A 48939-nucleotide genomic window follows, 5' to 3' on the forward strand; every position below is an offset into this window, starting at 1 on the left:
CCTCGGCGAGGCCGTCACGCCGGAGGTCGCGGCCGCCTGGGACGAGGTGTACTGGCTGATGGCGAACGCGCTCATCGCCGTGGAGAAGCGGCTGTACGAGGAGAGCGGCAGCCGCGGATGGCGGGAGTGGGAGGTCGTCGAGCGGGTCACGGAGACCGCCGACGTGGCGAGCTTCCGGCTGCGTCCGGTCGACGGCGGGCCGGTGCGGGACTTCCGCGCCGGACAGTACGTCTCCGTCCGCGTCGAGCTGCCGGACGGCGCACGGCAGATACGGCAGTACAGCCTCTCCGGGGCACCGGGGTCGTCGCTGCGGCAGATCAGCGTGAAGCGGGTGTGCGGCGAGGCCGGCGGCGCGACCCCGGACGGCGAGGTCTCCGGCCACCTCCACGCGCGCGTGCGCGAGGGCGACGTACTCGAGCTGTCGGAGCCGTACGGCGACCTCGTCCTGGACGAGGTCACGGACACGCCCCTGCTGCTCGCCTCCGCCGGCATCGGCGTGACCCCGATGGTCGCGATGCTGGCGCAGCTGGCGGAGACCGGCCACCGCGCCCCGGTCACCGTCGTCCACGGCGACCGCTCCCCCGCCGACCACGCCCTGCGCGCCGACCACGAGGCGTACGCGGCGAAGCTGCCGGACGCGGCCGTGCACTTCTGGTACGAGGAGCAGGCCCCGGCGGGGGCCCGGTCCGGGCTGGTGGACCTGGGCGGCGTCGTCGTACCGAGCGGCACGCGCGCGTACCTGTGCGGCCCGCTGCCCTTCATGCGGGCGGTTCGCACCCGGCTGATCGAGAAGGGTGTGGCGCCCGCCGACATCCACTACGAGGTGTTCGGCCCGGACCTGTGGCTGGCCTCGCAGGGCTGAGCGCCCCGGGCTCTCCGGGCCTCAGGACGCCCGGCCGATCTCCAGCAGGAGCGGGCCGGTCGGGGCGGTGACCATGTCCGCCACCGTGAGCGGGTCCAGCGTGGCGAAGAACGCCTCCTGGGCCCGCCGCAGCGCGCCGCGCAGCCGGCAGGCGGAGTTCAGGGGGCAGGGCGTGGCGCCGCCCTCGCAGTCGACCACGTCGCCGTCGCCCTCGAAGGCGCGGACCACGGTGCCCACCGACGCCGTGCGCCCCCGCTCGGTGAGCGAGAGTCCGCCGCCCCGGCCGCGCCGGGCGTCGACCAGGCCCATGTGCTGCAGCTCCGCGACGACCTTGGCCGCGTGCGTGTACGGCACGTCCATGTCCCCCGCGACCTCGCGGGTCGTGGGGCTGGTCTCGCCGGCGACGGCGAGCCGCATGAGCATCCGCAGGGCCAGGTCGGTGGAGCGCAGCAGCCGCATGCCGCCAGCCTAGATAATGCGCATCCGGCATTCAAATTATCGTTTCCGTACAGTTTCCGGCCCTCCCTACGGCGGGTAACTCCTCTCCTACTACGATCAGCGGGCCCACCCGTCCCTTGCCTTTCCCCCAGAAGGACACCACCCATGGGTTCCGCCAAGAACACCGGCAACGCCGCGCGCAAGGCGCGAATAGAGGAGATGCGGCGTGCCGAGCAGGCTCGCGAGCGGCGCAACCGGATCCTGACCATCGCCGCGAGCGTGGTGGTGGTCGCCGGTCTCGTCGTCGGCGGTGTCGTGCTGGTGCGCTCGCAGAACGACTCGAACGGCAAGGACACGGCGGGCGGCTCCAAGAGCTCCGGGGACTCGGGCCACTTCGTCAACGGCAAGGACGGTGTGCGCACCTGGTCGGGCAAGCTGTCCCGGACGCACGTCACCACGCCCGTGAAGTACCCGATGCATCCGCCCGTGGGCGGCAACCACAACCCGGTGTGGCTGAACTGCAACGGCGACGTCTACACCTCGCCGGTGAAGGACGAGAACGCCGTGCACGCGCTGGAGCACGGCGCGGTCTGGGTGACGTACACCGCCAAGGCGAAGAAGGCGGACGTGGACGCGCTCGCCGCCAAGGTGAAGCAGACGCCGTACTCGCTGATGAGTCCGTACGAGAACCAGGCCGCGCCGTTGGTGCTCTCGGCGTGGGGCCACCAGCTGACCGTGAAGAGCGCCGACGACCCGGCGGTGAACAAGTTCTTCGCCACCTACGTCCAGGGCGCGCAGACCCCTGAGCCGGGTGCCTCGTGCACCGGCGGGACGATGAAGTGATGCGGCTCGTCGGCTGGGTCGCGGGCGCCGCGGCGGCGGCTCTCGTCGCGGCCGGGGCGATCACCTACGCGGTGGCCGAGGACGGGGACTCCGGCACGAGCACGCCGGGCGCGGAGTCCGCGGACGCGGGCTTCGCACGGGACATGGCGGTCCATCACCAGCAGGCCGTGGAGATGTCGTACATCGTGCGCGACCGCACGAAGAACGAGGAGGTCCGGCGCCTCGCCTACGACATCGCGCAGACCCAGGCCAACCAGCGCGGCATGCTGCTGGGTTGGCTCGACCTGTGGGGACTGCCCAAGGTGTCGGCCGAGCCGCCGATGACCTGGATGGGGATGGGTGACATGCCCGCCGGCAAGGACGGTGCGCTGATGCCGGGCATGGCCACCAACACCGACCTCAAGAAGCTGCAGACCCTCAGCGGCAAGCAGGCCGAGGTCCTCTACCTGCGGCTGATGACGGACCATCACAAGGGTGGCATCCACATGGCCGAGGGGTGCGTGGCCAAGTGCACCGTCGGTGTGGAGAAGAGGCTCGCGCAGGGCATGGTGGACGCGCAGCAGTCGGAGATCCAGCTGATGGCGGACATGCTCAAGGAGCGCGGGGCGCAAGCGCGTTCTTGAACACACCCGCAAGGATGAAAGCCCCAAATCGCCCCGCATGACCGTTCCTTGGGTTTCTCTTGACTTTCGCGTTCCCCTGGCATGAACGGTTCATCGAAAGAGTGGCCCCGATCGTGTGATCCATCGGGCCGAACCGCCGCGGGCCCGGCGCGGATCGCCGATGACCGACCACACATGCCTACATGCGTCTCTCATCAGGGGCGCATCGCAGGGGGTTACATGAGATCCAACCGCGCCAACCTGCGCACCGTGAGCCTGGCAGCGACACTGCCCATGGTCGCCGGTGCGCTGGCGCTCGGAATACCCGCGGCGCACGCCGCAGGCAACCCGGGCCGGGACGCGCTCGCGGGCACCAAGCCCGCCTGGGCCACGGCCAAGGCGGACAAGGGCGCCGCGTCCGACAGCGCCCAGGTCCACGCCCGGGTCTACCTGGCCGGACGTGACGCGTCCGGACTCGCGGCCTACGCCAAGGCGGTGTCCGACCCGAGCTCGCCGAGTTACGGCAAGTACCTCAGCGCCAAGCAGGCCCAGGTCCGCTACGGCGCCACCAAGGCCCAGGTGGCCGCCGTCAAGTCCTGGCTGCAGAACGCCGGGCTGAAGGTCACCGGGGTCACGCAGCACTACGTCTCCGTCACCGGTGACGTGGCCGCCGCCGAGAAGGCGTTCGGCACCCAGCTGCACAACTACGCCAAGGGCTCCAGGACCTACCGCGCGCCGTCGAAGACGGCCTCCGCGCCGGAGAGCCTGAAGGGCGCCGTCCTGACCGTCACCGGCCTGGACAACGCGCCGCACAAGGCGAACCACGACGACCAGCTGCCCGGACCGGGCAAGGTGTTCAAGAACTCCGGGCCGTTCTCCTCGTACTACGGCTCGAACATCGCGAGCACGCTGCCCGACGCCTACGGCACGAAGATCCCGTACGCCGTCAAGGGCTACACCGGCAAGCAGCTGCGCGCCGCCTACGGCGCCGGCACGTACACCGGCAAGGGTGTGCGGGTCGCCATCACGGACGCGTACGCCTCGCCGACCATCGCCTTCGACTCGCAGACCTACGCGAAGAAGCACGGTGACGCGGCCTGGAAGACCGGCCAGTTGAAGCAGGTGCTGCCCAAGAAGTACACGCACACCGGCGCCGACGAGTGCGACGCCTCCGGCTGGTACGGCGAGGAGACCCTCGACGTCCAGGCCGTGCACGCGGTCGCGCCGAACGCGAACGTCACCTACGTGGGCGCCGCGTCCTGCATGGACGACGACCTGCTCGACTCGCTCAGCAAGGTCGTCGACAACCACCTGGCCGACATCGTCTCCAACTCGTGGGGCGACATCGAGGCCAACCAGACGCCGGACCTGGCCGCCGCCTACGACCAGGTCTTCCAGTTCGGCGCGGTCGAGGGCATCGGCTTCTACTTCTCCTCCGGTGACAACGGGGACGAGGTCGCCAACACCAAGACCAAGCAGGTCGACACCCCGGCCAACTCGGCGTGGGTGACGGCGGTCGGCGGTACCTCGCTGGCGGTCGGCAAGGGCGACACGTACATGTGGGAGACCGGCTGGGGCACCGAGAAGGCCACCCTGTCGGCCGACGGCAAGAGCTGGACGAACTTCCCCGGCGCCTTCACCTCGGGTGCGGGCGGCGGCACCAGCAAGACCGTGGCCGAGCCCTTCTACCAGAAGGGTGTCGTCCCGGACTCGCTCGCCGAGGCCAACAACGCCGCCGGCAACCGCGTCGTCCCGGACATCGCGGCGATCGCCGACCCGAACACCGGCTTCCTGGTCGGCCAGACGCAGACCTTCCCGGACGGGTCGGAGCAGTACAGCGAGTACCGCATCGGCGGCACCTCGCTGGCCGCGCCGGTGATCGCGGCCGTGCAGGCCCTGGCCCAGGAGGCGCACGGCGGCAAGGCCCTCGGCTTCGCCAACCCGGCCATCTACGCCAAGGCCGGCTCGAAGGCCTACCACGACGTGGTGGACAAGCCCACCGGCAAGGACCTCGCGGTCGCCCGCGTGGACTTCGCCAACGGCCTCGACGCCACCGGCGGCCTGCTGTACTCGGTCCGCAGCCTCGGCAAGGACAGCTCGCTGTCCGCGGTGAAGGGCTACGACGACGTCACCGGCGTGGGCTCGCCCGCGAACGGCTACGTCGAGTCGTACAAGAAGCACTGACGCCCTCCGGGCACCGCGCGCCCGCTCCTCTTCTTCTCGGAGGGGCGGGCGCGCTCGTGTGCCGGAGTCAGCCGGCTCCCGCGTGCCGACGGCCGAGGATCAGGAAGACCAGGAATCCGGCAGCGAACAGCAGCGCGCCGGCGATCAGGAACGGCACCGGGGCGTACTCGTCGGCGCAGGTCCGACCGCCGGCCACCGCCCGGCACACGGTCCCGGGGCCGCCCCGGTTGAGGTAGGCGAGATAGAAGAGCGGCAGGGAGAGACCGCTGACGCCCCCCGCCACGGCGTTCCGGTGCCCCTTACGGAGCAGGGCCACGGCGGCAAGGGCTCCCAGGACGATCAGGACCAGGCCCACGGACAGCAGTGCGACCAGCCCGAGCGCGACACACCCGCCGACCGCGAGCCAGGCCAGGAACCAGCCCCACCGCGACGTACGACGATCCGGAGTTGCGACGACATCGCGTTGCACGGCGCCTCCGCTCGGACGGGGACCGCGGCGGTCGGACGCCGCGTCCCGACGAGGACAGCCAAGCTTACGACCATGCCATGACCGCGCCCATCACCGTGCGCCGGTCCGCGGGCACCGGGCCCCACCCCTATCGCGTCGCTCTGACGATTACACTGGCCCTCGTGCCTCAGTCGAACTTCTGGTCCATCTATCAGCACGGGTTCGCACGCGTCGCGGCGTGTACGGGTCACACCGTCATCGCGGACCCGCCCGCCAACGCCGAAGCGGTCCTGCGGCAGGCGCGCCGGTGCGCCGAGGAGGGGGTCGCCGTCGCCGTCTTCCCGGAGATGGTGCTGTGCGGCTACTCGATCGAGGACCTGCTGCTGCAGGACGCGCTGCTCGACCGGATCGAGGAAGCGCTGCGGCAGGTGGTGGCCGGGTCGGCCGAGCTGCTGCCGGTCCTGGTCGTCGGTGCCCCGCTGCGCCACCGCAACCGGGTCTACAACTGCGCGGTGATCGTGCACCGCGGCCGTGTCCTCGGCGTCGTGCCCAAGTCGTACCCGCCGTACTACCGGGAGTTCTACGAGCGCCGGCAGATCGGCGACGGCTCCGACGAGCGCGGCGGATCGATCCGCCTCGGCGGCGAGACCGTTCCGTTCGGCGTGGACCTGCTGTTCGCGGCGGACGACGTACCCGGTCTCGTGCTGCACGCGGAGATCTGCGAGGACATGTGGGTGCCGGTGCCGCCGAGCGCGGAGGCGGCCCTCGCCGGGGCGACCGTCCTCGTCAACCTCTCGGGCAGCCCGATCACGGTCGGGCGGGCCGAGGACCGCAAGCTGCTGTGCCGTTCGGCGTCCTCCCGCTGCCTCGCCGCGTACGTCTACGCGGCGGCCGGACTGGGCGAGTCGACCACCGACCTGTCCTGGGACGGCCAGACCATGATCTACGAGAACGGTGTGCTGCTGGCGGAGTCCGAGCGGTTCCCGCTCGGCGACAGTCACGCGGTGGCCGACGTAGACCTCGACCTGCTGCGGCAGGAACGGCTGCGGATGGGCACGTTCGACGACAACCGCCGCACCCACCGGACACGGACCGGCGACTTCCGGACGATTGCCTTCGAGCTCGATCCGCCGCTCGCCGACCTGGGACTGCGCCGCCGCCTGGAGCGCTTCCCGTTCGTGCCGGCCGACGCCGACCGCCTCGCCCAGGACTGCTACGAGGCGTACAACATCCAGGTGGCGGGCCTGCAGCAGCGACTCGCGGCGATCGGCGGCCCGAAGGTGGTCATCGGCGTGTCCGGGGGTCTGGACTCGACGCACGCGCTGATCGTCGCCGCCCGCGCCATGGACCGCGCCGGCCGCCCGCGCAGCGACATCCTGGCCTTCACCCTGCCCGGCTTCGCCACCAGCGACCACACCAAGGACAACGCCCACAAGCTGATGAACTCGCTCGGCGTCACCGCGGCCGAGCTGGACATCACGCCGACCGCGCGGCTGATGCTGCGGGAGATGGGCCACCCGTTCGCGTCCGGCGAGCCGGTGTACGACGTCACCTTCGAGAACGTGCAGGCCGGCCTGCGCACCGACTACCTCTTCCGGCTGGCCAACCAGCGCGGCGGCATCGTGCTCGGCACCGGCGACCTGTCGGAGCTGGCGCTCGGCTGGTCCACGTACGGCGTGGGCGACCAGATGAGCCACTACAACGTCAACGGCGGAGTGCCGAAGACCCTGATCCAGCACCTCATCCGCTGGGTCATCAGCAGCGGCCAGTTCGACGAGGAGACCGGCGAGACGCTTGCCGCGATCCTCGACACCGAGATCAGCCCGGAGCTGGTCCCGGGCGAGGAGATGCAGTCGACGGAGTCGAAGATCGGCCCGTACGCGCTGCACGACTTCACGCTCTTCCACGTGCTGCGCTACGGCTTCCGCCCCTCCAGGATCGCCTTCCTGGCCTGGCACGCCTGGCACGACCCGGAGTCCGGCGCCTGGCCGCCGAACTTCCCCGAGGCCAAGCGGGTGGCGTACGACCTGCCGGAGATCCGGCACTGGCTGGAGGTCTTCTGCCGCCGCTTCTTCGCGTTCGCCCAGTTCAAGCGCTCGGCCATGCCGAACGGCCCGAAGGTCGCGGCGGGCGGTTCGCTGTCGCCGCGCGGCGACTGGCGGGCACCGTCGGACGGCAACGCGCGGGCGTGGCTGGCGGATCTGGCGCGGTTCGATTGGCCCGAGGCGTGAGGGGCATGGGTCCGCGACGAACTGGCGGCTTCGGCCGCAACGCAGCTTTCAGAGGAGGATCCGAGACCCGTACGGGGCATTCGCACCGTGGGACCGGCGCAGCCCCACCGCGACATTGACGCGCTTGAGCCAACGATCAGTTCCGTCGTATCTCGCCTGGAACGCCTGACGTCCATGGACGGCACGGCGGTTGTCGATGACGAGTACGTCGCCGGAAGCGAGGACGACATTCATAAGCGCTTCGTCGACGGTGCGCATGAGCCTTCGCAGGCAGTCGTCGGCCTCCGGATCGTCCCCTGTCTCCATGAAGGCCGGGTCGATACGTATGAAGGGCCGCTCCGGTGATCCGCTCAGTACGGCGACGGGCTCCGGAACGGCGTGACCTCGCTCCATACGGGCAAAGGCTTCGGCGAGGTCGGCGGGCGGGATGCCGTGGCGCGGTACAGCCGCGCTGCTGAATCGGGTACTGTGCGAGTCATCGGGCCGGATCCGGAACCGTGGCGAGGACAGGATCTTCCAGTCGTCCTCCGAGACGGAGAGCGCCCCGGCCGACGCGAAGTTCGTACCCACTGACTGATCGTTGCGCAGGCAGAACAGGATGACGTACTCAGCGCGAAACGGATGGAAGGCGTCTTCGTTGTGCCATGCCAGTTCGGCTTCGGACGACGAGCCGAGCTGCTCTGTCTCGTGCCCCTTGATGGGAAAGACGTCTACCACCGGATTGCTGCCGTGCTGGGTGCCGAAGGCGAACACGTCCCCTAGGAGGGAACCGAGCAGCATCAGCAACAAGCCCGCGTTGCGTGCGGCACCATCTTTCGCCCGTAAGGCCGCGGCAGGCCAGTCGGCCGGGGTCGGTTCCAGTCGCCCGGCCCGAAACGGGACGTCCGACAGAAGCAGGCCAGCCGAAGCATGGTGTCCGGTGCGGAAGCGGTGGAGCACTCGCCGGAGCACGCGCGGAAATTCCTGTGCCCGGACGGTCATCTCTTCCAGGTCGTGTTCGTCGACCGACGGTTCGATTCCTGACATCGACGCCAGGACCGCGGAAACCGATTGCTGTTCCGCGGGAGAGAGGATGTGCCGGTCAAGGTACTGCGACGAGCTGATCACTCCGGGCACTGAAGCCTCCTTGTCATCATCCAGCAGATGATTCGCCGACCATGCCTGATGCTCCGCTCAGATGCGGTATGCCTCGACGTAGCGTGCCGGGTCTTGGCCGAAGTCGTGCTTCCAGCGCCTGAGTTGCCGGTGCGCGAACGTCTCGCCGCTGTCGACCACTTCGTGCAGGGGATCGAGGTAACTCAGCGCGGCCGGTTTCTCCAGGCCGGCGGCGACACGCGCGGTCAGCCCCTCCGTCGCGAAGCGAAGGAGCTCGGCGGCCAGCTCGGCGACCGGCTGCTCACGGTATGTGGCCTCCATGCCGCGGGCCGCTACGTCCTCGATGGTTCGCAGATGATCGGAGATGTGGCCGCCCTGCAGCAGCCGCCAGGCCGCGTCGCGGGACGGCCCGTAGTAGAGCAGGCCTGTCCAGAAGGCTGGCGCGGAGGGGACGCTCTCGTACGGCGGGCCGTCCGGAAGGCGCAACTCGATGGTGTTGCGCAGCCGCACGAAGGGCCATGCCTGGGAGACCAGGGTGTACCAGTCGTCGAGCGTGGGCTGGGTGCCGTCGCCGAACCCGTCGGCCATCAACTCGGCGAAGCACCGGTCCGGGGCCGGTTCGCCGTGAGCGTCTCCTGACCGGTGGATCATGGGTAGGCCCAGGAGCCAGTCGATGTAGTCGTCCGGCGTGATATCGGCTCGCATGGCGAAGGGCGGGTATCCGAAGCGGCTCGGGTCCTCACGCCGCAGTTCCAGCATGCGCCAGGAGAGCAGTCCGCTGGGGGAGCCGCCGAACAGCGGGGAGTTGACGAAGAGCGCGGCGGCGACGGCGGAGGAGGCGAATCCGACGCGGACCTTTTCGGTCAGGTCCTTCCCGGGTTCTGTGTCGATCGTCGTCTGAGTGGTCACGGCGAGCGCGGAGATCTCAAGGCTGGCCTGGCCCGGTTCACCGAGCCGCTCGCAGAAATCGCGCATCGTGAGCACATGCTCGTCTGGGACCCATTCGATGTTGTCCCGGGTGTCGAACGGCACATTCCCGCCCGGCACCAGAGCAAGCCCCAGTGAGGCGGCCTGTTCCGCGTAGCGCTGCATGCGCCGGCGCATGGCTTCGGTGAGAGTGACGAGGTCGGGGGCAGGCGGAGACGAGTACTCGAAGGCACCGCAGGCCTCAAGAGTGATCTTGGTTCCGTCGTCCAGCCGAAGGCCGACAGGTCCGAGAGATCCGCTGATGGCCTCGCCGCCCTGGTCCTCAAGGATCAGTTCAAGGAGTCTTCTCGTGCCATGCGGTCCGCTGTACGGAGCGGAACGGCCGGTCGCGGTGTCGAGAGTCGCGCACTCGATCTCGATTCCGGTCTTCTCCTGGCGGCCTGGGAGGGGCTGGAAAGGAGCGCGCAAATCTCCGCGGGTAAGGCCCTCGATGGGCATGGTCATGTCCTCTGCACTAGTTGTCGGTGGTGTGGTTCGGAGGCGTTGCGCTGTCCCGGCGGGCCAGCCTGTCCTGAATCCTGAGAGCGCGGTTCTTCAGAGCAGCGGCCTTAAGACTGTTTCCGGACTGCTCTTCGGTGGCGGACAGTTCGAGCAGGCTCTGAACGGTTTCCGGGTGATCGCCGTGATGAAGACGCTCTCGCATGCTGAGTGCTCGCTCGTGCAGTGAACGTGCATTGTTGAGCTGGTTGAGGAGGCGCGATGTGACGGCCAGGTCGTGAAGGCTGCGAGCGGTGTGCCGATGATCGCCGGGGTGCAGCCGCTCGCGCATTTCGAGCCCTTTTCTCGCGAACTCGAAGGCTTGTCGATAATCGCCGAGCAGGCGCATGGTGACCCCGAGTTCGTAATAACTCTGCGCCGCTTCGGGATGGTCGTCGGCATAAAGTCTGCGAGCCATCGCCAGCGCCTCCTCATGAAGGACGAGAGCGTCTGATTCCCGCCCGAGGGAGCGCAACGCGACACCCAGATCGTTGAGGCTGACGATGATGTCGACGTGGTCGCCTCGGTACAGCCTTCGGCGCATCGCGAGCGCGTCTTCACCGTATCGACGGGCGGACTCTCCGTCTTCCAGCCGGGAACACGTGAAGGAGAGGTCTGTCAACGTCGTCGATGTGTCGGGATGATCGCCCGGGTGCACACGGTAGTGCATGGCCAGGGCCTGTTCGTGCAGTTCGCGGGACCGGTCGAGATTCCCCATGTGCCGCATGGCGGTGGCCAGGCCGTTCAGGCATGTCGCGGTGGCCGGGGAATCCAGTGGGGGGATTCTCCGACGGATTCCGAGCGACTGCTCCTGGAGTTCGCTGGCTCTTTCCGTTTCCGTGGTCCACACCAGGAGGTAGTAGGCGACACGGTCCAGTAGATCCGCGAAGGAAAGAGTGGTGACGCCCAGTCTGCTCCCGTGGACGATCAAGGAGTAGGCGTGAGGGAGGAGCTGGACGCACGTCGAGCGAGTCTCCAAAGCGCCTGGAGTGTTCGGAAACAGTGCGGCCATGACCTCGATAGCAGCTGACACCAGCTCTGGGCGGTCGGTTTCGGGGATGTGGTCGAAAGCGATGTCACGGACCAGACGGTGGATTCTCGCAGACTCGCCCCGATCCGTGTCCGGCGTCAGGAGACTATTCCGGTAGAGGGCTCCGATCACCTCGGGTCCGTCCACGGGGTCGGCCGCGGCGTCCCGCAAGGGTGCGGGCAGCTGCGCCGGATGGTCAAGAATTTTGTATACCGGAATCTGGTCGGGCGCGAACAGGGCGCAGAACGAGAGCAGTTGCACTGCTGCCGGCTGAGTATCGTGCAGTTGCCCGACGAGGAGGCTGAAGGCGGTGTCCACCGTACCTTCGTAGGCCAGTGGACGACCGCGGGTGAGTAAGTCTGCGCGTCGTGTGCGGAAGATCCGCAAATAGTGTGCGAGCGACACACGACACTCGGCGCAGTATGCGGCGGCCTGCTCCAGTGCCAGCGACAGCTGTCCGAGTTCCTCGGCCAGCGCGCGCGCCGAATCCTGGTCCGGGTCGCCACTGCGGAGCAGCAGCAACTCGACCGCCGCGTCCAGTGGAAGCAGCTCGACCGACATGGGCTCGGCCACACCTCCCCACGCTGTGTTACGAGAAGTTATCAGGACATGTCCGCGGCCCAGGGCGGGAAGAAAAGGGCCGAGATCGGACGGGGATGTCGAATTATCGAAGATCAACAACCATTCGGATCGCTCAGCGAGCAAGCTGTGCGCATGCGCGGCAAGCTGACCGGTCTGGAGATCCGCGGGCGCACCGAGCCGTAGGGCGAGATCCGCCAAGCCGGCTTCGGCGGCCGGTACCGTTTCTGCGGATATCCACCACCCCAGGCGGTAATTCTTGAAGTACCGGTGCGCGTAGGCCCTGGCGAGCTGGGTCTTTCCGATGCCTCCCAAGCCGTACAGCGTAAGGATCTGTACCGCGGATTCCGTGGTTGTTCCAAGTAGCTTTGCGTACAGGCGCTTCATTTCCGTTTTGCGATCGACGAAGCTTCGGACCGGCGACGGAATGTTCCACAACCGACCGTCACCGGGGCCACCGAGCGGTCCACTCGCTCGGCGGACCGCTGGTGGCATGGCTGACTGGGGCGCCGACGCGATCCAGACGTTGTCGATGCGTTGTGCGGCGATGCTTCCGTCGTCCGCGCGGACGGACGCGACCCTCTGCAGTTGGGCGGTGTCACCCCCGGACCCGTCTAGCCCTGGGGCGGATCCGGCCGGTGAGGGCGCTCCACCCGAGCACCTCCATGGATGACCGCGGCCGCGATGGAGCCGGAGTCGGCCTGGATCTCCAGAGCCCCGGTCACCGCCACCCCGCCATCCGAAGCGTTCGTCCTCACGCCGCCCAACGCCTGGAGTTGCGTGATCAGAGCATCGACCTCGCGGGCAAGCTGCTCGTCCTCTTCCGCGGCTTCCTCCAGCGCAAGGGCCACACGCTGAGCGGTCCTCGGCGAGGGGTGTTCCTGCCCCTGGGCGGCTTCCTGGGTGAGCCTGTCGAATCCGGGGTCTCGAGCCAGCTTGTCCGAAACCAGGCCGTGCAGCCTCTCGCAGAGGCTGTCGACACTCGCGTCCAATGCCGCATCCACTTGACCATCCGCCCGATTGGCCGCATGTTTCGCCTTGCGTAACAGCCAGCCGAAGACATACCCGACAACAAGTTCCGCACCTACCATCAGGCCCCCTAAGTCGACACTTGCGCCAGCAGGGAGCATAGTGCAATCCGTGAGGGTTTCACACCGCAATTGAGGCACGCCGAAATCGAGACACATCGTGGCTACATTCTGCGCCATGACGAATATGCGGGCGCCATATGTGATAATTTCATGGTCATAACTGCGGCGGTATGAACGAGTTCTGCCGCCGGAGTACGGCGAGCGGATCACGGCGACGACGAAAGGGGGCCGTAGCCCCCATCGCTGATCGCAATGGCTCCACTCTCGGCCCCAGGCTCACCCCTTGAGCGAGGCGATGAAGGGGGCCCGGGCGGTGGCGGTGAGGATGAGGGCGGGGCCGTCCGGGGTCTTGGAGTCTCGGACGGGGACAGGGCCGGGGATGTTCTCGGCGACTTCGAGGCAGTTGCCGCCGTCGCCGTTGCTGTAACTGGACTTGCGCCAGAGGGCGGCGCCAGGGAAATCGCCGGCATCGGGGTTGACATGAGGCCGACCGCCCACGAAGACGGTCGGCACGGTCTCGTTGCCCTCGTCGACCGCCCTCACCGCCGCCGCGCCGACCGCGTCACGCCAGATGTTGCCCCAGTGCAACTGGCGCCCACAACGGCCCAGTCGCATGCGCAGGCGCAGACAGTGCGCACAGCCCGGCCGTCAGAGGACGACGGTCCGGCTGTCAGCGGCACAACGGCGCTGCGCCTCCACCACTCCGATCGATCTCGGGAAGACGAGAGGCGAGTTCATGCCCGCGATCAGCACGAAGGCCGGAGAGGGCGCTACGGCAGCGCCAGGATCACCTGTCAGAACCAGCAAGATCGCGATGACCGAGCCGCACAGCGCGAAGAGTATCGACGAGGTCCAAGCGCGCGCATCACGGTGGTCACACATCCAGGAGCGTCACCGAACCGGTCAGGCAGGCGAAGGGCCAGGCGGCCCATCGCCGGCGACGGGCTTTGCGGCTTCGGCCCGCGCGCGGGCCGAAGCGGCCTCGACCTCGTCGCGGGTGAACTCCTTGTAGAGACGTTCCCCGTGGGCGTCGGTGATGTCGATGACGATGCCGGTCCAGTCCTCCGCGGGTTCCTCGGGTACGTGCCCGAGTTGGTATTCGGAATCCCGGAGCAGTTCCTCCGTCACCCGAACCCCGGTCAGCCGCTCGGCGAGGGCGAAGACCGCCGCCTTGGTGTGGAAGAGCCCGTTCGTCTCGCCCTCGTCGTCCGACAGCGCGAGGCCGACCTCCCGCATCACCGGGTTGAGAGCATCGGGAGTGCCGCCGTCCCTGGATGTGGACCGCTCGAAGGTGGTCCGGAGTTCGCCGTCCTCATACCAATTGAAGAAGTGCATGGGCTTGCCTCCATTGCTGGAGTGCACCACCGCGCGCCCACCGGCCGACAGGGCCTCCAGGAAACGCGGCTGCATTCCCATACCCCCTTCTCCGACGTGCAGGACGAGTGTCCAGTCACCACCTTCGCCCGGGACGGAGAACGCTCCCGCAACGAAGGCTTCGTCCCAGTAGTCCGCTGGGTCGCGAAGCTCGTCCTGCCGCTCGATCAACGCGTCCGCCCCTGTGCACGAACCCAGAGGTTCCGCCCCCATCACCCGCAGCACCTCCCCCGGGGCGACACCCCGCACCAGGGTCAGGGTGTACCCGGCCTCCAGCGCGTAGCCGAACAACGGAGAGGACCCTGTCCAGGCATAGTCATGTGCGGTCACCGCAGTCATGCGGCACAGTCTGCCTGCCGCCACTGACAAGACTGTGCAACGAGATCAGCCACCAGACGTGGTCACCCACGGCGCGGGAAAATGGGGTGTCATGCGAACGCCGGCCCGCCAGGATGCGGATCATGACTGCGGGGATCGCCGCGTCCGTAGTACTGGGTCTGGCCGGGGCCGGGTGGGACGTGGCCTTCACGTACTGGACTCCGTATGACGCACGGATGCAGTGGGGCATGGAGCCGGGCACGCCCGAGGAGTTGCGAAAGAAGGCGGCGGCCCTCGGGGCGAGAACACTCGCGGCCGAGGCGGACCTGAGCGACCCGGCCGTGCCGACCCAGCTCTTCGACAGCGTCGAGCGTGAGCTGGGCAACGTCACCGCGCTGATGCTCTGCCATTGCGAGTCCGTCGACTCCGGTCTGTTGGACACCACGGTGAAGAGCTTCGACCTGCACTTCGCGGTCAATGCACGGGCGACCTGGCTGCTGATCCGGGAGTACGGGCTGCGGTTCGGTGGGCCGCACGGCAATGGGCGGATCATCAGCCTGACCAGCGACCACACCGCAGGCAACCTGCCTTATGGGGCGAGCAAGGGGGCGATGGACCGGATCACGTTGGCCGCCGCACGTGGACTCGCTCACCTGGGAGTAACCTGCAACGCGATCAATCCCGGACCGACCGACACCGGGTGGATGACCGAGGAGCAGAAGGCGGACACGATCCGCTTCACGCCTCTGGGACGCCTCGGTGTGCCGCAGGACTGCGCCAACCTCGTCACCTTCCTCTGCTCCGCAGAGGGCGGATGGATCAACGGCCAGCTTCTCCAGAGCGACGGCGGTCTCTGACAGCCGGGCGCATGGACACGGCTCAAGGGCGCCCGGCCGGTGAAGTCGGCTGCAGTCCGGGGAGGGGACGATGGCACACGAGCCTGACAGCGACACCGAGGGGGCTTCCTCGAGGACGTCTACACGACGGACATCGGGCTGACCTGGCTGGCCTCGCAATGGGAGGTGCTGGAGTACTTCTACAAGGAGTATGTCCCGCCTGACTCCGACGAGGACCCCGCCGTGGTGTGGCTCAGGATCGTGGAGTCGTCGGTCGAGGAGTTCGACCGCTCTAAGGCCGCCCAACTGGGTCAGGACGTCCAGCGGTTGCTGCGCTCTGGGCTGACGGACGAGACGATCCGCACGGTGTGGCTCGCCGCCACCCACGGGGTCTTCGACCCGGGTGCGAACGGTATGGGCACTGGTGCCTGGCTGCGGAAGGCCGAAGAGGCATGGCTGGCCCGGGTGCGCCGGGGCGATCCGGCGTTCGTCCCCCCGCCGCCACAGCCGGTGGTGGACGAGGAGCTGCGGCGGGCCGTCCTGGAGGTGATCCACCCGGTCGCGGAACGACTGAGCCTCGCGGTCGGGAATCCGCCGTTCGGTATCCCGGTGACCGGCCTTGTCCCCGCGCTGGAGCGGGTGGTCACCGAGTGCTGCGCGGACCTCGGCTACCGGCTGTTCCTGCGTGCCATGAAGGCGTACCACGTACCGGCCGACCGGCCACGCCTCGTCGCCCTCGGTGAGCGTTTCGGCTACCCGAAATGGGTCGTACCCGAGGGGCTCAACGACCGGGTCGACTGACGGCGTACAGAGGGCCCGGCGCTCACGTGGCGCACGGGTGGGTCGCAGCACCTCGGCAATTGGCAGACATGGGCCAGGGACGGACGACAGAACCGCAGGCCGGTGAGGTGGGGTATGGCCCATGTCCGCCAATCACGCCCACCACTCGTCCATGCATCCCGGTTGCGCCACTCTGATGGGTGCAGCCCGCGAACTAGGCTCCCGTGCATGCACACCAGCCTGACGGAGCACGCCCGGTGTCTCTACGGGGACGAGTACCGGCCCGTGCCGGAGTGTGGACTGGAGCACGAGGAGCGCTGCTTCGTCGAGGAGCTGACCTTCGCCGACGCGGACTCGATCCTGGCGATGCTGCGCGAGCTCTGCCCGCACCTGGTCGACGGCCGCCTGCCGGTCTGGGTCCGCAACCTGGCGTACCGGCCGAGCGCGGCCGCGTCCTGGGCGACGACCGTGACGCCCGGCTGGAGGAGGTCGGCGAGCTCGAAGTCGTCGAAGCCGACGAGGGCGACGCGGCGGCCGTGCCCGGCCTGGTGCTGTTGCAGCGGCCGGACGAACCGGCACTGCTGCGGGAGGCCGCCCAGAGCCTGTGGTTGCACGGCCCGGACTGGGACGGCATCGCGGCTGACCTGGTGGGGCGGGCGGACGCCCTGGGGAAGCGGGCTGACCCGCGGCGGACGGATGTGACGGGGGCTCACCACGAGCGCCCGCGAGCACGCCCGGCCCCCGTCGGCCCGCCGCACTCAGTGGTGCAGCGCCTCCGCCTCCTGCGGGACGTGGGAGGCGACCACGCGCTCCCGGCCGCCCGCGGCAGGGGCCCGGCGCCGGTCCACCGCGTAGGCCACACCGGCCACCGCCAGGCCGAGCGCCGCCAGTACCGCACCGGCGAGCGCCGGGGACGTCGCACCGAAGCCGGCCGCCAGGGCCAGGCCGCCGATCCAGGCGCCGCCCGCGTTGGCCAGGTTGAACGCGGCCTGGTTGGCGGAGGAGGCCAGGGAAGGGGCCGTGGAAGCCTTGTCCATGACCATGAGCTGCAGGGGGGAGCCCGTCGCGAAGGCGGCCGTGCCGAGGAGGACCACCGCGAGGGCGGCGCTCCACTCCGCCCGCATGAGGACGGGGAACAGCAGCAGTACCGCGACCAGGGAGCCGAGCCCGCTGAACAGCGTGCCGCGCAGGGAGTGGTCGGCGAGGCGGCCGCCGAGCAGGTTGCCGGCGGTGGCGCCGACGCCGAACAGCGCGAGCAGCAACGTCACGTCGGACTCGGCGAACCCGGCGGACCGGGTCAGCATCGGCGTGATGTAGCTGTACGCCGAGAACAGCGCGCCGAAGCCGGCCACCGTCGTGCCGAGGGCCAGCCACACCGGCAGCGAGCGCAGGGCGGCCAGTTCGCCGCGCAGGCCGGCCGCGGAGGCGTGCGTGTGGTCGTGCGGGATCAGGGCGGCCAGCGCGGCTATCGCCACCAGGCCGATCGCGCTGACGCCGAGGAACGTCGCCCTCCAGCCCAGGTGCTGACCCATGAGCGTGGCGACGGGCACGCCCGCGACGTTCGCGACGGTCAGGCCGAGGAACATCAGGGACACGGAGCGGGCCTTGCGCTCGGGCGCCACCATGGTCGTCGCGACCACCGCGCCCACGCCGAAGAACGCGCCGTGCGGCAGTCCGCTCAGGAAGCGGGCGGCGAGCAGCGACCCGTTGCCGGGGGCGAACGCCGAGAGGGCGTTGCCCGCGACGAACAGGACCATCAGGCCGATCAGGACGGTGCGGCGGGACATCCGCGCGGTGACCGCGGCCAGGAGCGGGGCGCCGATGACGACGCCCAGCGCGTACGCCGAGACCAGGTGGCCGGCGCTGGGGATCGAGATGTGCAGGTCTTCCGCGACGTCGGGCAGCAGGCCCATCATCACGAACTCGGTCGTACCGATGCCGAAGGCGCCCACGGCAAGGGCGAGCAGGGCCAGGGGCATGAGGGGACCTCTCAGAGCGTTGCGTGCAGTTCCGTACAGTTGCGCGACTTCTCAGTCGTACCACTATGTTCAAGTACGGAACAAACCCGCTCGGGGCCGCTATTCCAGCGGGTCAGGACCCCGTCGCCGATGTGGTGACCTTCACACGCGCCGCCACCGGCAGATGGTCGCTCCCCGTTCGCGGCAGCGTCCAGGAGCTCTCCGGCTCGATGCCCTTGACCATGATCTGGTCGATCCGGGCCATCGGGAACGACGCCGGCCAGCTGAAGCCGAAGCCGCTGCCCGCGGCGCCCTGCGTCGAACGCATCTGGGAGGTCACGCCGTTGAGGGCGCGGTCGTTCATCGTGCCGTTGAGGTCGCCGAGCAGTACCACCCGCTGGTCCGTCTCGTCGGCGATCGCCTCACCGAGCGCGTCGGCGCTCGTGTCGCGCTGCCGGGCGGTGAACCCTGCCTCCATCTTCACCCGCACCGACGGCAGGTGGGCGACGTACACCGCGACCGGACCCTCGGGGGTCGCCACCGTGGCACGCATGGCACGCGTCCAGCCCAGCTTGATGTCGACGGCCCGGGCGTCGCTCAGCGGGTACTTGCTCCACAGCCCGACGGTGCCCTGGACCGAGTGGTACCGGTACGTCGACGCCAGCGCCCTCTCGTACACCGGAACGGCGGAAGCCTTCAGTTCCTCCAGCGCCAGCACGTCCGCGCCGGACGCGGCCACGTCCCGGGCGGTTCCGGAGGGGTCCGGGTTGTCGGCGTTGACGTTGTGCGTGGCCACCACCAGGTCGCCGCCGCCGCCCGACTTGTCGGTGAGCAGCCCGCCGAAGAGGTTCAGCCACACGACCGCGGGCAGCAGTGTCGCGATCAGCGCCGTCGCGGACCTGCGCACCAGCCCCAGGACCAGCAGTACCGGGATGGCCAGCCCCAGCCAGGGCAGGAAGGTCTCCGTGAGGCTGCCGAGGTTGCCGATCCGGTTGGGGATGCGCGAGTGCAGCAGCATCACGAGGGCGAGCAGCAGGGCGAGTGCGGCGAGGACGACGCCGCGCCGCCAGATGCGCGGGTCCCCCCGCCAGCCGCCGAGGATCCGGTTGGTCAGGCGCCGAAGCCGAGATCCCTGGTGCTCGGGCCCCGAGCCGCCGTTGTCCGTCTCCGTCATGTACGCCTGCTGCGCCATACCGTCTGCCTCACTGCCTGCCGTGCACACCGTGTTTCCCCGTGTCCCTTCCGACCCTAGGGGATGATCGACCTCGTTCCGGCCGTCCCATGACGGCCGTACGGGCACGAGGACGAACAAGTCGGTTCAGGAAGTTCCGGTTACCGGAGTGACCAACGCGGTCTGTGACGAAACGCGCACATTCCGGCCTTCGGTCTTCGGGGAACTGACGGGCCGTAGGCCTGCCAGGACCGTGTCCACGATCTCCTCCGCGAGTCCTTCGTGGAGGTCGGCGTCCGGCCGCATGACGGTTCGGCTGAGCATGGGCCCGACCAGCAGGTCGTTCGCCAGTTCCAGGTCGACGTCCGCGCGGAGTTCGCCGTTCAGCCGGCCCCGGCGCAGGACCTGCAGTCCGGTCTCGCGCCGGGGAGCTATCACGCTGGCGTGGTAGGCGGCCCAGATCTTGGGGCTGCTCTTCATCTGGGCGTGCACGCTGTGCAGGATCGCCGACGAGCGGCTGACCAGCCCGCGTTGGCGCAGCGCCTCCAGCAGTACGACCAGGTCGTCCCGCATCGAGGTGCCCGGGAGTTCCGGGTCGTCGGGTTCGGCGGCCCGCACGACGTCGACGAACAGCTCCTCCTTGCCGCTCCAGCGGCGGTAGATGGTCGCCTTGCCGACGCCGGCGGTGCGGGCGATGCGCTCGATGGAGAGTTCCGCCAGCGAGACACCCTCCTCGAGGAGCTTCATCACACTCTCGAGGATGGCCTGTTCCACCGCCTCGCTGCGCGGCCGGCCCCGGCTGGGGGCGTCCGGCCGGGACCGGCTGTCGGCGGACCGGCTGTCGGCAAGGCTCACGTCTTTCCGTCCTTTCGCCTGCTGCGCCGATTGTGGCGCAGCCGCCTCCTCCCCCGTCGGTCTGCTCTCCCCCGCCGGCTATTCTCCCGCAGCCACCAACTGCGTCTCCTCCTCGTCCTTCTGACGCGCCGACGGCTTGCCCGGCAGGAAGAGCGCCGTGACGACGGCGCCGATGAGCGCGACGCCGGTGCCGCACAGCGCGGTCACGTGCATGGCGTGCAGGAAGGCGTCGTTGGCGGGGTCGACCAGGGCCTTGCCCCGGGGCCCGAGCTTCGCGGCGACGCCGAGCGTGGCCTCGATGGACTCGCCCGCCGTGTCCTTGAGACCGGCCGGCAGCAACCCGAGCTTCCCGTCGATGCCGGTCCGGTAGGCGGTGGACAGGACCGAGCCGAGTACGGCGATACCGAGGGCGCCGCCGACCTGGCGGAAGGTGTTGCTGAGGGCGGAGGCCGAGCCGGCCTTCTCGCGCGGCAGGGCCTGCATGATGACCACGGAGGTGGGAGTCATGATGTGCGCCATGCCGGTGCCCATCAGGAAGAAGACGACCTCCAGCAGCCAGATCGGCGTGTCCGCCTCGAAGGCGGCGAACGCGGTGAGCGTCGCGGCGATCAGCACCAGGCCCGCCGTGGTGGTGGCCTTGTTGCCGAACCGGTCGACCACCAGCCGGGCACGCGGCGCGAAGATCATCTGGGCGGCGGCCAGCGGCAGCATCAGCAGACCGGACTGCAGCGGCGAGTAGCCGCGCACGCTCTGGGTGTAGAAGACCGAGAAGAAGGTCACACCCATCAGCGCGAAGAAGACCAGCGCGATGGCGCTCATGGCGGCCGAGAACACCTTGTTCTTGAAGTAGGTGACGTCCAGGGACGGGTGGTCGCTGCGCTTCTCGAAGACCACGAAGGCGGCGAGGACGGCGAGACCGGACAGGATGGTCGCCAGCACCTTGGCGTCCGTGAAGTCGGCCAGCTGGCCGCCCTTGATGATGCCGTAGACGAGCAGGACCAGGCCGACGACCGACAGGACGACACCGACGGGGTCGAGGCGGCCCGGGTTCGGGTCGCGGGAGTCGGGCACCAGCCACACCATGAGCCCGAGGGCGAGGATCACGATGGGCACGTTGATGAGGAAGACCGAGCCCCACCAGAAGTGGTCGAGCAGCACGCCGCCCGTGATCGGCCCGATCGCGATGGCCAGGCCGACTCCGCCCGCCCAGATGCCGATGGCCTTGGGCTGCTCCTCGCGCTCGAAGACGTTCATCAGGACGGCGAGGGTGGCGGGCATGACGAAGGCGGCGCCCAGGGCCATCAGCGCGCGGTAGGCGATGAGCTGGCCGGGCGAACCGGACTCGGCGGCCAGGGCCGACCCGACGCCGAACACCACGAGGCCGCCCAGCAGGACCTTCTTGCGGCCGATCCGGTCGCCGACGAGGCCGGCGGTGAACAGGAGACCGGCGAAGACGAGGGTGTAGGCGTTGATCGCCCACTCGAGCTCGCTCTGGGTGGCGCCCAGACCGGTCGGCGCCGGGGTCGAGATCGTCTTGATGGCGACGTTCAGGATCGAGTTGTCCAGCACCACGATGAGCAGGCTCAGCATCAGCACGCCGAGGATCGCCCAGCGGCGCCGGTGGACCTCTTCCGGTATCCGGCGGGCAGGGACGGCAGGAGTAGTCATGGGGACGAACCTAGGGCAATTCCAATACGGAACCGTCTCGTATCTGTATTCCTTTGCCAAGGTCTTACGCGAGCGGGGACATGGCGTGGGCGTGAGGGGGACAAGGGGCGTGCGCGAGGCGGGGGGTGAGGTGTGCGCGAGGGATCACGTCGGGCCCCCTTGGCCGTCACTGGCACGAGGTGCCACCATGGAGAGGGTCCGGGGACGCCGTCAGGGCGCCTCGAGATGACGTTAGGAGCCGTTGCAATGACGCAGCTTTCGGCTGCCCAGACGAAGCCCTCCGACGGCAGCAAGGCGCTGTACGGGGGCAAGGGCACGCGCCGCATCACCGTTCGCGACATCGCCCTCGCCAAGGAACGCGGCGAGAAGTGGCCCATGCTCACCGCCTACGACGCGATGACGGCGTCCGTGTTCGACGAGGCCGGCATCCCGGTCATCCTGGTCGGCGACTCGGCCGGCAACTGCCACCTCGGGTACGAGTCGACCGTGCCCGTCACCCTCGACGAGATGAGCATGCTCTCGGCGGCCGTCGTACGGGGCACGAACCGCGCCCTGATCGTCGGCGACCTGCCCTTCGGCTCCTACCAGGAGGGCCCGGTGCAGGCGCTGCGCTCGGCGACCCGGCTGGTGAAGGAGGCGGGTGTCGGCGCCGTGAAGCTGGAGGGCGGCGAGCGCTCGCACGAGCAGATCCGGCTCCTGGTGGAGTCCGGCATCCCGGTCATGGCCCACATCGGGCTGACCCCGCAGTCGGTCAACGCCATGGGCTACCGCGTGCAGGGGCGCGGCGAGGAGGCCGCCCAGCAGTTGCTGCGGGACGCGAAGGCCGTGCAGGACGCGGGTGCGTTCGCGGTGGTGCTGGAGCTGGTGCCGGCCGAGCTGGCCGCCGAGGTCACGCGGGTGCTGCAGATCCCGACCGTCGGCATCGGCGCCGGGCCGGAGACGGACGCGCAGGTGCTGGTGTGGACGGACATGCTCGGGCTGACCTCGGGTCGCGTGCCGAAGTTCGTCAAGAAGTACGCGAACCTGCGTGAGGTCATGGGCGACGCGGCCAGGGCGTTCGCGGAGGACGTCGTCGGCGGGACGTTCCCGCTGGAGGAGCACTCCGTCCACTAGGACCATCGCCGCACCACGGGCAGCCCGCCGATCGTCCCCCGTCGGCGGGCTGCCGCGCGTTCCGCCCGAGATGCGGACCCCGGGACGGGAGCCGACGCTGAAGTCGTGCCGAACCCGAAAGCTCCGCCACCGCGCCCGGACGTCGGCGGCCGGGACCCGCGGGCGTGGGCCCTGGCCGCCGTGTTCGGGTTCGTGCTGTTCGTGGGCCTCTTCCTCCTGGTCTTCGTCCATGTCGTCGCCTGGTGGGTCGGCACCCGCACGTGGCAGTGGCCCGGCAGCGGCGGTTGACCGCGCCCGCAGGCCGTGACCGTGCGGGTCAACCGGGTGACCGGCCGGTCTCCCGCAGGTGCCGGCGACGTTCCGCGTAGGCCAGGTCGTCCCGCCAGAGGCGGCCGACGGCGGCGCGCACGAGGGGCCTCAGGAGGGGGGCGGCCCTGCGGGCGAGGGTGAAGCCGGGCCGTTCGGACGTGGCCAGTACGGCCTCGACGACCAGGGTGCGGGGCCTGCCGCGGTCGTCCGGGCCCAGTGGCGTGGCGTGGGTCTCGACGACGGACGTCTCCCCTTCGCCGTCCGTGATCCGCATGAGCACGGTGCGGGGTTCGGGCGCGGTGAACTCGGCGCGGACGGGTACGACGAGGCGACGAGTGAGCCGGAAGGAGACGTCCACGACGAAGCGATCGTCGTCCTCCGGGCCGGCCGGGGCCTCGACGACGGTGAGGTCGACGAAGGTGTGCGGGTGGTACCAGGCTCCGTGCCACGGGTCGAGACGGTTGGCGATCACGTCTTCCGGTTCGCAGACCCCCACACCGTGCCAGACGGTCTGGAGAGCGGTCGCCGGCTCGGGCCTGAGGGGGACCACGGGAGCACGCGTCGGTCGTTCCCCTCCGACGGCGTCCAGGCGCACCCACACCAGTACGCCGTCGTCGTGCACCGGGAGGGGCTCCCAGCCGGCGGACCGGGAACCGTCCAGGGCGAGGCCGTGCCAGTGGCAGACCAGGGTGCCGCAGTGCACCGGACTGTCGCCCAGCGGGGCGCCGAGGTGCGGGCAGACGCCGGGCCCGCCCACCAGGCGCCCGCCGCGGTCCCGCCACACCACCACCTCCTGGCCCGCGACGGTGCGCGCCAGCGGCCGGGTGGGCCGCAGGTCGCCGGCGGCGCCCACGACGAACCAGTTGCCGGACGGCCGGGCCGTGGCCCGTTCGACGGCGGAGGCGATGACGGCGGGCCGTGCTTCCCGCCAGGTCGGCCGCTGGCGCGCCCACGGGGGCGAGCCGCGCCGCAGTCGCAGCGGAAGACGTCCTGGGGACGGCGTGTGTCCGGGCCTCATCCGGTCTCCTTCGCGTCGTTCCACGACGGCGCGGACCTCGTGGCCGACAGGGAGGTGACCGGAGCGCGCCCGCCGGCGTGCCGGCCCCTGAGGCGGGCGGCCGCGACCCGGACGAGCCCGTCGCCGGCGATGACCGCCCGCCGGCGGCGGGGCACCACGGCGCGCCGGTGCAGCACGGCGTATCCGTCGCGGGCGATGGCGTCCAGGATTCCCTGGTACAGGATGTAGGCGGTGCGGATGCACGGACGGGCCAGCGGGTCCAGCATCGCGAGACCGGGCGCCGCCTGCCGGTAGACGCCCCGGGTGAGGTCCTCGGCGGCCCGGAGCGCGGCGGTGATGCGGGAGTCCCGCCGCCCGGTGGACCTGCTCCACTGCAGGAGGGGCCGGTCCACGCCGTGGGCGGTGAGCAGGTCGGCCGGCAGGTACACCCGGCCGCGGTCCAGGTCCTCGCCCACGTCGCGGAGGAAGTTGGTCAGCTGGAAGGCGATCCCGAGGGCGGCGGCGTGCGGGGCGGCTTCGCCGAGGGGGCCCACGGTGCCGAGTACCGGCAGCATCTGCAGGCCGATGACCGCGGCCGAGCCGTGCATGTAGCCGCACAGATCGTCGTAGGTGGCGTACTCGGTGACCGTCAGATCGCTGCGCATCGAGGCCATGAAGTCGGTGAAGTGTTCGGTGGGGATGGCGTAGCGGGCGGCGGTGTCGGCCACGGCCAGCACCACGGGCTCGTGGTCGGCGCCCATGCTCCGGTGACCGGTCAGCGCCCGGCGCAGTCGGGTGTCGAGCCGGGCGAGGGCCGCGGCGCGGTCGTGGTGTGCGGCGGCGCGGTGGCTGTCGACGATGTCGTCGGCCCAGCGGGCGAAGCCGTACAGGGCGTGCACGGCGGGTCGGCGGTCGGCGGACAGCAGACGGGTGGCGAGGAAGTAGGTCCGGCCGTGCCGGGCGTTGAGGCGCCGGCAACGGGCGTAGGCGGCGCGCAGCACCGGGTCGGTGATGCCGGCGGCGTTCAGTTCCCGCTCGGTCATGGGCGGACACCCCTCGCTGCCGTATCCGGTGCGGAGGTGTGCGGGCGGCGGCCGGCTGCGCCGGTGATGCGGGCGGCGGCCAGTCTGCCGGAGACCAGGACGGTCGGCACTCCGACGCCGGGGGTGGTGCCGCAGCCCGCCAGGACCGCGTTGTCCGTCCCGCGCACCAGGTTGCGGGGGCGGAACGGGCCGGTCTGGGAGAAGGTGTGGGCCACCGAGAACGGAGTGCCCGCGGCGTGGCCCTGGGCGGCCCAGTGGGCGGGAGTCACCAGGCACTCCTCGTCGATGTGCTCGGTGATGCCGTGCAGCCCGCGTGCCTCCAGGACGGCCAGGAGGCTGTCGCGGTAGCGGGGCGCGAGGTCGTGCCACGCCGCGGCGGACGGCCCCACGTCGGTGTTGGGGCAGGGGGCCAGAACGTAGTGCAGATGCCTGCCCTCGGGGGCGAGGGCGGGGTCACCGGCCGTGGGGCGGGTGATGAGCAGGGACGGGTCGGTCATCAGGCTCCCGGTCCGGGTCAGTTCGTCGAACGTCTCGTGCCACGCGGCCCCGAAGGACAGCGTGTGGTGGGCCAGATGCGGCCAGGTGACGTCCGTGCCGGCGTGCAGGACGACAGCCGACGGCGCGTGCCGCAGCGGTACCGGGCGGCGGGGCCGGCGGCCCAGCAGCCGGTGGACGGTCGGCAGGTCGGGGGTGAGGACGACCGCGTCGCAGGGGATCCGCTCCTCGGCGGTGACCACGGCCGTGACCCGGCTGCCGGATCGCTCCAGGCGCGTGACCGCCCGCCCGAGGAGCAGGTCCGCGCCGGCGCCGACCGCGGCGGTGGCCATGGCACGGGGCAGGGCGTGCATGCCGCCGCGCGGGAAGTACACGCCCGCCACGGTGTCCATGTACGCGATGACGGCGTAGGCGGCCAGGGCCCGGGCCGGTGCGACCCCGGCGTACAGGGACTGGAAGGTGAACACCCGCCGCAGACGCTCGTCGGTCAGGAACCGTCCGATACGCGTGTCCAGGCGGCCGAAGCCGCCGAGTGCGGCCAGTCGGGCCAGGTCGGGGGTGAGCAGGCCCAGCGGGGAGTCGAAGTTGGCGTCGATGAACCGGCGCATCTGCACCGTGTACAGCCGCGTCAGCCAGGCGCGCAGCCGCCGGTACCCGGCCGCTTCGCGGGGCCCCGCGAACCGTTCGATCTCGCTCTCCATCGCGGTGCCGTCGGTGTGCACGTCCAGGCTGCTGCCATCGGCGAAGCAGGCCCGGTAGGCCGGGTGCAGGGGCAGCAGTTCGACGTGGTCGGCGAGCCGCTCCCCGACGGCCGCGAACGCCTCGTCGGCGAGGTGGGGCATGGTCAGGACGGTGGGGCCGGTGTCGATGCGATAGCCGCCGCGGTCCAGTCGGCCGGCTCGTCCGCCGGGCAGGTGGTCGCGTTCCACGAGGGTCACCCGCCGGCCGGCTCCCAGCAGGTGCAGCGCGGCCGACAGGCCGGACAGGCCCGCGCCGACGACCACGACGTGGTCGGTGCGGCCGGCCACCGTCCTCATCGCGACCACCCCTGTGCCGGGCCGGGCGATGCGGCGTCCGGTTCCGCCGCGGTCCCGGCCCCTGCCCCTGCCCCTGCCGCGGCCTCGGGAGGGGGCGGCGCGGCCGTGTCGGGGCCGGTGACGACGCCCGCGGCGGCGCACAGCAGGTCCCGCAGCTGCTCGCGGCCGGGGTGCCGCAGATCGGCGTCGGCCAGATGGCGCAGGCCGCGGGCGACGAGTTGCTCGATACGGGACTCGACGGCGGCCCGGGCTCCGGTGCGGACCAGGACCTGCCGTACGTCCCCCATCTGGGCCGGAGTCAGCCGGCCCGCGCCCACACACCGGTCCAGTACGGCCAGCGCGTCCGTGTCGCCGGCCGCCACGGCCCGGTCCCTGGCGACGGCGACGAGGTAGGTCGGCTTGCCCTGCCGGATGTCGTCGCCCGAGGGTTTGCCGGTGACGTGCGGCTCGGCGAAGACACCGAGAAGGTCGTCGCGCAGCTGGAAGGCGATGCCCGAGCATCGTCCCGCCGCGCACAGCGCCGAGGTGGTGCGCGGGTCGGCCTGCGCCAGCGCTGCGCCCAGAGCGACCGGTCGCTCGACCGAGTAGAGAGCGCTCTTGAGGTAGGCGACGCGTACGGCGATGGCCGGGGAACGTGTGCCGGTGGCCTGGCCGTGCAGGTCCAGGTACTGTCCGGCCACCATCTCCGTGCGCAGGGCACGCCAGAGGGCGGTGACGGTGTCCGCGGCGGCCAGGTCCGCCACGGTGGCGGCCACGACGTCGTCCGCCCAGGCCAGCGCGAGGTCCCCGACCAGGATGGCCGCGGCCCTGCCGAAGTCGTGGCCGGTGCCGCCGCACCGTGGGGAGTACCGCCGGGCGAGGTCGGTGTGCACCGACGGCCGTCCGCGGCGCCGGTCGGAGTCGTCCATCACGTCGTCGTGCACCAGGGCGCAGGTCTGGATCAGTTCGAGTGCGGCCGCGATACGCAGGGCGGCCTCCGCCTGTGCCGGTTCGCCGCCACCGCCGCAGGAACGCAGCGCCCACCACAGAAACCGCGGTCGGGTGCGTTTGCCTCCCGCCAGTGTGAAGGCGGCCAGTCGTGCGGCCAGGTCCTGGGCGAACAGGGGATCCAGGGCCGACGCCTGTGCGACACGTTCGTCCAGGATCCGCCGCAGGCTTCGTTCGACGGCGGCCGGTACGTCGGCGTCCACGGCCTCCAGGTGCGGGACGGTCCCCGGCGCCGCCGGTTCCGGCCCCGGCGCGGGTCCGGTGGCGCGGCCCCGGACCGGCTGCCGTACCGGCCGTGGACCGGGAGGGTGCTTGTCACGCCTACCCTGCTGGGCGCTGCTGGGGCACATCCCGGTTCCTCTCGTCGGTGCGGGCACGGGGCTGCACCCATGCGTTCGCCTGGAGGCGGCGTACCGGATGCACCCCGAAGACGCTCCGCACGGCCGGCCGGCCGGTTGGAGCGGCGGCACCAACACCCATTCCACTCACGAGCGCGGATGACCGGGGCCTTCGCCTGATGGGACGCGTCGGCCACCCGGTAGGGGCACGTCCAGCGCGGCTGCATCCGCGGACGGCGGCGGCGCGGAATGCTTCTGCGGAGCACGCCCGGCACCGTCGGGCCACCAGGACCAGCACTCGCGGTGCCGGGGAGGAGCAGCGTGACCGAGACGGACATCGCGATCGTGGGAGCGGGGGCCGCGGGGCTCTCGCTCGCGCACCGGGTGGCGCTCGGCGCGTCGACCGGGCCGGCGCCCTCCGTCGTACTGATCACGGCCCCCGCCGGTCCGCTGCGGCCGCCCCGGCGCACGTGGTGCTACTGGGAGGCGGGCCCCGGCCCGTACGACGCCGTGGTGACCCGCTCCTGGGAGCGGCTGCGGATGAGGGACCGGCACGGGGCGACGGCCGAACGGCGTATCTCACCGATGCGCTACAAGATGCTCCGGTCCGACGACTTCCAGACGCTGATCGACCGCGACCTGAGCGCCTGTGCGGGCGTGCGCCGTGTCGAGGCCACCGTCGACGACATCACCGGCCTGCCCGACGGCACCGCCAGGATCCGGGCCGTCGGCGCCGACGGCGCACGGGTGACGGTGGATGCCCGCTGGGTCTTCGACTCCCGCCCCCCGCGGCGCCTGCCCGCCGCCCGCACCCACCTGCTGCAGCACTTCAGGGGCTGGTACCTGTGCACGGAGAAACCCTCGTTCGACCCCGAAGCCGTCGACCTGATGGACTTCCGCACCGCTCAGCCCGCTCCCGGGCTGTCCTTCGGGTACGTACTGCCCACAGGCCGGCACACCGCCCTGGTGGAGTACACGGAGTTCGGGCCCGGGCCGCTGAGCCCGGAGGCGTACGACGCCGCGCTGGACCACTACGCACACGGCGTTCTCGGGCTCGGCACCACACGGGTGCTCTGGTCGGAGACCGGGGCGATCCCCATGACGGACGCCTCGTTCACCGGGGAGAACACCACGTCGGTGTTCCGGATCGGCACCGCGGGCGGGGCGACGCGCCCCGCCACCGGATACACCTTCGCGGCCATCCAGCGTCAGGTGGACGCCGTAGCGCGCTCGCTGCGCACCGGCCGGCGTCCGGTGCCGCCGCCCGCCTATCCGGCCAGGTCGCGCGTGATGGACGCCATCCTGCTCCGCGCGCTGGCCACGGGACGGGTCGACGGCCCCGACTTCTTCTTCCGTCTGTTCACCCGTGTCCCCCCACGGCGCCTGCTGCGTTTCCTCGACGGGCGGACCCGCCTGTACGAGGACTTCGCCATCGGCCTGCGCACTCCCGTCCCGCCCATGCTGCGTACGGCGGCCGAGCTGCCCCTGGTCCCCCGCCGTCCCCACTCAGGAGCGAGCTGATGACCCTGCCGCGCGCCGCGGAACCGGCCGCCGCCTTCGACGGCGGCGCGTCATGACCCCGCGAGATGACCGGTACGCCGGCCGTCATGGGCGCGACCGGCGCGCCCGGGTCATCCACCCCCGCCCCGGGCGGCGCCGGATCGACGGCGATCCGCCCTCGACCGCGGTGATCGGCGGCGGCATCGCCGGGGTGGCCGCGGCCGTCGCGCTCGCCGAGCGGGGTGTCCGCGTCACGCTGTACGAGCGCGAACCCGGGCTGGGCGGCCGCCTGACCGGGTGGCCCGTCACCCTCGCCGACGGCCGGCCCGCCACCATGAGCCGCGGCTTCCACGCGTTCTTCCGCCAGTACTACAACCTGCGCGGGCTGCTGCGCAGGACCGACCCCCGGCTGGAGGGGCTGACCGCGCTGCCGGACTACCCCCTGCACCACAGCAGCGGCCTGCGTGACAGCTTCCGCCACGTACCGCGCACACCGCCCTGGAGCGCTCTCGCCTTCGCCGCCCTGAGCCCGACCTTCCGCATCGGGGATCTGCTGTCCATGAACGGGCCGGCCGCGCTGCCCCTGCTCGACGTACGCACGCACCGCGTCCACGAGCAGCTGGACCACGTCAGCGCCCACGACTTCCTGGCCGCGATCCGCTTTCCTCCCGCGGCCCGCTCGCTGGCCTTCGAGGTGTTCTCCCGCAGCTTCTTCGCCGACCCCCGGCAGCTGTCGGCGGCCGAGATGGCGCTGATGTTCCACATCTACTTCCTCGGCTCCAGCGAGGGTCTCCTGTTCGACGTGCCCCGCGACCCCTACCCGGAGGCTCTGTGGGACCCTCTGGCGGGTTGTCTCACCGGCCACCGCACCGAAGTGCGGACATCGGCCCCGGTGCACTCCGTTCATCCTGATCCCGCGGGCGGTTTCCGGATCGCGGCGGACGGCCCCGTACGGCGGTACGACACCGTCGTCCTGGCCCTGGACACCGGCGGCCTGAAGGCAGTCGTGGAGGCCTCGCCCCGGCTCGGCGACACGGCCTGGCGCGCCCGGATCGCCCGGCTGCGAACCGCTCCCCCGTTCCTGGTGTCCCGCCTGTGGCTGGACCGCCCCGTCGACGCCGGCCGTCCGGGCTTCCTCGGCACCGGCGGCTATCCCTCCCTGGACAACGTCAGCGTGGTCTCCCGCTGGGAAGGGGAGGCGGCACGCTGGGCCGCCCGCACCGGGGGCTCGGTCGTCGAACTCCACGCCTACGCCCTGCCACCGCACGCCGCCCGTGGCGTCGAAGAGGAGCATCTGGTGAAGCAACTGCACCAGGTGTACCCGGAGACCGGCGCCGCGCGGATCGTGTCCGCGTGCCACGAGTGGCGAGCGGACTGCCCCCTGTTCGCCGTCGGCGGGTACGCGGACCGGCCCACCGTCCGCACCCCGGACCCCGGCGTCGTCGTAGCGGGCGATCTGGTCCGCACCGGCCTGCCCGTGGCCCTCATGGAACGCGCCGCCACATCGGGGTTCCTTGCCGCGAACGCCCTGCTCGAGCAGTGGAACGTGCGCGGGCAGACACTGTGGACCGTGCCCGATCACGGGCGGTCCGCGCTGCTGCGCGCACTCGCACGGCGCTTCGGGCGGGCACCGGTGGCACCGGTGGCACCGGACGGAGAGACGTGACGGGGGCCGGAGAGTTCCCCCGGATGAGCCGGTCGCCGGTCCGGCGGGTCGGTGACCTGTAGGCGGCTGTAGGTGAGCTGTCGGTGGTTTGTCGGTCGGGGCTGGCACCGTCATCGGCATGACGCGAATCGACGACAACCCCACCGGTGCGGGCCAGGCCGTCACCGTGCGGGGACTGGTCAAGCACTACGGCGAGACCAAGGCGCTGGACGGCGTGGACCTGGATGTGCGGGAGGGCACCGTGATGGGGGTGCTCGGGCCGAACGGCGCCGGGAAGACCACCCTCGTACGGATCCTGTCCACGCTGCTGACCCCCGACGCCGGCCAGGCGACCGTCGTCGGCTACGACGCCGTGCGGCAGCCCCGCCAGCTGCGCCGGGTGATAGGGCTCACCGGCCAGTACGCGTCGGTCGACGAGAAGCTCCCCGGCTGGGAGAACCTCTACATGATCGGGCGGCTCCTCGACCTGCCCCGCAAGGAGGCCCGCGCCCGCGCCGACGAACTGCTGGAGCGGTTCTCGCTCACGGACGCCGCCAAGCGCCCGGCGAGCACCTACTCCGGCGGTATGCGACGGCGGCTGGACCTCGCCGCCTCCATGATCGGCCGGCCCCAGGTGCTGTTCCTCGACGAGCCGACGACGGGGCTCGACCCCCGTACCCGCAACGAGGTGTGGGACGAGGTCAAGGCCATGGTCGGAGAAGGGGTCACCGTCCTGCTGACCACCCAGTACATGGAGGAGGCCGAGCAGCTGGCCTCGGAGCTGACCGTGGTGGACCGCGGCAAGGTCATCGCCAAGGGCGGCATCGAGGAGCTGAAGGCCAAGGTCGGCGGGCGTGCCCTGCGTGTGCGGCCGGCCGATCCGCTGGAGCTGCGCCCGCTCGCCCGCATGCTCGACGAGCTCGGCATCACCGGGCTGGCCGGCACCACCGTGGACACCGACAGCGGCGCCCTGCTGGTGCCGGTCCTCAGCGACGAGCAACTGACCGCCGTGGTCGGCGCGGTCACCGCGCGCGGCATCACGATCACCTCCATCACCACCGAACTGCCCAGCCTGGACGAGGTGTTCCTGTCCCTCACCGGCCACCGCGCCAGTGCCCCGCAGGACACCACACCCGCCGACACCCGCCAGGAGGTCGCCGTATGAGCGCCGCAACCGCCACCGCCACCGACGCCGACGCGCGTATCCCGCTGCGCGGCCACCTGCGCCACACCGGCGCCCTGGTCCGCCGCAACCTGCTGTGGATCAAGCAGGACCCCGAGTCGATGATGGACGCGGTGCTGATGCCGGTCATCTTCACTCTGCTGTTCGTGTACGTCTTCGGCGGCTCCATCGGGCAGGCGCTCGGCGGCGGTCAGGACGGGTACGTGCAGTACGTCATCCCCGGCATGATCGCGATGATGAGCATGACGCTGTCCCAGGGGGTCGGCACCGGCTTCAGCCAGGACTTCAACTCCGGGGTCATGGACCGTTTCCGCTCCCTGCCGATCGGACGCGGCTCGGTGCTCTTCGCGAAGATCTCGGTGGAGCTGGCGCGGATGCTCTTCGCGACGGCCGTGCTGATGATCGTCGCCGTGCTGGTCGGTTTCGACATCCACCATTGGGGCGGGCTGTTCGCGGCCGTCGGCCTCTCCGCGGTGTTCGCCTCGTCGATCATGTGGGTGTTCCTCACCCTGGGTGTGATCCTGAAGAACGCGCAGTCGGTGCAGGCGATGGGCTTCCTGGTGCTGTTCCCGCTGCAGTTCGGCTCGTCGATCTTCGCGCCGACGAAGACGATGCCGGGCTGGCTGAAGGCCTTCACCGACTACAACCCCCTGTCCACGCTCGCCGACGCGTCGCGCGGACTGATGATCGGCGGCCCGGTCGCGCACGACCTGTGGGTGACGCTGGGCTGGTCGGTGGCGATCACCGCGGTGATGGCACCGGTCGCGATCCACAAGTTCCGGACCAAGAACTGACGTCCGCGCCGGTGCGGCCGGGCGCGTCAGACCAGGGCGGTGGCCTCCACGAGGGAGAGGCCACCGCCTTCCGCGTACGCGGCGTCGTACGTCTCCTCGTCGAGCACCCCCCGGACGGCCGCCTCGACGCGCGCGCGCACCGCGCGCTCGATGGCCGACCCGATGTGGCCGGACGGCAGCAGCGCGTCGACGGCCCCCAGGCAGCGGGCGGCGTCGCGGGCACGGGCACCGCCGTCGGCCGCGGCGAGGGCCGCCGCGGCGGTGGTCAGGTGTGTGGTCCGCAGGTGCGGGGCGATGGTCTGGGACAGCGGGTCGGCGGCCTGCTCCAGCGCCCGCCGGATGGTGTCCAGGGCTTCTTCGGGGCGGCCGTCGACGACGGCCACCCAGGCCTCCTGGCCGAGGATGAGGGCGTCGAAGAAGACGAAGTGCGAGATCCCGAAGTGCTGGCGGAGCAGGCGGAGCTGCTCGCGGGCCTCCGCGACACGGTCGGTGAGCGAGAGCCAGCCGGCGAGGACGAGGCGGGCCATGGGCGTCGCCTCGTTGACGCTGCCGTCCTGGCGGGCGAGGATCTCGCGCAGCATGCTCTCGCCGCGCTCCGGCTCGCCGGTCTCCAGGAGGACGGCGGCCAGGCGGGCGCCGAGCACCGCCGTCTGGGCGCGGGCGCCGAGGCGTTCGGCGTGCTCGATCGCCGCCCGGAAGTCTCCGGCGGCCGACTCGTACTCGCCCTTGCGCTCGTGGGACTCACCGCGCGCGGAGAGCGCTTCGGCGGCGCCCCAGGCGTCGCCGAGGCGGCGGAACATCTCCAGCGCCTCCTCGGCGTCGCGCATGGCGTCGCCGGCCCAGTCGCTGCGGTTGGCGAGGATGTTGGCGCGCATCTGGAGGGTGGAGGCCAGTTCCCACTCGAAGCCGGGTGTCTCCCGGGAGGTCCGCACGCTGGCGTCGATGACGGTGTGCAGCCGGTCGGCGCCCTCGGTCAGCAGCACGGCGAAGAACCACAGCATGCCGGGGGGACGGCAGGTCTGCGGCATACCGGGCTCGTACACCTGGGTGACGACCCGCAGCTTCGCCTGCGCCTCGGGGGTCTGCCAGGCGTCCGGCTCGGTGTCCATACAGGCGAGATGGACCAGGTGGAGGCCGCGCCGGGCCTCGTCGAGCAGGTCGCCGGTGTACGGGGGCGGGACGTCCGTGCAGCGCTGCCACACCGGTGCGGCGCGGCGGACGGGCTCGGCGAACGGGTCGGGACCGAGCGCCATGACCTCACGGCACAGGGTGCGGGCCTCGATGCGCAGGTCGCGCATCTGCCAGTACCAGGCCAGGGAGAGGACCAGGCAGAGCGCCTCCTGCTCGTCCTTACCGGCCACCGCGCGGCGCACGGCGGTGCGCAGGTTCTCGTACTCGAGCTGGATCCGCGCCACGGCGCCGGCCTGGCCGGAACCGCGTAGCAACGGGTCGGTGGTGCGGGCGAGTTCACGGAAGTACGTCAGATGGGCGCGCTCGGTGTCCCCCCGGCGGCCGGTCTCGTCGAGCCGTTCGGCGGCGTACTCGGCGACGGTCTCCAGCAGCCGGTAGCGCATCGCGCCGTCGGGGGCGACGGCGGCGACGACCAGGGACTTGTCGACCAGGGAGCCCAGCGCGTCGAAGGCGTCCGGTCCGCACACCGCCTCGGCGGCGGCGAGGTCGCAGCCGCCCGCGAACACCGACAGACCGCGCAGCACCTCCCGTTCCCCTTCGTGGAGCAGGTCCCAGGACCAGTCGACGACGGCCCGCAGGGTCTGCTGGCGCGGCAGCACGGTACGGCTGCCCGAGGTGAGCAGCCGGAAGCGGTCGTCGAGCCGGTCGACTATCTGGCGGGGCGTGAGCATCCGCAGCCGGGCGGCGGCGAGTTCGATGGCGAGGGGCAGGCCGTCGAGGCGCCGGCAGATCTCGGCGCACGCCTCCGGGTCGTCCTCGGTGCGGAAGCCGGGCCGGGCGGCCGCCCCCCGTTCGGCGAGGAGCCGCAGCGCGGTCGGCTCGGGCAGCGGCTCCACGGGGCGCAGCAACTCACCCGGGACGCCCAGTGGTTCCCGGCTGGTGGCGAGCACGGTCACCTCCGGGCAGCGGGCCAGCAGCCGCTCGGCGAGGCGGGCCGCGGCGTCCACCACGTGCTCGCAGTTGTCCAGGACGAGCAGCATCCGGCGCCGGGCGCAGTGTTCGACGAGCCGCTCCACGGGGTCGTCGTGCCGGTCGGTGACGACCCGCATGCTCTCGGCACCGGCGCCGTGCAGCACGGTCTCGCGGGCCCCGATCGCGGTGAGCACCGCCTCCGGGACGGCCTCGGGGTCGTCGACGGGCGCCAGTTCGGCCAGCCACGCCCCGTCCCGGGCGACGTCCCGGGCGGCCTCGGCGGCCTCCTGCGACAGCCGGGTCTTCCCGGCCCCACCGGGTCCGAGCAGCGTGACCAGCCGGGCCGCCGCGAGGTCCGCCCGGATGGCCTCGATGTCGGTCTCCCGGCCGACGAAGGAGGTGAGGCGGGCGGGCAGGTTGCCGGCCGGAGGCGACGCGGCCGCCCCCGCCGCGCGCACCGCCGCCGGCTTCGCCGGAACCGTGTCGGGGGCCAGTAACTCGGCGTGCAGCGCCCGCAGTTCGGGTCCCGGATCGGAGCCCAGCCGCTCGGCGAGGAGCTGCCGTACGTCCTCGTAGGCGGCCAGTGCCTCCGCCGTGCGGCCCGTGTCCCGCAGGGCGCGCAGCCGCAGGGCCTGCAGGGGTTCGTCCAGGGGGTGGCTGTCGCACAGGGCGGTCAGCTCGGGCAGTGCCGTGTCGGCGTGGCCGAGGGCGAGGGCGGCGGTGTGCCGGGCGCGCCGGGCGTCCAGACGGCGGGTGGCGCAGCGGGCGGCCTCGGCGGTGCGGTCGGGCAGGTCCGCGAGGGCGGGGCCGTGCCACAGCGCGAGGGCGTCGTCGAGGACGGTGGCCGCCTTCGCCGGGTCGCCGTCGGCCAGGGCGCGCAGTCCCTCGCCGGTCAGGCGCTCGAAGCGGTGCAGGTCGATGTCGTCGGGCGCGGCGGTGAGCCGGTACCCGCCGTCCGCGGAGGCGACGGCGTCCGTCCCGAGCGCCCGTCTCAGCCGCCCGACCAGCGCCTGCAGCGCCGCCGTCGCGTCGGCCGGGGGTTCGCCGTCCCAGACCTCGTCCACCAGCACGCTCACCGGCACGGTCCGTCCGGGCCGGAGCGCGAGCACGGTCAGCAGCGCGCGCAGCCGCGCCCCGCCCACGGGAACGGACGTGCCGTCGGGGCGGATTGCCTGGGTGGTGCCGAGGATGCGGTAGCGCACGGCCCCATTGTCCCCGCCGGACTCACCGCCGGTCACGCGGTTCACGCGGCGCGGCGTCGGGGACGTCCAGGGTGACGAGGACGCCGGAGGTACGGCGGGCGCGGCGCAGGCCCGCCTTCGTGACGGTCTCCTGGTGCTCGAACCACTTGGGGCACTTCTCGACGGGCTCCAGTGACCATGTGCCGGGCACCGGCCGGAGGTCGCCCGCGCCGGGGGCGGGTTCCGCGTACTCCTCGCGGACCAGCTCGATGGCGCGGACCCGGCCGGTGGTCTTCTGCCGGGGGCCGCCGTGGTTCTCCACCCACGCCTGGGCGCCGTGGCGGGCCGCTTCCCGCGGCTGCGGCTCGTCGTGGGCGACCAGCCGCCAGCCGACCACGTCGCCGACGGCGAACGGACGGCCGCAGCATTCCATCTGCCAGTCCTCGTAGAACACCCTCATCAGCGCCATGCCCCCACCCTTCAGGAACCGCGCGGACACCGCGAGACGTTTTCCCACGTGTCCCCCGCCAGGTACGGTCGGGCTTCCCGACCGCCCCCCACCCGTCCCACGGGAGCCTCCTACATGACCACCGCCACCACCCGCGCCGACGACCGCCGGATCAGCCCGGTCTTCCTCGGGATCCTGGCCGTCACCGCCGTCACGGGCTGGGCCACCTGGACGGGGTTCGCCGACCAGCCGGGCGTCGCCGTGTTCCTGTTCGTGACGGGCGCCTGGATCGTCTCCCTGTGCCTGCACGAGTACGCGCACGCCCGCACGGCCCTGCACAGCGGTGACATCTCGGTCGGCGCCAAGGGCTACCTGACGCTGAACCCGCTGAAGTACACGCACGCCCTGCTCAGCATCGTGCTGCCGGTGGTGTTCGTGATGATGGGCGGGATCGGCCTGCCGGGCGGCGCGGTGTTCATCGAGCGCGGCCGGATCCGGGGCCGCTGGCGGCACAGCCTGGTCTCGGCGGCCGGCCCGCTGACGAACGTGCTGTTCGCGGCGGTGTGCACGGCCCCGTTCTGGCTGCACGCGCTGGACGGGGTGCCCCTGGAGTTCCGCTTCGCCCTCGCCTTCCTGGCGCTGCTGCAGGTGTCGGCCGCGATCCTGAACTTCCTGCCGGTCCCGGGCCTCGACGGCTACGGCGTGATCGAGCCCTGGCTGTCGGACGGCGTCAAGCGGCAGGTGGAGCCGTTCGCCCCGTTCGGGCTGCTGTTCGTGTTCGCGCTGCTGTGGCTGCCGTCGGTGAACCAGGTGTTCTTCGACGTGGTCGACGCGGTCCTGCGGGGCCTCGGGGTGAGTGACGTCGAGGCCTCGCTCGGCTGGAGCCTCTACCGCTTCTGGGAGTAGCCGGCCCGGTCCCGCCGCAGGTAGTACCAGGTCATGTTGGAGGACAGACCGGCCAGCAGCACCCAGACGACCCCCACCGGCCAGCTTCCCTGGACGAAGGAGACGACGGCCGCGGCCACGGCGAGGAGGCACACGACGAGGGCGTAGACGGCAAGGCGGGGCATTTCTGGCGGCTCCTGTCGGGGGACACTGCTTCGGCGACCAGTGTCCCCCATGCGGTCAGACGTCCGTGATGCGGAGCCCCGCGTGCGCCTTGTACCGGCGGTTGACGGAGATCAGATTGGCGACCAGGGACTCCACCTGGTGGGCGTTGCGCAGCCGCCCGGCGAAGATGCCGCGCATGCCGGGGATGCGCCCGGCCAGCGCCTGGACGATCTCCACGTCGGCGCGCTCCTCGCCGAGCACCATCACGTCGGTGTCGATCTCGGCGATCTCCGGGTCCTGCAGGAGGACCGCCGACAGGTGGTGGAAGGCGGCGGCGACCCGGGAGTCCGGCAGCAGCGCGGCGGCCTGCTCGGCGGCGCTGCCCTCCTCCGGCTTCAGCGCGTAGGCGCCCTTCTTGTCGAAGCCGAGCGGGTTGACGCAGTCCACGACCAGCTTCCCGGCCAGTTCCGCGCGCAGGGACTCCAGGGTCTTGCCGTGGCCGTCCCAGGGCACGGCGACGATCACGATGTCGCTGCGCCGGGCGGTCTCCGCGTTGTCGGCGCCCTCGACGCCGTGCCCGAGCTCCTCGGCGGCGGCCCGGGCGCGCTCGGCGGCCCGCGAGCCGATGATCACCTTCTGCCCGGCCCTGGCGAGCCGGTAGGCGAGGCCCTTGCCCTGCGGCCCGGTGCCGCCGAGCACGCCGACGACCAGCCCGGAGACGTCGGGCAGGTCCCACGGGTCCTTGGCGGGGGCCTTCTGTGGTGCGCTGTCGCTAGAGGTCATGCGCCGACTCTACGTCCGCGCCCGTGCCCCCCACGGCCGGGGTGAGCCGGGTCACGAGCCCCGCCGGAGCTCCCTGGACGGGACGGTTCCGCGCCGACCGGGCAGTGTCCCCGGGTCGGGCGAATTCGAAGTGAATTCCGCGTCACGAGTGACCGGTTGCGGCACCATGCGGTCTTATGGACGCCGTACGGGTCGCATTGCTGCGCGAAGTGCTCGCCGGAACCGAGTGGCTGGAGGCCACCCGGCGGTTCGCGGGCACGCTGCGCGGGTCCGTGGTGACGCACGGCGGCGGGCTGCTGCTGGTGGGCACCCCGGAGTACGAGCCCTGGCACCTGGCCGCCCACCTGGTGGACGAGGCCGCCTGGTCGGGCACGCCCGAGCTGGCCCCGACCCTGGTACGGCACGACGCGCGCCCCTCGGACCCGGCGCACCTGGCCGTCGGACCCGGGCGGATCGATGCGGCACGGCGGGGCGAGACGCTGCTCGTCGTGGCTCCGGCGGAGCCCGCGCCGCTGCTTCAGCGGGTGCACGACGCCCGCCGGGCCGGGGTGACCGTGCTGGCCCTGGGGGCCGGCGGGGGCGAGCTGGAGTCGATGGCCCACGAGACGCTGGTCGTGCCGGAGGGGGCGGAGCTGGACCTGGACAGCGTGCAGCACCTGGTGAGCGCGGCGGCGGGCGAGAACGCGGGCTGCCCGAGGGTCCGGCGCGGGTTCCGGGACCGTCTGTCCCGGCTGGCGGAGTTGCTGACGGCGCCGCCCCCGGCCCCTTGGTGAGGGGCCGGTCGAAAACCGGTTGCCCCTCTCGGCCCGTCCGCCCGACCATGACCGCTCGTGACCTCCGGCCTGCGCGACCTCCTTCCCGACCTGTCCCCCTGGCGGGCCTCCGCCGACTTCCGCAAGCTGTGGTTGTCCGGGCTGATCAGCAACTTCGGCAGCTTCCTCACCTTCGTGGCACTGCCCGTGCAGCTGAAGGACCTCACCGGGTCCGCGGCGGCCGTCGGGGCCGTCGGAGCGGTCCAGTTGGTGCCGCTGCTGGTGTTCGGGCTGTACGGCGGCGCTCTCGCGGACGCGCTGGACAAGCGGAAGCTGATCTGGTGGACGGAGGCCGGGCAGGGGCTGCTGAGCGCGGTGCTGCTGTGCAACGCGCTGCTGCCGCGCCCGGCCGTCTGGCCGCTGTACGCCGTCGCCGCCCTCTCCTCGGCGCTGGTCTCCGTCCAGCGGCCCGCCCTGGACTCGCTGTGGCCCCGGATCGTCGCCCACGACGACCTCCCGGCCGCGGCCTCGCTCAACTCCCTGCGCTGGACGGTCGGCGGGGTGGCGGGACCGGCCGTGGCGGGCGTGGTCGTGGCGTACGCGGGGCTCGGCGCGGCCTACGCGGCGGACCTGGCGACGTTCGTGATCTCGCTGGCGTACGTCGTCCGCATCGCGCCGTGCCCCGCCGCCCACGAGGCCGCCAAGCCGTCCCTGCGGTCCGTCGCCGAGGGCGCCCGGTACGCGTGGAGCCGCAAGGAGCTGCTCGGCACCTACGCCGTCGACCTCGCGGCGATGTTCCTGGCGATGCCACTCGCGGTGCTGCCGTTCCTCGCCGACGAGCTGGACGCCGACTGGTCGCTCGGTCTGATGTACGCCACGGTCCCGCTGGGGTCGATGCTGGTGAGCCTGACCAGCGGCTGGACGTCACGGGTGCACCGGCACGGGCTGATGGTGGTGCTGTCGGCCGTGCTGTGGGGACTGGCGATCGCGGCCGCCGGCGTCGTCGGCAACATCTGGCTGGTGCTGCTGTTCCTGACCGTGGCCGGTGGCTGCGACATGGTCAGCGGGATCTTCCGCGGGGCCATGTGGAACCAGACGATCCCGGACGAGCTGCGCGGCCGGCTGGCCGGGATCGAGCTGCTGTCGTACTCGGTCGGACCGACCGTCGGACAGGTCCGCTCGGGCGGATTCGCCGCCTGGTGGGGAGTGCGGGCGTCCGTCTGGTCCGGCGGGCTGCTGTGCGCGGGCGCGGTGGGGCTGCTGGCGCTGTTCCTGCCGAGGCTGATGACGTACGACGTACGGACGAACGAGCACGCGGTACGACTGCGCGCCCGGCGCACCGCGTCCGCACCGGCCGGGGCGGAGGCCTGACCCGCCTGGCGTTCATGCCCGGGGAAGCCCTTGCCTCGCCGGGGCCCGTGAGCACGCGGCGCGGAAGGAGAAGACGGCACGCGGCCGAGCCACCGTCGCCGGGCCCTGGGCACGCCGGTCGGTGCACGTCCGTCCTGCCGCCGGCGGCAGGACGCGCCGCGGCCCCTCACCGGCCGGACGCGGCCACGCCCCGTCCGTGAGCAGCAGCGGCACGCGGCCGAGTCGGCGCCACCCGGGCCCGGGCGGGCCGCCAGGTCGGCGTCCGTCACCGACCCGCCGGGGTGCCGTGCCGGGAGCGGGTCAGTCGTCGTCCGTCGTCCCGCCGGCCGGCGCGTCGTGCCAGCGCGGGTCGTTCTCCCACTCGAGGTTGCGCTCGCGGGCGCTCTCCATCGCGTGCTCGGCCTCCGCACGGGTGGTGTACGGCCCGAAGCGGTCCTTGGCCGGGCACTCCGGGCCCTCCTCGACCTTCTTGTGCTGCAGGCAGTAGTACCACTCGCCGGGTTTTCCGGCCGTCCGCTTCTTGAACAGGGCCATGACCAGCTCCTCTCGCCACGGACATCTTCCCCCTCGCCCGCTGGTTAGACTCGCTGGCATGTCTGGCCAGTCGCTGCTCGTACCAGGGGAGCTGTCCCCCACCCGCCCGGTCCCCGGAAACATCCGCCGCCCCGAGTACGTCGGCAAGCCCGCGCCGACGCCCTACACCGGGCCCGAGGTGCAGACGCCCGAGACCGTCGAGGCGATGCGGATCGCCGGGCGTATCGCCGCGCGGGCGATGGAGGAGGCCGCGAAGCTCATCGCGCCGGGCGTGACCACCGACCAGCTGGACAAGGTCGCCCACGAGTACATGTGCGACCACGGCGCCTACCCGTCGACGCTCGGCTACCGGGGTTTCCCCAAGTCGCTGTGCACCAGCGTCAACGAGGTCATCTGCCACGGCATCCCGGACTCGACGGTGCTCAGGGACGGCGACATCGTCAACCTGGACGTGACGGCGTACATCGGCGGGGTGCACGGCGACAACAACGCGACCTACCTGGTCGGTGACGTGGACGAGGAGTCGCGGCTGCTGGTCGAGCGGACCCGGGAGTCCCTCGACCGGGCGATCAAGGCCGTGAAGCCCGGCCGGCAGATCAACATCATCGGCCGGGTCATCGAGTCGTACGCCAAGCGCTTCGGGTACGGCGTGGTCCGTGACTTCACCGGTCACGGCATCAACTCGTCGTTCCACTCCGGCCTGATCATCCCGCACTACGACAGCCCGCACGCCACCACGGTCATGCGGCCCGGCATGACCTTCACGATCGAGCCGATGCTGACCCTGGGCACGCACGAGTACGACATGTGGGACGACGGCTGGACCGTGGTGACCAAGGACCGCAGGCGGACGGCCCAGTTCGAGCACACGCTGGTGGTGACCGAGACGGGTGCGGACATCCTGACGCTACCTTAGGGCTCCGCGGCGAGCGATCAGGGCGGGCCCATGTACGCGGTGCGAGAGAGTGCGGTATGAGAGATCGATCCTTGAGAGCGAAGTGGTTCCCGAGTACCGTCGGCGGCCAGTTCGGCCTGGTCACACTGATCGTTCTGATCGTCTTCGGGGGAATCTGGGCGGGGGTCTCCTTCTTTCTCCAGGAGATCTTCGGAGACGGCTGGTTCGCGGTCTGAACCGCGACAGCGAGGGGGGCGCCGCTCTTCACGGAGGGCGCCCCCCTCGCCCTGTCAGTGCAGTATGCCGTTCAGGGCGTCCTGCAGTACCCCGGCGTACGCGGTGGTGCCGAGCTCATTGGGATGTACCGAGCCGCGACTGCCGGCGGGTCGCTCACCGCTCCGGCTCGCGCTCCAGGTACACCCGGCCGCCCACCTCGACCCACCCGTGCGGCTGCGGGGCGGTGAGGAGCTGGGAGCCCGAACCCTGGGTGATGTTGAGGGCGCGGCCCAGTCGCTCCGTGAGCAGCAGTGCCGCCGCGCCCGTCGCCTCGTCCTCCTCGATGCCGTCGTCCCGGCCGGGGAAGGCGCGGGCGCGGATGCGGCCGGCGGACTCGTCCTCCCAGGCCCAGGCGTAAATCCATTCGCCGGGTGACGGCACGGGCAGCGCCTCGACCTCGGCGGCGGTGGCGTACTGGCGCAGGGTGCGCGCCGGCGCCCACTCCGGGCGGGCCTCGATCCAGCTGAACTCGCCGTCCAGGCGGGCGCCGACGACTCCGGCCGGGGTGACGAGTTCGGGTACGTCGAGCAGCCAGGCGGTGCCGACGCAGGGGTGACCGGCGAAGGGCAGGCGCAGGGTGGGCGTGTAGATGTCGATGACCCCGCGCTCGGGGTCGTCGACGAACACCGTCTCGCTGAAGCCGAGCTTCGCCGCGAACGCCTGGCGGTCGTCCGGGTCGGGAACCCGCCGTCCGTCGCGGACGACGCCCAGCTCGTTGCCGTATCCGCCGTTGGCCGCGCAGAAGACGCGCAGCACGTCGTAGTCAGTCACCAGGGAATTGAAACATCACCCGGGAGGCGAGGGCGTCCCACGCGGGGGCGCCGCCGGGGAGGGGCTCGGTGCCGGTGGGGACCAGGCCGTAGGGCAGTGCGGCGATCGTCTCGGCGTGGGCGCGTTCCAGGGTGGCGCGCTGCCGGTCGACGCCGGGGCCGGGCGGCCGGGCGGCGAGCCGTTCCATGCGGTGCTCGTGGACCTCGGTGATCTCTTGGGCGGCCCGCTGCCGCGAGCCGTCGTCGGGGGCGCGGCTCAGCTCCAAGCAGTGCGGGGTGCGTCCTTCCGCGAGCGCGGCCACCGCCCGGTCGTGGCCGTCGAGGAGGAGCCAGCCGTCGAGGAAGGACACCCACCACAGCAGGAACGGCGCGACCGTGCCCTCGCGGACGTGCTTGCGGTACGCCTTGACCCGCCCGGCGTCCGGCGGCGAGAGCGGGCGCAGCGGTACGACGCCCTGCCGGCCGCAGCAGGACAGCTCCAGGCGGTCGGCCAGCCGGCCGCGCAGGAGGTCCTCGGTCCAGACACCGGGCGGGAACCCGGTGCGCAGGGCCGGCTCCCAGCGCCCGTCGCGCAGCGGTGTCCCGTCCGCCTGGTCGAGCCATCGCGCGTACTGGTGGGGCCAGTTGACGGACGAGCGCTGGGTCTGCGCGCGCAGTGGCGGCAGCGGTGAGCGGTAGCCGTCGAGGTGGTGCAGATGCAGGTCGGGGCAGCAGCCCTCGCCCACCGTCCGGCCGAGCAGCAGCGGTCGCTCCCCCTGCCGCAGCAGGAGCCGACGGCCGTCCGCGCTCTCGAAGCGGAGCGGGGGCGGCCCGGGCCGGTCCCGTATGTCCAGCACCAGCCGGCTCCGGCCCAGCGGCTCCCTGTGCGCGTTTCCCATACCGCCCACCCTCCCGCCACTTTGCCAGCGCTTTGCCGTTCCATGGCGTCTACTTTGAGCCGTCGATATCAAGCCGTGTCTGTGATCTTTCCGTGCAAGCTGAATCACGGACCGGATGGGTAGTACTGAGGTAAGCCTCAGGTAGGTTAGGCATGCCTCACCACCTCGTTTCGCTTGGAGCCCGCATGCGAGCCGCCCAGCTCACCGTCACCGCCGCCGCGACCGCGGCCGCTCTGGCCGCCCTCTCGGCCTGCACGGCGAAGAGCGACGCCAAGGGCGGTGACGCCATCCAGGTGACCGCCGCCGACTCCAGGTGCGACACCTCCGCCAAGTCGGTCCCGGCCGGCCAGGTCACGCTGCGGATCGAGAACAAGGGCAGCAAGGCCACCGAGGTCGAGATCGTCGTCCCGGACGGCCGGATCATCTCCGAGAAGGAGAACGTCGGCCCCGGCACCAAGTACACGCTGACCGCCGAGGTGAAGGCGGGTTCGTACGAGATCGCCTGCCGCCCGGGCATGAAGGGCCACGGCGTGCGGCAGAAGCTCACCGTCACCGGCGGCTCGACCGCCGCCAAGCGGAACCCGCAGCTGGACAAGGCGGTCGCCGACTACCGCGCCTACGTCCAGGACCAGGCCGACCGGACGCTGCCGCTGGTCGGGACGTTCGTGAAGGCGGTCAAGGACGGCGACCTGGAGGCCGCGAAGAAGGCCTACGCCCCCTCCCGGCTCGGCTGGGAGCGCACCGAGCCGGTCGCGGAGTCCTTCGGCGACATCGACCCCAAGGTCGACATCCGCGAGGACGGCCTGGAGTCCGGCCAGAAGTGGACAGGCTGGCACCGCCTGGAGAAGGCCCTCTGGAAGGACAAGAAGATCGGCGCCGAGGAGAAGGCCCTCGCCGACCGGCTGGTGACCGACCTGAAGGACTGGCAGGAGCGGGTCGGCAAGGCCGAGATCACCCCGACCTCCATGGCCAACGGCGCCAAGGAGCTGCTGGACGAGGTCGCCACCGGCAAGGTGACCGGCGAGGAGGAGGCCTACTCGCACACCGACCTCGTCGACTTCAAGGGCAACGTCGAGGGCGCCCAGAAGGCGTACGAGCTGCTCAAGCCGGTCGCGCGGAAGAACGACCCGGCGCTCACCAAGGAGCTGGACAAGCAGTTCACCGCGCTGAACGCCCTGCTGGACAAGTACCGCTCGAGCAGGACGTCGTATGACTTCGTCTCCTACGACAAGGTCACCGACGACCAGCAGAAGGAACTGTCGGACGCGGTGAACGCCCTCGCGGAACCCCTGTCCAAGCTCGCCGCGGCCGTTGTGAAGTAGGGGGACGACAACAGTGACGGACACCCAGGCAACCAGCCCCTCCCGCCGCGCCCTGATCGGCTGGGGCGGCGCCGGCCTCGCGCTCGGGGCCGCCGCGGCCGGCGGTGCGGTGGCGATGTCGAGGACCGGCGACGACGTGGACCCGGCCGCGGCCGAGACGGGCGCGGCGGTCGACTTCCACGGCGCCCACCAGGCGGGCATCGCCACACCGGTGCAGGACCGGCTGCACTTCGCCGCGTTCGACGTCAAGACCGACGACCGCGACGAGTTCGTGCAGATGCTGAAGGACTGGACGGCCGCCGCGCGCCGGATGACCGCCGGGAAGGCGGTCGGCGAGGGCGCGTACGGCGGGCTCGCCGAGGCGCCGCCGGACGACACCGGTGAGGCGCTGGGCCTGAAGCCCTCGCGGCTGACCCTGACGATCGGGTTCGGGCCGTCGCTGTTCGAGAAGTTCGGGCTGAAGGACAGGCGGCCGGCGGCGCTGGTCGACCTGCCCGCCTTCCCCGGCGACAACCTCGAGAAGTCCCGCACCGGCGGAGACCTGTGCATCCAGGCCTGCGCGGACGATCCGCAGGTCGCCGTGCACGCGATCCGCAACCTGGCCCGGATCGGGTTCGGCAAGGTCGCCATCCGCTGGTCCCAGCTGGGCTTCGGCAAGACCTCCTCGACCACGCCGGACGCCCAGACGCCCCGCAACCTCATGGGGTTCAAGGACGGCACCCGCAACATCGCGGGATCGGAGAGCGATCGCCTGAAGAAGTTCGTGTGGGTCGGCGACGGCGACGGCCCGGGGTGGATGACCGGCGGCTCGTACCTGGTCGCCCGGCGGATCCGGATGAACATCGAGACCTGGGACCGGACCTCGCTGCAGGAGCAGGAGGACGTCTTCGGCCGCGACAAGGGCGAGGGCGCCCCGGTCGGCAAGGCGAAGGAGCACGACGAGCCGTTCCTGAAGGCGATGAAACCGGACGCGCACGTGCGCCTGGCGCACCCCGACTCCAACAACGGGATCACCATCCTGCGCCGGGGCTACTCCTTCACCGACGGCACCGACGGCCTCGGCCGCCTGGACGCGGGCCTGTTCTTCCTGGCCTACATGCGTGACGTGCGCAAGGGGTTCATCCCGCTGCAGCGCAAGCTGTCCGCGCACGACGCGCTCAACGAGTACATCCAGCACGTGGGTTCGGCCGTGTTCGCCGTCCCGCCGGGCGTCCGCGACAAGGACGACTGGTGGGGCCGGACTCTGCTGACCGAGGAGGCGTAGCCCGTGTTCTCCAACTACCTGATCGGTCTGCGCGAGGGCCTGGAAGCCAGCCTCGTCGTCTGCATCCTGATCGCCTACCTGGTCAAGACCGGCCGCCGGGACGCCCTGAAGCCGATCTGGATCGGCATCGGCACCGCGGTCGTCATCGCCATGGGCTTCGGCTGCGTCCTGGAGTTCGGCTCCCAGGAGCTGACGTTCAAGGCGCAGGAGGCGCTCGGCGGTTCCCTGTCCATCGTCGCGGTCGGCCTGGTCACCTGGATGGTGTTCTGGATGCGGCGCACCGCCCGGCACCTGAAGGCGGAACTGCACGGCAAACTGGACGCGGCCCTGGCGATGGGCACGGGCGCGCTGGTCGCGACGGCGTTCCTGGCCGTGGGCCGGGAGGGCCTGGAGACCGCCCTGTTCGTGTGGGCGTCGGTGCACGCGGCCTCCGACGGCACCCCGCGCCCGCTGATCGGCGTGGCGCTGGGCCTGGCGACGGCGGTGTTCCTCGGCTGGCTGTTCTACCGGGGCGCGCTGAAGATCAACCTCGCGAAGTTCTTCACCTGGACCGGCGGCATGCTGGTCGTGGTCGCGGCGGGCGTGCTCGCGTACGGTTTCCACGATCTGCAGGAGGCCGCCATCATCCCGGGCCTGACCGACCTGGCCTTCGACATCAGCGACGTCATCCCACCGGACAGCTGGTACGGCACCCTGCTCAAGGGCGTCCTCAACTTCCAGCCCGACCCGACCGTCGTACAGGTCACGGTGTGGCTGCTGTACCTGGTGCCGACGCTCGCGGTGTTCCTCGCCCCGTCGGACTTCCTCGCCCAGCTGCGCGGCAAGTCGCAGCCGGCACCGCCCGCGGCGCACGACAAGGCCTGAGTGCCGGACCGCCGCCCGGCCGGCGGCACCCGGCGTCCGAACGCCGTTCCCTCCCGGTAGGGTTCGCCTCCGGGAAGGGGAAGGTGAAGGGACCCGATGAGCAGGGATCGCAGCCCTCACGGGCTTCGCAGGCGTGACCGGAACACACTCATAGCGGCCTCGCTGACCGCTTTGTCGCTGACGGCGAGCGGATGCATGGTGGTGCACGGGGAGCGCGAGGTGCTGCCCGCCGCGACCCGCGCCGAGGCCGCCAAGGCACTGCGGCAGTTCACGGACGCGTACAACAAGGCCGACAAGGCGTACGACCGTTCCCTGGACGCCGACCACGTCACCGGCGCGTTCGGCGACATCGACGGGGCCCGGCTGAAGGCCGGGCAGATCAACAGCCCGGGCGGCAACCCGGCGCACACACCGCTGGAGCTGTCGGACGCGAAGTACACCATCGTCAAGAAGGCGGGCTGGCCGCGCTGGTTCGTCGCGGACACCGCCGCCAACAAGGGCGGTTCCGCCCGCTGGCTGTTCGTCTTCACCCGCGGCGACCTGGCCGAGCCGTGGCGGGCGGCGTACGTGACGCTGGTGGCCCCCGGCAGCGTGCCCGAGTTCAAGAAGGACGCGGACGGCTGGGGCGAGGCCGTCCCCGCGGCCTCGGCGTCACTGGCGGTCGAGCCGCAGGCGCTGAGCCAGGACTACGCGACGTACCTCAAGAGCGGCGGGAACACCTTCGCGGACGGCGCGCACACCAGCGGGTGGCGCGCGGACCGGGCGAAGAGCGCCAGGAAACCGGGTCTGGTCACGCAGTACATCGACGAACCGCTGACGCGCGGCGACTACGCGCCGCTGGCCCTGCGCACGGCGGACGGCGGGGCGCTGGTGTTCTTCACCACGCACCACTACGAGAAGGAGACCGCCGCCGCGGGCACCTCCGTGCCCTCCCGGGGCGCCGACGTCAAGGCCCTCACCAAGGGCGAGGTCAAGCAGTCCCTGACGCTGGAGTTCGTCTCCAACGAGGTCGCCCTGGATCCGCGACCGGGCGGCAAGGTGTCGCTGCTGGGCCGCATCCAGGGTCTGACGGGCGCTCAGGGCAGTTAGGGGTCCTTGCACTATGCCCGCCCGGGTCGCGCGGCCTGGCACCGCACCTCGCCGCGTTGCCGAAAAGCCCTGGTAGCTCCTCCCCCACTCT

Annotated in this window: 44 protein-coding genes and 3 pseudogenes (1 of these 47 only partly in view); 22 read left to right on the top strand and 25 right to left on the bottom strand. The window is 71.3% G+C overall.

Going from position 1 to position 48939, the window contains the following annotated elements; translation table 11 throughout:
* On the top strand, nt 1-862 hold the 3' portion of the coding sequence (locus ACWC21_RS29205; RefSeq protein ID WP_450886013.1) for a globin domain-containing protein. 335 nt of this gene lie to the left of the window's left edge; 862 of the gene's 1197 nt are visible here — the last part of the coding sequence; its start codon lies beyond the left edge, outside the window; its stop codon occupies nt 860-862.
* Nucleotides 863-883: 21 nt separating this feature from the next.
* On the opposite strand, the gene ACWC21_RS29210 is transcribed toward ACWC21_RS29205, so the two are convergent.
* Entirely contained in the window at nt 884-1321 is a 438-nt protein-coding gene (locus ACWC21_RS29210; RefSeq protein WP_450886014.1) for an RrF2 family transcriptional regulator, read from the bottom strand.
* A gap of 144 nt (nt 1322-1465) precedes the next feature.
* On the opposite strand from ACWC21_RS29210, the gene ACWC21_RS29215 reads away from it, so the two are divergent.
* The 3 genes from ACWC21_RS29215 to ACWC21_RS29225 all read left to right on the top strand — a co-directional run bounded on the left by ACWC21_RS29215 (nt 1466) and on the right by ACWC21_RS29225 (nt 4929).
* Nucleotides 1466-2143 carry a DUF3105 domain-containing protein gene (locus ACWC21_RS29215; RefSeq protein ID WP_450886016.1) on the top strand — a complete coding sequence of 226 codons (678 nt, stop codon included), beginning with the start codon at nt 1466-1468 and terminating at the stop codon, nt 2141-2143.
* The gene (locus tag ACWC21_RS29220) at nt 2143-2766 is read left to right on the top strand and encodes a DUF305 domain-containing protein (protein ID WP_450886018.1); all 624 of its coding nucleotides are present in this window, start codon (nt 2143-2145) and stop codon (nt 2764-2766) included. The genes ACWC21_RS29215 and ACWC21_RS29220 overlap by 1 nt, the downstream gene beginning before the upstream one ends.
* Before the next feature lie 219 nt (nt 2767-2985).
* Complete coding sequence (locus ACWC21_RS29225) at nt 2986-4929, top strand: S53 family peptidase (RefSeq protein ID WP_450886020.1); 1944 nt, start codon at nt 2986-2988, stop codon at nt 4927-4929.
* A 67-nt stretch (nt 4930-4996) separates the two neighbouring features.
* Here the strand turns inward: ACWC21_RS29225 and ACWC21_RS29230 are convergent, their stop codons facing one another.
* Nucleotides 4997-5398 (bottom strand): hypothetical protein, encoded by a 402-nt coding sequence (locus ACWC21_RS29230; protein ID WP_450886022.1) that lies wholly within the window; start codon nt 5396-5398, stop codon nt 4997-4999.
* 161 nt (nt 5399-5559) lie between these two features.
* Here ACWC21_RS29230 and ACWC21_RS29235 point away from each other — a divergent pair, with 161 nt between their 5' ends.
* Nucleotides 5560-7608 carry an NAD(+) synthase gene (locus ACWC21_RS29235; RefSeq protein WP_450886023.1) on the top strand — a complete coding sequence of 683 codons (2049 nt, stop codon included), beginning with the start codon at nt 5560-5562 and terminating at the stop codon, nt 7606-7608.
* A gap of 48 nt (nt 7609-7656) precedes the next feature.
* Here ACWC21_RS29235 and ACWC21_RS29240 read toward each other — a convergent pair whose 3' ends face one another.
* The 7 genes and pseudogenes from ACWC21_RS29240 to ACWC21_RS29270 all read right to left on the bottom strand — a co-directional run bounded on the left by ACWC21_RS29240 (nt 7657) and on the right by ACWC21_RS29270 (nt 14580).
* Nucleotides 7657-8724, bottom strand: coding sequence for a TauD/TfdA family dioxygenase (locus ACWC21_RS29240; RefSeq protein ID WP_450886025.1), 1068 nt, complete (start codon nt 8722-8724; stop codon nt 7657-7659).
* Nucleotides 8725-8781: 57 nt separating this feature from the next.
* Nucleotides 8782-10098, bottom strand: a complete 1317-nt coding sequence (locus ACWC21_RS29245; protein WP_450886027.1) for a glutamate-cysteine ligase family protein — start codon at nt 10096-10098, stop codon at nt 8782-8784.
* 46 nt (nt 10099-10144) lie between these two features.
* The gene (fxsT, locus tag ACWC21_RS29250; protein WP_450886029.1) at nt 10145-12271 is read right to left on the bottom strand and encodes an FxSxx-COOH system tetratricopeptide repeat protein; all 2127 of its coding nucleotides are present in this window, start codon (nt 12269-12271) and stop codon (nt 10145-10147) included.
* A 119-nt stretch (nt 12272-12390) separates the two neighbouring features.
* Nucleotides 12391-13077, bottom strand: coding sequence for a hypothetical protein (locus ACWC21_RS29255; RefSeq protein WP_450886030.1), 687 nt, complete (start codon nt 13075-13077; stop codon nt 12391-12393).
* 66 nt (nt 13078-13143) lie between these two features.
* A pseudogene (locus ACWC21_RS29260) lies at nt 13144-13296 on the bottom strand (DUF397 domain-containing protein); the annotation flags it as partial.
* A gap of 39 nt (nt 13297-13335) precedes the next feature.
* Nucleotides 13336-13749, bottom strand: a pseudogene (locus ACWC21_RS29265) (glutaredoxin domain-containing protein); the annotation flags it as partial.
* Nucleotides 13750-13770: 21 nt separating this feature from the next.
* Nucleotides 13771-14580 (bottom strand): DUF6461 domain-containing protein, encoded by an 810-nt coding sequence (locus tag ACWC21_RS29270; protein WP_450886032.1) that lies wholly within the window; start codon nt 14578-14580, stop codon nt 13771-13773.
* A 122-nt stretch (nt 14581-14702) separates the two neighbouring features.
* On the opposite strand from ACWC21_RS29270, the gene ACWC21_RS29275 reads away from it, so the two are divergent.
* Together ACWC21_RS29275 and ACWC21_RS29280 are read left to right on the top strand one after the other, a co-directional pair.
* On the top strand, nt 14703-15416 hold the full coding sequence (locus ACWC21_RS29275) for an SDR family oxidoreductase (protein WP_450886034.1): 714 nt from the start codon (nt 14703-14705) through the stop codon (nt 15414-15416).
* Nucleotides 15417-15581: 165 nt separating this feature from the next.
* Nucleotides 15582-16196, top strand: a complete 615-nt coding sequence (locus tag ACWC21_RS29280) for a hypothetical protein (protein WP_450886036.1) — start codon at nt 15582-15584, stop codon at nt 16194-16196.
* A 242-nt stretch (nt 16197-16438) separates the two neighbouring features.
* Here the strand turns inward: ACWC21_RS29280 and ACWC21_RS29285 are convergent.
* The 5 genes and pseudogenes from ACWC21_RS29285 to ACWC21_RS29305 all read right to left on the bottom strand — a co-directional run.
* A pseudogene (locus tag ACWC21_RS29285) lies at nt 16439-16720 on the bottom strand (hypothetical protein); the annotation flags it as partial.
* A 213-nt stretch (nt 16721-16933) separates the two neighbouring features.
* Nucleotides 16934-18154, bottom strand: coding sequence for an MFS transporter (locus ACWC21_RS29290; RefSeq protein WP_450886038.1), 1221 nt, complete (start codon nt 18152-18154; stop codon nt 16934-16936).
* A 112-nt stretch (nt 18155-18266) separates the two neighbouring features.
* Nucleotides 18267-19325 (bottom strand): endonuclease/exonuclease/phosphatase family protein, encoded by a 1059-nt coding sequence (locus ACWC21_RS29295; protein ID WP_450886040.1) that lies wholly within the window; start codon nt 19323-19325, stop codon nt 18267-18269.
* 126 nt (nt 19326-19451) lie between these two features.
* Nucleotides 19452-20159: a TetR/AcrR family transcriptional regulator gene (locus ACWC21_RS29300; protein WP_450886042.1), complete on the bottom strand. Its 708-nt coding sequence runs from the start codon at nt 20157-20159 to the stop codon at nt 19452-19454.
* Nucleotides 20160-20237: 78 nt separating this feature from the next.
* Nucleotides 20238-21827 carry an MFS transporter gene (locus tag ACWC21_RS29305; RefSeq protein WP_450886044.1) on the bottom strand — a complete coding sequence of 530 codons (1590 nt, stop codon included), beginning with the start codon at nt 21825-21827 and terminating at the stop codon, nt 20238-20240.
* A gap of 246 nt (nt 21828-22073) precedes the next feature.
* On the opposite strand from ACWC21_RS29305, the gene panB reads away from it, so the two are divergent.
* Together panB and ACWC21_RS29315 are read left to right on the top strand one after the other, a co-directional pair.
* Nucleotides 22074-22940, top strand: a complete 867-nt coding sequence (gene panB, locus ACWC21_RS29310) for a 3-methyl-2-oxobutanoate hydroxymethyltransferase (protein WP_450886046.1) — start codon at nt 22074-22076, stop codon at nt 22938-22940.
* A 105-nt stretch (nt 22941-23045) separates the two neighbouring features.
* Nucleotides 23046-23228, top strand: a complete 183-nt coding sequence (locus tag ACWC21_RS29315; RefSeq protein WP_450886048.1) for a hypothetical protein — start codon at nt 23046-23048, stop codon at nt 23226-23228.
* A 28-nt stretch (nt 23229-23256) separates the two neighbouring features.
* Here ACWC21_RS29315 and ACWC21_RS29320 read toward each other — a convergent pair whose 3' ends face one another.
* Genes ACWC21_RS29320 through ACWC21_RS29335 form a run of 4 tightly spaced genes read right to left on the bottom strand, consistent with a single transcriptional unit; the run spans nt 23257 to nt 28158 of the window.
* Nucleotides 23257-24267 (bottom strand): DUF5914 domain-containing protein, encoded by a 1011-nt coding sequence (locus ACWC21_RS29320; protein WP_450886050.1) that lies wholly within the window; start codon nt 24265-24267, stop codon nt 23257-23259.
* Complete coding sequence (locus tag ACWC21_RS29325) at nt 24264-25289, bottom strand: phytoene/squalene synthase family protein (RefSeq protein WP_450886052.1); 1026 nt, start codon at nt 25287-25289, stop codon at nt 24264-24266. The genes ACWC21_RS29320 and ACWC21_RS29325 overlap by 4 nt, the downstream gene beginning before the upstream one ends.
* A complete protein-coding gene (crtI, locus tag ACWC21_RS29330; RefSeq protein WP_450886054.1) occupies nt 25286-26821 on the bottom strand; it encodes a phytoene desaturase family protein in 1536 nt (511 codons plus the stop codon). Before crtI ends, ACWC21_RS29325 begins: the two co-directional genes overlap by 4 nt.
* A complete protein-coding gene (locus ACWC21_RS29335; protein WP_450886056.1) occupies nt 26818-28158 on the bottom strand; it encodes a polyprenyl synthetase family protein in 1341 nt (446 codons plus the stop codon). The genes crtI and ACWC21_RS29335 overlap by 4 nt, the downstream gene beginning before the upstream one ends.
* Before the next feature lie 309 nt (nt 28159-28467).
* Between ACWC21_RS29335 and ACWC21_RS29340 the strand changes: the two genes are divergently transcribed.
* From ACWC21_RS29340 to ACWC21_RS29355, 4 genes are all read left to right on the top strand, one after another.
* Nucleotides 28468-29667 carry a lycopene cyclase family protein gene (locus ACWC21_RS29340; RefSeq protein ID WP_450886058.1) on the top strand — a complete coding sequence of 400 codons (1200 nt, stop codon included), beginning with the start codon at nt 28468-28470 and terminating at the stop codon, nt 29665-29667.
* Nucleotides 29668-29719: 52 nt separating this feature from the next.
* Complete coding sequence (locus tag ACWC21_RS29345) at nt 29720-31312, top strand: FAD-dependent oxidoreductase (RefSeq protein ID WP_450886060.1); 1593 nt, start codon at nt 29720-29722, stop codon at nt 31310-31312.
* Nucleotides 31313-31430: 118 nt separating this feature from the next.
* On the top strand, nt 31431-32456 hold the full coding sequence (locus ACWC21_RS29350) for an ATP-binding cassette domain-containing protein (protein ID WP_450886062.1): 1026 nt from the start codon (nt 31431-31433) through the stop codon (nt 32454-32456).
* A complete protein-coding gene (locus ACWC21_RS29355) occupies nt 32453-33268 on the top strand; it encodes an ABC transporter permease (RefSeq protein ID WP_450886064.1) in 816 nt (271 codons plus the stop codon). The genes ACWC21_RS29350 and ACWC21_RS29355 overlap by 4 nt, the downstream gene beginning before the upstream one ends.
* A 26-nt stretch (nt 33269-33294) precedes the next feature.
* On the opposite strand, the gene ACWC21_RS29360 is transcribed toward ACWC21_RS29355, so the two are convergent.
* On the bottom strand, nt 33295-36573 hold the full coding sequence (locus ACWC21_RS29360; RefSeq protein ID WP_450886066.1) for a BTAD domain-containing putative transcriptional regulator: 3279 nt from the start codon (nt 36571-36573) through the stop codon (nt 33295-33297).
* A 22-nt stretch (nt 36574-36595) separates the two neighbouring features.
* A complete protein-coding gene (locus ACWC21_RS29365) occupies nt 36596-37021 on the bottom strand; it encodes a DUF6578 domain-containing protein (protein ID WP_450886068.1) in 426 nt (141 codons plus the stop codon).
* A gap of 114 nt (nt 37022-37135) precedes the next feature.
* Here ACWC21_RS29365 and ACWC21_RS29370 point away from each other — a divergent pair, with 114 nt between their 5' ends.
* Complete coding sequence (locus ACWC21_RS29370) at nt 37136-37906, top strand: site-2 protease family protein (protein WP_450886070.1); 771 nt, start codon at nt 37136-37138, stop codon at nt 37904-37906.
* Here the strand turns inward: ACWC21_RS29370 and ACWC21_RS29375 are convergent.
* On the bottom strand, nt 37888-38121 hold the full coding sequence (locus ACWC21_RS29375) for a hypothetical protein (protein ID WP_450886072.1): 234 nt from the start codon (nt 38119-38121) through the stop codon (nt 37888-37890). The genes ACWC21_RS29370 and ACWC21_RS29375 overlap by 19 nt on opposite strands.
* A gap of 4 nt (nt 38122-38125) precedes the next feature.
* Entirely contained in the window at nt 38126-38833 is a 708-nt protein-coding gene (npdG, locus tag ACWC21_RS29380) for an NADPH-dependent F420 reductase (RefSeq protein WP_450886073.1), read from the bottom strand.
* A 176-nt stretch (nt 38834-39009) separates the two neighbouring features.
* On the opposite strand from npdG, the gene ACWC21_RS29385 reads away from it, so the two are divergent.
* Together ACWC21_RS29385 and ACWC21_RS29390 are read left to right on the top strand one after the other, a co-directional pair.
* The gene (locus ACWC21_RS29385) at nt 39010-39606 is read left to right on the top strand and encodes a hypothetical protein (protein ID WP_450886075.1); all 597 of its coding nucleotides are present in this window, start codon (nt 39010-39012) and stop codon (nt 39604-39606) included.
* Between the two features lie 57 nt (nt 39607-39663).
* Nucleotides 39664-40956 (top strand): MFS transporter, encoded by a 1293-nt coding sequence (locus ACWC21_RS29390; protein ID WP_450886077.1) that lies wholly within the window; start codon nt 39664-39666, stop codon nt 40954-40956.
* Nucleotides 40957-41256: 300 nt separating this feature from the next.
* On the opposite strand, the gene ACWC21_RS29395 is transcribed toward ACWC21_RS29390, so the two are convergent.
* Nucleotides 41257-41490 (bottom strand): hypothetical protein, encoded by a 234-nt coding sequence (locus ACWC21_RS29395; protein WP_388788057.1) that lies wholly within the window; start codon nt 41488-41490, stop codon nt 41257-41259.
* 58 nt (nt 41491-41548) lie between these two features.
* On the opposite strand from ACWC21_RS29395, the gene map reads away from it, so the two are divergent.
* Together map and ACWC21_RS29405 are read left to right on the top strand one after the other, a co-directional pair.
* A complete protein-coding gene (map, locus tag ACWC21_RS29400; protein WP_450886079.1) occupies nt 41549-42406 on the top strand; it encodes a type I methionyl aminopeptidase in 858 nt (285 codons plus the stop codon).
* A 56-nt stretch (nt 42407-42462) separates the two neighbouring features.
* A complete protein-coding gene (locus tag ACWC21_RS29405) occupies nt 42463-42621 on the top strand; it encodes a hypothetical protein (protein WP_450886080.1) in 159 nt (52 codons plus the stop codon).
* A gap of 154 nt (nt 42622-42775) precedes the next feature.
* On the opposite strand, the gene ACWC21_RS29410 is transcribed toward ACWC21_RS29405, so the two are convergent.
* Together ACWC21_RS29410 and ACWC21_RS29415 are read right to left on the bottom strand one after the other, a co-directional pair.
* Nucleotides 42776-43432: a PhzF family phenazine biosynthesis protein gene (locus ACWC21_RS29410; RefSeq protein ID WP_450886081.1), complete on the bottom strand. Its 657-nt coding sequence runs from the start codon at nt 43430-43432 to the stop codon at nt 42776-42778.
* The gene (locus tag ACWC21_RS29415; RefSeq protein WP_450886083.1) at nt 43425-44309 is read right to left on the bottom strand and encodes a hypothetical protein; all 885 of its coding nucleotides are present in this window, start codon (nt 44307-44309) and stop codon (nt 43425-43427) included. The genes ACWC21_RS29410 and ACWC21_RS29415 overlap by 8 nt, the downstream gene beginning before the upstream one ends.
* Before the next feature lie 185 nt (nt 44310-44494).
* Between ACWC21_RS29415 and efeO the strand changes: the two genes are divergently transcribed.
* The 4 genes from efeO (at nt 44495) to ACWC21_RS29435 (ending at nt 48848) form a co-directional block, all read left to right on the top strand.
* The gene (gene efeO, locus ACWC21_RS29420) at nt 44495-45631 is read left to right on the top strand and encodes an iron uptake system protein EfeO (protein WP_450886085.1); all 1137 of its coding nucleotides are present in this window, start codon (nt 44495-44497) and stop codon (nt 45629-45631) included.
* Nucleotides 45632-45644: 13 nt separating this feature from the next.
* A complete protein-coding gene (gene efeB / locus ACWC21_RS29425; RefSeq protein WP_450886087.1) occupies nt 45645-46895 on the top strand; it encodes an iron uptake transporter deferrochelatase/peroxidase subunit in 1251 nt (416 codons plus the stop codon).
* Nucleotides 46896-46898: 3 nt separating this feature from the next.
* Nucleotides 46899-47759, top strand: a complete 861-nt coding sequence (efeU, locus tag ACWC21_RS29430) for an iron uptake transporter permease EfeU (RefSeq protein ID WP_450886088.1) — start codon at nt 46899-46901, stop codon at nt 47757-47759.
* A gap of 96 nt (nt 47760-47855) precedes the next feature.
* Nucleotides 47856-48848 carry a hypothetical protein gene (locus ACWC21_RS29435; RefSeq protein ID WP_450886089.1) on the top strand — a complete coding sequence of 331 codons (993 nt, stop codon included), beginning with the start codon at nt 47856-47858 and terminating at the stop codon, nt 48846-48848.
* Nucleotides 48849-48939 lie beyond the last annotated feature (91 nt).

It is taken from the genome of Streptomyces sp. NPDC001348, assembly GCF_053597535.1.

What these genes read in the sequence shown, in the direction of transcription:
- ACWC21_RS29370 (WP_450886070.1), top strand. Translation starts at nt 37,136, where the DNA reads ATGACCACCGCCACCACCCGCGCCGACGACCGCCGGATCAGCCCGGTC.
- ACWC21_RS29215 (WP_450886016.1), top strand. Translation starts at nt 1,466, where the DNA reads ATGGGTTCCGCCAAGAACACCGGCAACGCCGCGCGCAAGGCGCGAATA.
- fxsT (WP_450886029.1), bottom strand. Translation starts at nt 12,271, where the DNA reads ATGCCACCAGCGGTCCGCCGAGCGAGTGGACCGCTCGGTGGCCCCGGT.
- ACWC21_RS29405 (WP_450886080.1), top strand. Translation starts at nt 42,463, where the DNA reads ATGAGAGATCGATCCTTGAGAGCGAAGTGGTTCCCGAGTACCGTCGGC.
- ACWC21_RS29210 (WP_450886014.1), bottom strand. Translation starts at nt 1,321, where the DNA reads ATGCGGCTGCTGCGCTCCACCGACCTGGCCCTGCGGATGCTCATGCGG.
- ACWC21_RS29415 (WP_450886083.1), bottom strand. Translation starts at nt 44,309, where the DNA reads ATGGGAAACGCGCACAGGGAGCCGCTGGGCCGGAGCCGGCTGGTGCTG.
- ACWC21_RS29220 (WP_450886018.1), top strand. Translation starts at nt 2,143, where the DNA reads ATGCGGCTCGTCGGCTGGGTCGCGGGCGCCGCGGCGGCGGCTCTCGTC.
- ACWC21_RS29435 (WP_450886089.1), top strand. Translation starts at nt 47,856, where the DNA reads ATGAGCAGGGATCGCAGCCCTCACGGGCTTCGCAGGCGTGACCGGAAC.
- ACWC21_RS29290 (WP_450886038.1), bottom strand. Translation starts at nt 18,154, where the DNA reads ATGCCCCTGGCCCTGCTCGCCCTTGCCGTGGGCGCCTTCGGCATCGGT.
- ACWC21_RS29305 (WP_450886044.1), bottom strand. Translation starts at nt 21,827, where the DNA reads ATGACTACTCCTGCCGTCCCTGCCCGCCGGATACCGGAAGAGGTCCAC.
- ACWC21_RS29320 (WP_450886050.1), bottom strand. Translation starts at nt 24,267, where the DNA reads ATGAGGCCCGGACACACGCCGTCCCCAGGACGTCTTCCGCTGCGACTG.
- panB (WP_450886046.1), top strand. Translation starts at nt 22,074, where the DNA reads ATGACGCAGCTTTCGGCTGCCCAGACGAAGCCCTCCGACGGCAGCAAG.
- ACWC21_RS29395 (WP_388788057.1), bottom strand. Translation starts at nt 41,490, where the DNA reads ATGGCCCTGTTCAAGAAGCGGACGGCCGGAAAACCCGGCGAGTGGTAC.
- ACWC21_RS29355 (WP_450886064.1), top strand. Translation starts at nt 32,453, where the DNA reads ATGAGCGCCGCAACCGCCACCGCCACCGACGCCGACGCGCGTATCCCG.
- ACWC21_RS29275 (WP_450886034.1), top strand. Translation starts at nt 14,703, where the DNA reads ATGACTGCGGGGATCGCCGCGTCCGTAGTACTGGGTCTGGCCGGGGCC.
- map (WP_450886079.1), top strand. Translation starts at nt 41,549, where the DNA reads ATGTCTGGCCAGTCGCTGCTCGTACCAGGGGAGCTGTCCCCCACCCGC.
- ACWC21_RS29295 (WP_450886040.1), bottom strand. Translation starts at nt 19,325, where the DNA reads ATGGCGCAGCAGGCGTACATGACGGAGACGGACAACGGCGGCTCGGGG.
- ACWC21_RS29335 (WP_450886056.1), bottom strand. Translation starts at nt 28,158, where the DNA reads ATGTGCCCCAGCAGCGCCCAGCAGGGTAGGCGTGACAAGCACCCTCCC.
- ACWC21_RS29385 (WP_450886075.1), top strand. Translation starts at nt 39,010, where the DNA reads ATGGACGCCGTACGGGTCGCATTGCTGCGCGAAGTGCTCGCCGGAACC.
- ACWC21_RS29345 (WP_450886060.1), top strand. Translation starts at nt 29,720, where the DNA reads ATGACCCCGCGAGATGACCGGTACGCCGGCCGTCATGGGCGCGACCGG.
- ACWC21_RS29270 (WP_450886032.1), bottom strand. Translation starts at nt 14,580, where the DNA reads ATGACTGCGGTGACCGCACATGACTATGCCTGGACAGGGTCCTCTCCG.
- ACWC21_RS29325 (WP_450886052.1), bottom strand. Translation starts at nt 25,289, where the DNA reads ATGACCGAGCGGGAACTGAACGCCGCCGGCATCACCGACCCGGTGCTG.
- ACWC21_RS29365 (WP_450886068.1), bottom strand. Translation starts at nt 37,021, where the DNA reads ATGGCGCTGATGAGGGTGTTCTACGAGGACTGGCAGATGGAATGCTGC.
- npdG (WP_450886073.1), bottom strand. Translation starts at nt 38,833, where the DNA reads ATGACCTCTAGCGACAGCGCACCACAGAAGGCCCCCGCCAAGGACCCG.
- crtI (WP_450886054.1), bottom strand. Translation starts at nt 26,821, where the DNA reads ATGAGGACGGTGGCCGGCCGCACCGACCACGTCGTGGTCGTCGGCGCG.
- efeO (WP_450886085.1), top strand. Translation starts at nt 44,495, where the DNA reads ATGCGAGCCGCCCAGCTCACCGTCACCGCCGCCGCGACCGCGGCCGCT.
- ACWC21_RS29225 (WP_450886020.1), top strand. Translation starts at nt 2,986, where the DNA reads ATGAGATCCAACCGCGCCAACCTGCGCACCGTGAGCCTGGCAGCGACA.
- ACWC21_RS29350 (WP_450886062.1), top strand. Translation starts at nt 31,431, where the DNA reads ATGACGCGAATCGACGACAACCCCACCGGTGCGGGCCAGGCCGTCACC.
- ACWC21_RS29375 (WP_450886072.1), bottom strand. Translation starts at nt 38,121, where the DNA reads ATGGGGGACACTGGTCGCCGAAGCAGTGTCCCCCGACAGGAGCCGCCA.